This window comes from Psychrobacter sp. HII-4 (assembly GCF_904846595.1).
Classification (GTDB): Bacteria; Pseudomonadota; Gammaproteobacteria; order Pseudomonadales; family Moraxellaceae; genus Psychrobacter; species Psychrobacter celer.
On sequence record NZ_CAJHBJ010000011.1, the window covers coordinates 1 to 57671 of the forward strand.

A 57671-nucleotide genomic window follows, 5' to 3' on the forward strand; every position below is an offset into this window, starting at 1 on the left:
GGACTCTTTTTTGCCGCTTCATCGTTAAAAATAAGCGCTTAGAATGACTAAACTTATTATTTTTAACATCGAATCGCCTAAAAAATAGTCGCTGTCAGTGCCATGGTCGAATGTTCAACACGCCCTAGTCTGTCCTCAATAAAAAAACCGATACCTGAGCTTTCAGATATCGGTTTTTATTATTACTGTTGGTTTTATCTTGCGCACTCACCGTTCAGCATCATCTATCTATATGACTTAAGCCGCGATGCAAGAAACAACCCTAGTCGGTACCAAGCTCAAGCAAGCTGGCATTACCACCAATCGCTGTGGTATTGATGGTTTTGACGCGCTCAGTGACAAACCGATGCAGATAGTCAGGCGTGAGCATCTCTGACATGCCGTCCATATCGGTCACACTAATGACTTGCGTCAAGATACCATCGGTGTTGGCCAGCTCTTGGCTGACGGCCTGCACTTCACTATTACTGCCTGCCACTGCGACCTGCGCGAGGCGATCGATGTATAACAGTGTGATGGTTTGTGAGTCGTTGGCGACGCTTAAGACATCATCGCTTACTCCTATCTCATAAAGCACTTTTGCCGCTTCATCGCACATCTCCGCCTGACTTGGGCAGTGTAGTATCACTTCGTTACCCGTCAGCAGGGCGGCGATTAGCTGACCAAGCACTGCCATCGTACGCGCTGACTCACTACCGATGACCATGGTTTTGCCACGAGCCGTCATGTACAGATCATTGGACTCTCCTGTCGCGCCTGTCATACGGTGTACTTCATCTAAGCTTGGCGCAGCGCTCAACAAATGGTTGAATAAGCGCTTGGCTTTATTGGCATCGCCCGTCAGCAAGGCTAACCGAGGAATGGCTGCTTGCAGATAAGTGGCGCGATTGACCGCGCCAAGTAATCGCCAAGACTCACAAACTTGGGCATGATTTTTTTTAAATTCAGTCGCCATCTTGCTACTCCTTATGCGATTGCTGATTGCGTGGATGTTGAAGGTTGATTATCGCTATCTAATTTCATCAGGCGCGCCACATAATGCGGGCCACCAGCTTTGGGGCCAGTACCTGAGAGGCCACAGCCACCAAATGGCTGGACGTTGACCACCGCGCCGATTTGGTTGCGGTTGATATAAGCGTTACCCACCAGCACGCGGCGCTCGATATGCTCGGCGGTGTTTTCGATACGGCTATGAATACCCAATGTCAGACCAAAGCCGGTGCTATTGATGGCATCGATCAGCTTGTTTAGATCGCGTGCTTGATAACGCAAAACGTGCAAGATAGGACCGAAGTGCTCACCGCCTATCACATCAATGCTTTTTACTTCTATCGCTGTCGGTAAGACAAAGGTCGATTTTTCTTGACTGACGACCGAGCTGACACTCATGGGCGTCTGTGCCAAGATCGTCGCGGTTGGCTCAGCACGCATACGCTCGATATGTGCTTCTAGGCCATTTTTTGCATCGGCATCGATTACCGGACCAACATCCGTGGCGGCGTACAGCGGATTGCCGACCGACAGCTCCGCCATATTGCCTTGCAGCAGCTCAATCAAATTATCAGCCATCTCTTCTTGTACACACAAGATACGGCATGCTGAGCAGCGCTGACCCGCTGAGCCAAAGGCAGATAGCACAGCGTCTTTGACCACTTGCTCAGGCAAGGCGGTTGAGTCGACGATCATCGCATTTTGTCCGCCTGTTTCGGCGATTAGTATTGGTAGCTCACCACTGCTTTGTGCATGACTGTTTAAGCTTTGGTTGATACGCTGGGCGGTCTGGGTAGAGCCTGTAAATATCACACCTGCGATATTGTCAGCGGCCGTCAATGCACCGCCTACCTCACCTGCGCCTATTACCAACTGCAACGCTTCTACCGGCACCCCTGCTTGATACATCAGTTGTGCACCAAAATGCGCAATCAGGCTGGTCTGCTCAGCAGGTTTAGCAACCACGGTATTGCCTGCGGCCAGCGCCGCCACGATTTGACCGGTATAGATGGCCAGCGGAAAGTTCCAAGGACTGATACAAACAAAAGTACCGCGCGCTTTATACACTTGACGTGCAGGCTTACCAGACAAGTCTGTAAACTCGTGCACCACCTCATCTAGGCGCTCTGCTTCATCCGCATAAAAACGGCAAAAATCGACCGCCTCTTTGATCTCATCGATACTGTCTTGCATGGTTTTGCCCGCTTCTACTTGGCACAGTGCCATGAGCTCAGCGTAGTTTTCTTCATACAAATCAGCAATCTTACGTAGTATGGCTGCGCGCTTGGCCGCTGACTGCGCTTGCCATGCTGCTTGTCCTGCCACGCCCGCTAGGGTCGCTTGTTGTGCCAGATCAGCATTGGCATAAACCACTTCACCAGCGATCACGTCGTGATTCCAAGGCGCGCGTACTATGTGCGCTTCAAGCTTATTGACTTGACCATCCACTTTATACTCATCAATCGCCGCGCCATTGATGATAGAAGTCGCTGACCATGTCTTGTGCAAGTGGCTATCAATCGCTGCTTTAAACGGTAGCCACTGCGACTCTACAAAGATATTGGGGCCAAAACTGGCGCGGCGCTCGCCATAGATATCTAATGGCAAGGGAATCTCTGGATTGTGCAATGTTGCGTTGGCCAGCAGCTTATCAAAAGGGTGCACGGTCAGCTTATCAATCGGATAAGACTTGTCTAGTAGCTGATGGACAAACGAGCTGTTGGCACCGTTTTCGAGCAAACGACGTACCAAGTATGGTAGCAAGTCTTTATGAGCACCGACTGGCGCATAGATACGCACCGGAATCTGATAGGCTTGCAAGATATGATCATAAAGCGCATCGCCCATGCCGTGTAGACGCTGAAACTCAAAGTCTCGATGCGCACTCATGGTCATGACTGATGCTAGCGTATGCGCATTGTGCGTCGCAAACTGCGGCCAAATCAGCCCGCGCAGATGATCTGATAACAAGAAGCGCGCGCACGCCAGATAGGCTGTGTCGGTGCCTTCTTTTCGTGTCCAGACAGGATAACCTGCCAGCCCTTTTTGCTGAGCCAATTTGATCTCCGTATCCCAGTACGCGCCTTTGACCAAACGTACTGGAATGCGATCACCCATTTCTGCCGCTAACTGCGCCAGCCATGCCAAAACCGCAATCGCTCGCTTTGAGTAGCCCTGCACCACCAACCCTAAGCCATCCCAGCCGGCTGTCAAATTGTCACGATACAAAGACTCAAACAGTTTTAGCGAAATCTCAAGGCGATCCGCTTCTTCGGCATCGATACTGATATCGACATTGACGGCGCGCGCCGCTTCGATCAGTAGCAAACAGCGCTGACGCAGCAGTCCCATAACTTGCGCTTCTTGCGTGGCCTCATAGCGCGGATGCAGCGCCGACAGCTTGATAGATACTGACGGTTTTGGCATACCCTCAGCCACTTTGATATCTGCGGTGGCTTTGATGGCGTGCAGATAATCATTAAAGTACTTTTCAGCATCTTTATGCGTGATGGCCGCCTCACCCAGCATATCAAATGAATAGGTATAGCCTTTATTGCGATACGGCTGACTGTTTTTATTGGCGCCCTCGATGGTCTCCCCCAATACAAACTGATGCCCCATGATGCGCATGGCTTTTTGCATGGCACTACGAATCACCGGCTCGCCCATCTTTTTGGTCATACGATCCAAAAACCCTGTGGCCGTGGTGCTGCTATCGATACTCACGACGCGGCCGGTCATCATCATGCCCCATGTCGAAGCATTGACCATAAAACCATTGTCATTTTTGATGTGTTTTTTCCAGTCAGCCACGCTCATCTTGTCATGGATCAAAGCATCAGCCGTATAATTGTCTGGTACGCGAATCAGGGCTTCAGCCAAGCTCATCAGCAAGATGCCTTCTTGGGTATCAAGGCTATACTCAAGCAATAATGAGTCCACCATTTTAACGGCTTTGCCATCATTGCGTACATGCTCGACCAGCTGGCGTGTTTGCTCAGCAGCGTCATCACGCTCTTTGTCGCTGGGCTTAGCAAGTGGCAACAGCTCTGACAACCAGCGCTCTTCATCCACACAATATAAAGGTGAGATACACGCGTATAGCGCTTTTGACGACTGGGTAATATACTCTGGCGCTAGCAGATCGACAGGCTTAAATAAAATTGGCTCTTGCGGGGTAAACTGGTCTACTGGGTTCATAACAACTCCATAACTATCGTTTAAAAACCATCATAAATGGGGCTTTAGGAAGTCTGATCGTCTTGTATCACCGCTAGTGACAGCGGTTAAATAAATAGCAATCACAATATATGCATGCAGCGATAATCAAAAGACCAAACGGCGCCATCACAAAACGAGAAAATCCAGCATAGGCTGGAAACGGTTAAGTAGGTCGTTCGAGTGTTAAACGGGCTACGTTAACAATACAAAGGCAACAACGAAAAGTTAAGCGGCATTAGTGCCTTCTTCTTGTTAGTAGTGAAAGGAGTGCGATGAGCAGGTTTTGCGATAGCGATATCAAACATCGACGTGTCAAATATGGCGAATCCCTGTCATCTAAGATAATGCAAATTCACTGTAAGAAAAACCTCTACGGCGTTGATTGAGGTGATGCGCTTAACGTCGCTATAATATCATGAAAAAAATTTTCCAACTAACGATATCGCGTATTTTTGACAATTAGTATCTTACTAAAAAACAATCAGTTACTAGTACATTTGCCATCATGACGCCTGAGTTATATTTTTGTGTTTACTATTGTGTGTTAATTGTTTTTTTAATCAAATACTTGGACGCGCCACTTGCTAAAACCTGCACCCTAAAAACCCTCTACTGCGCCCACATAAAAAAACCCTTTTTATCCATATCAGATAAAGAGGGTTTTTACGGATGACAACGCAATATTGAGCCGTTATATCAAGTGTATTTGTATCAAGCGTATTGATAACGCCAAATACTTATAGCAGCACCAGCTTGGCAAGCAAAATAGCCGTCAACACCCATACAGGGATGCTAATCTCTGAAAACTTACCCGTCATCAGCTTGACAGCAGTAAAGGTGATAAACCCAAGCGCGATACCATCAGCGATAGAGTACGTCAGCGGTGTGAGTAACAAGACTACCGCCACTGGTGCCGCTTCGGTTAAGTCTTCCCAGTTGATGTCTTTTAGTGTAAACAACATCAATACCGAGACATAAAAAATTGCGCCAGCAGTCGCATATGCAGGAATCATCCCAGCAAGGGGTGCAAAGAAAATACTCAGCACAAACATCACGCCCACGGTCACTGCCATCAGACCTGTACGGCCACCTGAGGCCACACCTGAGGCGCTCTCTATATAACTGGTCGTCGATGATGTACCTAGCATAGCGCCTGCGACCGTCGCTGTTGAGTCAGCAAGCAGCGCCTTGTCCATGTTAGGGATATTGCCGTCTTTATCGACCAGACCTGCCTTGTTGGCGATACCCACCAGACTGCCTGCAGTATCAAACAAATCGACAAACAAGAAAGCAAAAATCACACTGATCATACCGATATCAAAGGCACCTGCGATATCGAGTTTCATAAAGGTTGGTGCGACAGATGGCGGCGTCGACATGATGCCTGTAAACTGTGTATGCCCTGTAAACAAACTGATCAGAGTAATCGCCAAAATACCAATCGTCACCGCGCCTGGGACTTTTTTGTAGACCAAGCCGATAATAATAAAAAAGCCCAGCGCCGCCATCATCGGTGCAAACGCGGTCATATCGCCTAGCATCACTAGTGTCGCATCACGGCCAACGATGATGCCTGAGCTTTGTAAGGCAATAAAGGCCAAAAACGCACCAATACCCGCCACGATGCCTTGCTTGAGGCTGGCTGGAATGGCATTGATGATCCACTCGCGAATCTTAAATAGGCTTAAGAGAATGAATAAACAACCTGATAAGAAAACAGCGCCTAACGCGGTTTCCCACGCATAGCCCATCCCTAAAACGACGCCATAGGTAAAAAAGGCGTTTAAGCCCATACCAGGAGCCAATGCCACAGGCAATCGGGCATAGATACCCATGATAAAGCAGCCTAATGCCGCTGCCAAACAGGTAGCAACAAACACCGCCCCTTTGTCCATACCAGCTTCTGCCAATACGTTGGGGTTGACAAAGATGATATAAGCCATCGTCAAAAAGGTGGTTATACCAGCGAGGATTTCCGTTTTGACCGTGGTGTTTTCACCGTTGATCCCAAAATAGCGTTCAATTGCATTCATAAGTGTCGCGCCCAGCTTGCTAAGGTATGGCCTTATTTAAAATAAATATGACGTCAGCAAATAGATTGCGACGTCATTATCAAAAAGGCAGCGGTAACAAAGTGCAACATTTTAGAGAAATTGGCGTACAAATTCAATCATTACCCGTGCCTGATGGGTGCAAACAGCTGTTTTCGCTTTATTTATGACTGTTTTGTGGTTTAGGTCATGTGATAAGTCACCAAATCAATCGAAAATAACAACGTATCATTTTTACCGGTTTTATTTACCGTTTAACACTTTAATAAATGACCTTTTTTTCATTTCACAGTACACTACACTAGGACGTGCCCTACCAGTTGTTATTCATCACTCATGAGTCAAATACATGCCTGAATCATTAAACATTATCGACCTTATTACCGAAGCCAGTTTGCTGGTACAAATCGTCATGGCGTTGTTGTTATTGGGCTCGCTACTTAGCTGGGTGATTATTTTTCGTATGAGTGCACGGCTGGGTACTGCCAAAAACTTCGACCAACAATTTGAGACGTGGTTTTGGTCGGGTGAAGACTTGGCCAAGCTCTATCAAGGCGTACAAGGCTCCCCTGATCGGCAAGGGCTTGAGCAGATTTTTTATGTTGGGTTTTCTGAATATTTAAGAATGCATAAAAAACGCCAACCCAAAGACGACATCATCGATGGTGTGGAGCGCAAGCTACGTGTCGGATTGGGTCGTCAGCAGTTATTACTAGAGTCAGGACTGACCACGCTTGCCAGTATTGGCTCAGTGGCGCCTTATATTGGACTGTTTGGGACGGTTTGGGGCATTATGAATGCGTTTTTGGGGCTATCACAAACTGAACAAGCCACCCTCGCTGCGGTCGCTCCTGGCATTGCTGAAGCACTGATCGCCACTGCTATGGGTCTATTTGCTGCGATTCCTGCTGTACTGGCCTACAACCATTTCACCGCCAAGTCTGGCCGTCTGTATGAGTCGCGCGCGCTGTTTTGTGATGAAATGACTGGTATGCTCCAGCGTGAGACCAGCGCTGAGCGCAGCACAAACCGCGAAAACAACCCAAGCTCAGAGGCACCATCGAGTGCCAGTCAGGTGCAAGGACGCTAAGTATATGAGACAAAGCCCCTATCGCCGTGAAAAAAAACCCCTAAATGCAGAGATGAATGTCGTTCCTTATATCGACGTCATGCTGGTACTACTGGTGATATTTATGGTGACCGCGCCGCTGCTCATCACTGGTGTCGACGTGGATCTGCCCAAAGAGCAGACCAACACCATGAGCCAAAGTCAGCTACCAATCATTGTGTCTTTGACGGCGAGCGGCGAGCTATTTATCAGCTATGAAAACAACATTGACATGCCGATTAGTGAGCCTGAGCTGATCAATACGCTGTCCAATCTCCAAACACAAAACAGCAATACTGGCAAGCCACCGGTACAAGTGATGATCAATGCCGATCAAAACAATCAGTATGGCGCTATCATGACATTGATGGCCAGCCTACAACAAGCAGGGATCGAAAAAGTCGGACTACTCACTGGTGCGCCTTTACCGACCCCATCGCTGTGATCGTCTCGCTATTTGTGATAATACAGTGCCAAGCAATGATACAGCAAACCATAGCAAACAATCTGATATACCACGCTCATGAGTAATCACACCATGCATAATGCCCCTGTCGTTTATGTGCCCACCGAGCCTGAAGGCAACGGGCTCACCTTACCTGTGCTGCTGAGCTTGCTCGCACATGGGCTGGTGCTGGGCACCTTGATATACGCGTATCAACATACCGATGTAGAGACAGCAGGTAGTATCGAGACGGTCATGGTCTCGCCAGAGCAGCTCGCTGAGATGCAAGGACAGATATTGGCCAACCGAGCTGCCGCTGCAGAGGCCATGCAAACCGACAGTAGTACAAACGGCATATCCAGCACCTTGCCCCCTCAGACATTTGATAGCGGCTCTACCAGCCAAAGCACTGACCAACCGAATGCGCAGCGAGCACCTGTATTCACACGCTCCGACGATCCTGCGAGGGCATCAATTCTCATGAGTGAGACGCAGCATCAACGTCTGCTTGAGCAAAATCAAGAATATGAACGCCGTATGGCAGAGTGGGCAGCCAAGCTTGATGAAGCCATATTAGAAGAACACGAAGCAGTTGAACAAGATAAAAAAAAGCAGCTGATAGAGGAACAAAGACGGCTGGATGAGTTTCATCGGAAACAAAACAACCCACCCAAGATTACTCGTCCTACGCCTACCGGCCGAAACCTAAAAATTGATACTGGTGGTTCTGGTAGCGCAGGTAAAACCTTTGACTTATCAGAAGGTCAATCTACCCTCCTTGGTGACACGGTCACCACCAGCCCAAACAAAGGCAGTAGCCGAACAGCTGCCAGTGATAACCGCGGTGCTAGTAATAGTGAGATTATCAATTTAATCAGACGCCACTATAATCCGCCCCCCGCCGCAAAAGGCTCTACCCAGCACGCCACATTAATCATCACGGTCAATGCCAGCGGCAGCGTGGTCAATGTCACAGCATCGGGGCCAGACAGTGCGGTCAACGAGGCCGCCAAACAAGCTGTACTCGATCTCGATGGCAGCCTACCGATCGATACTGATGATCCCAGATATCCAACCTTTACCATACAGTTTAAAGGAAGCAACTAACACACAATTTAAGGCACATATTATTGATAACGTTACTTAAATAGCTTGTACCCTAGACGATACTCCCTTATTCTAATAATAAACTAAAACCTATAAAAAACGAGACTTACATTCCCTTAGGAGCCCAACTTACTCATGCTTATCCATAAAAAACTACTTGCCCCTTTATGCATTAGTGTCACCACGTTACTTGCTTCTGCCAGTGTGTTGGCAGCGCCTGTCGTTTTAGAGCTGAACTACGACATTCCGGTACAACAAAACCAAGTCGCGTTTGTACCCTTTGCAGGAGACTCGGTACTATCGCCGATTATTCTCAATGACTTGAGCAAAACAGAGCTAAAAGTCACTAGCAAAGACTTGCCGCAGCCGCCGCATAGTAGCAGCGAGCTGGCAGGCAGCTTGCCGGTCTGGCAAAGCATGGGTATTCCTTATCTGGTGGTGGGCAGCACTCGTAGCAATCGCGGTAAAGTCATCACAGAGTATGAGGTCATCGATGTCAAATCAGGTCGGGTACTACAAGGCAAGCAAAGCCTCAGCGCTGACAACAACAAAGACAGCATGCGCTATGCCGGTCACGTCATCGCTGATAAGGTGTATGAGCTAATTACCGGTACGCCAGGCGACTTCTCAGGACGCATCGCCTATATCGAAGAAGTAGGCACCGGCAAACAAAAAGTCTCACGCCTAAAAGTGATGGATGCCGATGGCGAAAACGCCAAGACCATCACCGAAGTAGCAGGCTCTATCTTCTCGCCTGCTTGGTCTCCTGATGGCAACCGTATCGCCTATGCTATCCAACGCGACCAGTCTTATCCAGTGATTTATATCCAAAACGTGAGTGGCGGCGGTGCCAGCGCACTTACTCCATTTAAAGGCAGCAATCTTAGCCCGTCGTTTTCGCCCGATGGTAGCAAGATACTGTTTTCTAGCAGCTTTGAAGGTAGCGCGCATATCTATGAGATGAGTACCAGTGGTGGCCAGCCCAAAAGACTGACCAACTGGCCAAGCAGCGAGGTACAGCCAAGCTACGCGCCAGATGGCAAATCGTTTGTGTTTGTCAGTGACCGTGCAGGCTTTAATAAGCCGCAGATTTATCGTTATGAGTTTGGCTCAGGGCGCACGACCAAAGTCTCAAACAGTAGCTACGCCACCAGTCCGCAGTTCAGTCATGATGGCACGCAGATCGCCTTTTTGAGTGGGCGAGCCGCAGCGGTGATGAATAGCAATGGCGCGGTGACAGCCAATTTAGGCAATACGGGCATCGATGAAGCGCCAAGCTTTTCGCCAAATGGTAAGCGTGTGGTATATGCCGCTACCCAAGGTGGCAAAGGAGTGCTAATCATCAAGTCCCTAAATGGCGGTGAGTCCTTTGGCAAGTCTGGTCAAGGCGTGATACGCTCGCCCGTTTGGTCAGCCAGCCCACAATAGACTCTCATATCATCAATCCGAGATAAAAACGATGCGGCGACTTTATCTTGGCGACCACAGCATCCACAAAAAACGCCTGATAGTTAATCAGGCGTTTTTGTATGCCAGCGAGCTACTCGCTTGGATCATGGCCTGGTGGATTGGCGTGTCTTAATTTGGCAACATCGGCGGCGGTCACCGTATCGGTAAACCCATTAAGATCGCTGACCACATATTGCGTGACAGCAGCCATTTGCTCATCGTCCATCATCATATGAAAAGACGGCATACCGCGAAAGCCATTAATCAAGATATCGATAATATAATATTTTGACTGCATCTTGCTGTTGTTCGCCAGCGGCGGATAATATCCTGCCCCGTACGCGCCTTGACCTTCGTGCATATGACAGCCTGCACAGGAGTCGTGGTATAGCTTTTTGCCATCGGTGGTGACAAAAGCATTGGTGCCCTCAAACTTTGCCTCCCATTTGCTAAGGCTGGCATCTTGCGCCATACTTGGCAACGAGCTGTCATCGACGACGTTGATCTGCGGGGCTTTTAGCTCGTCGCGACTCATATAGACACCGCCCCAACTGCCCGTATTACGGCTGGCTTGATAATCTGGAGCAAGGTCAGCTTCTTGTACACTGGCCACCGTCTCCACATCATCTGCTTGCTGGCTACAGCCCATTACCACCGCGCCACTCATCACACTCAGCAACATCACAGGCAGCATTTTTGATGTTGTATTCTCCCTGATTGTTTTTTTTACGATTGCATTGTCCATGATAGCCTCTGAATTTTATTGTTATCAATATTAACCAAGCATTTTTGCTTTTTTATGCAGGCGATTGGCGGCGTCTATGCCAGATAAAATAGCGCCTTCTTGCCATGCTGGGATATGAGAGCAATGCTCGCCAGTTAAGACGATACGATTGTCTATGCTGCACAGCGTATCGTAGTGCTGTTTGCGGCTAGATTCGCTCCAGATACCATAACAGCCCAAAGTCCACGGAATGCGATGCCAGACCACTGATGTCCCAGCACGAAACTCTTTGGGATACTGTGGGTGGATGTACTTACCATAAGCCAGTGCGACGTTGATGCGCTCCTGCGGCGTTAGGGTATTAAATTTATAAGAAGTAGCGCCAAAACCATACGCCCCTAATAAAACGCCTGTGCCGTCCTTAAACATATCCTCAGAGGGATAAGCGATTTGGGTAATTGGCATATTGGTATAGGTTAAGCCGCCATAGATCCACTCATCCTCTTCCCAAAAACGGCGCTTAAATTCTAGGCCGACTTTATAAGAAGTATCATAAGGCACTGCCGCCATCGCCTGCTTCATAGGCTTTGAGACATTGATATCAAGCTGGGTCAAAACAGTCAGAGGAATATTGCAGACACACCAGTCCGCCCGTACCGTCTTTACCGGCCCTTCTGGGTTATTGCTATCTACATAGCTGACCGTCACGCCCGTCTCATCTTGGTGAATCTTAGTGACCTTGGCATTAAATTCGATCATATCGCGGCACTCACGCGTAAAGGCATCGCCTATCTTACCCATGCCACCTACTGGCTGAAACATTGTGGGCTGATGCGCATACGTCATATGATTGCTATAAATATCAGACCACATGCCTGAGTCTAGTATCTCACTCATCGGTAATGGTTTTGAGGGTGTCTCTGTCGGCATAAGCCCGCCGCCTGGCAAGACGCTATAACCGCGGTGTTTGCTGGTGGCATTGCTCGCGCGATAACGATAGTCTTTGTCCAAAACGCCCCAGCCTTTTAAGCCCTCTAGTAGCTTTTCTTTATCTTCGGTATTGACTGAGCGATCCAGGCCGCCGACGTTGACCACCTTGGACATCAGCTCTGCGATATTGCCTTGAATATCGTTTTTGACATCCCCTAGGCGCTGAGGGACACCGCCGAAGTGATTGGTCCGATGCAAATAAGCTCGATCATTGGTTTGGATAAACGGCTGCATTTCTACGCCAAATTTTTTGCAGTAATGAAACACTGCATAATGATGGCTCGGTAATCGCCAAGGCCCACCATTAAAATAATTGCCTTCTTCAAAGTCGCACGTCACTTCCGCACCGCCAAGCTCGGTATATCTATCTCCGCTATTTAGTGTCCAGCTACGCCCGCCACCGCGGTTTTGAAACTCCAAAACCTTGACATTATAGCCTGCCTGACGTAGCTCATAAGCGGCCGTCAGACCACCCAAGCCTGCCCCAAGGACGATAATACTAGCGCCCGAAGGTGCCCCTTCAAGCTCCATGGACTCTTGAAATGTCGACTCAGAGGCAAACCCTAGTGTGGTCATCGCCTGATACATCGCCGTTGCTCCGGCTGTTTTACCGATCATGGAGAGCAATTGGCGCCGTGTTGGGGATTGGAGCATGTCTTTCATAATCATATCCTTAAAGTTGGTGCATGACGGTTCGCTTGTGGTTTTTTGCTCTGTGTGGCACCGCCAGTTTGAGTATTGATAGGCTATTTTCCTATAAAGCTATCAGCTTGGTAGCAGACTGATGGTTCTGCTATGCGATACTCAGCGTGTGCGCGGCCGTCTGCCCTATTATTATTTGTGATTGGTTTTGCTAAATAGTCTGGCGTTACTTAGTAGCATCCATGACAAAAGACAGCAAGGTTACGACTGGCGTCTTTTGCGCATGATGGCTCGTATTATGAAGATGATGAGCAAAATCGCTACGATGATGCCAATAATCGCCAGCAAACCTGCGTATTTTATTAAAAACGGCTGCTCATTCCCTGCTGACGCAATACGTTCGACATCAGCAGCACTGACGTCGCTGTCTGTCAGACCGCCGAAGTTTACGCGCACATAATTGGCGATACTGGCAATTTGTTCACTATCGAGCTGGTCGGCAAACCCAGGCATAATCGGTGAGGTATTGGTGCTGCCGACTACCCCATGCAAGATGATATTGACAAGCGCGTCAGGGTTGTCACGGCGAATACTGCTCAGACCGACGATAGGAGAATACTGAGCATCCGGTTGACCATAACCATTGACACCATGGCAGCTACCACATGTCGCTAAGTACAAAGACTCAGGCGAATTACTGCTATTGCCCGCATCTGCTTTGGCCTGAGCCAGATAGTCTTTTTGTGCCAAAAGATCATGAGTGATTGAGTCATTGATAGGGGTTGGCAAGCGTGCCACATCGACAGCTGATACTTTGTCATCTGTCTGCACCGCTGGGATGGCTTTTAGATAAGAGGCAATCGCGCTTAAATCTTCGTGTGTGAGGTACTGCGTACTATGAGCCACGGCCTCACCCATCGGGCCGCCAGCATACGCCCGCTGATCCAGCTCCCCTGTCCGTAGATAGGTGACGATATCCTGCTCACTCCAACTGCCGATACCGCTTGACTCGTCAGGGGTGATATTGGGTGCATACCAATGCCCGAGCTGGGCACCAGATAGGTATTTTTCTTTATCAAACCCCATGGTACTGTTACGCGGCGTATGACAAGTACCGCAATGCTCGAGATTATTGACCAAATACTCACCGCGCTGCTGCGTTGGGCTCAGGCCTTCACGGTTTTCGGTCGATGGCACGTTTAAGAAGTTCCAGCCCAGCATTAGGGCACGGATATTAAAGGGAAACGGCAAATCAGTCTTTTGTTTGGGCGCTTCATCGACAGCGGGCACCGTTTGTAAATACGCAAATAGTGCCTTGATATCTTCGTCCTTCATACCATGATAAGAGGGATATGGCATGGCAGGATAGAGCATATGCGTAGGAGCACGGCCTTTTTGCAAAGCATTTTTTAGGTCTTTTTCGGTATAATCACCGATGCCATAACGTTTTGAGGGGGTGATATTGGTAGAGTAAATATCACCCATGGGAGTCTCTATGGCGGTCCCGCCTGTATAGTCCTCGCCGTGACAGGCCATACAGTCAGCCGCCCGTGCGATATAAGCGCCGCGATTGACCAGCTCGCTATTGGCGGGGCTGACATTGGGCAAGCTGGCATTTGGTAGGGTGGCATCGGCAACGTTGCTGCCTTGCGCCATGACGGTACCAGAGGTCATACCGATGACGAGCATCGATAACATCATAGAAAATGGCTTCATAATATCCTCTTATAGCTGGCATCTAGTTTTAATGATTTGATATTTTTAATTCACTAAGATGTTTTCATTATTGTTATCTTTTAATATTGGCTTCCTGACGTATCTTAAAAATCCATTTTTCCAGCATATGACTTATCAAATAATTTTTGACCAGATAATACATCTGCGTTGACCATCACTTATTTGGCACTGTATATCCTCTTTAAAGTAGCAGATAACGCACTCATGGCCAGTATATTGCGCTTATTTATTATCTTTTACTGATTTTACTGATTAGCCTCTGCTCTAAATCAGCCTTATAAATGGTTACTCGATACTCTCTACTCCCTTACTAATGTAAAGCTATTTTTCTGCTATTGCTTGCGTAGTAACTTATTACCCCCATTTTTTTACAAAAGTTAAAAAACTACCTGAGCCGACTCGCTTATATTTTTAATAATATACAAAAGCATATTTTATAAAACAGTTTAGAAATATAGCAATCAAAAACAATGGCTTACCTTAAACATTCATTTTTATATTTTATTAAAACGCACCATAATCTTGTATAATACTAAAACGCTGGCGTTATTTTTTACTTTGGCCTGCCTTTACTGTACATAATAGATACATTGCTGGATGCTGTATCGCCTATTAGACCTGTCATACAGTAATATCGCTTACTTATATTTTTCTATGTTTATATGATTTGCGCCGACTTTTTTGTGGTTGGCAGGGCCCTTTTTGAGATTTTATTATGAAGTCACTATTTGCTTTATTGAGCACGATGATGCTGCTATCAGGCTGCCAGTCGTTTCAGTTTGTCGAAAGTCCTATTCCTGTCACCTCTGTGCCTACCACTCTGCACGCTCACGTTCATGAGGCCAAATAAAAACCTCTATAGTCGATTGGATATAAAACCAAAAAAAGCAGACAACATTGGCTGTCTGCTTTTTGGATACTATAGTCAGTTCGAAATAAAGTCGATACGCTCATATGCACGTGCAACTGGTACAATTTTTACTTGCTTGCTGTGTCTACGCTGACAGATGCGGCGCAAAATTCATACCAGCTGCACTGTATCGGTTTTAAAGTAAATTAACTATATTTAAGTTAAGAGAGAATAATCACTGATGCTCAAACCATCCTCAAACCGACATAATCAGCTTAAAACAACATTGTTAGAAATGTAGGATGCGCCGCCTCTGTGGGAGCAGCACGTACATAAAACTTATACCAGTAGCGCCCTGTCACCTTTAGAATAAATCGACTATATGAAATAAACGGCCATATGATATGGCAAAGCTGATACTAGGGTCTACTATCGGCTGGCTGATGTTTGATAATGGTCTTAGCCAAATGATTGCCAAACCAAATCGCGGTATCGATATCGCCAGGTCCTGGCGTCGTTTCAGGCGGCCCATCAAGCGACTGGGTCATCAAGCCCAAAAAGCTCGACAAACGGTTGAGGTCTGTCGCTTCGTGCCCCGTTGGCATTAGCGGCAAGCCAATCCAGTTCATACCATGCTGCATCGCATACAAGGATATCTGCTGTAAGACTGCGAGCTTATCCCCGCTTAAACCACCTGAATTGGCAAAAGCGGCAGCCCATTTGCCCTCCCATTTTCGGTGGTACCAGCGCTTTGAGGTCTCGTCCATAAAAGTTTTGAACTCAGCGGTGACACTGCCCATATAGACTGCACTGCCAAATACCAACAAATCTGCCTGATCGACAAACGCCCAATCGATGTCGTGTATATCAATCGCGCGTGCCTGATCGGCGGGCAACTGAGTACGCGCACCTTGTACGATCGCTTCTGCGACGCGCTTGGTATGACCATAGTTACTATGATAAATAACCGCCATCGTTACGTTAGGCGGGCTTTGGAGAGCGGCAGCTGACGCAGAGGCTTCGGTTGATGTGTTCATACAAACTCTATAATGATAAATAAAAATAAAAAAAACGAAAATAAATAAAGGCCAAATCAGTGACCAATCAAACGACGTATCGTCTATGACATCTCGCCGCCCGTATGGCTCACAGCGCCACGCACGATAATCAGTGCCATCCGCCCAGTCGCAGGCTGCTGCAAGTGGGTTTGCCGACGATAGGAATAATAGTGCGAGTCGGCATAGCTGCAGCTAATCGGCGCTTTGTTTGCTAGGTTCACGCCCGCATGGCTGAGCTGGTCGGCGGCTATCTTAGGCAAATCTAGTGTGATCTTATCTTTACAGGCAGCAGAATCGGTGGTTTGATGCGCCGCTGACGTGGCCACATACAACTGATCAAAACGCTCCGTACCGCTTAGGGTATGCGCAGGTAATGCCTGACTGTCTCGGCATCCTGCCAGTAGCTTGTCTCGCACGCGGCTGTCTACTTCGTAGTTGGCTTGGCTGATACACACCCCTATCCACGCCTGAATTTCTCCTGCCTGCGTAAAGCGCTGCACCGCCGCTGGAATGACACCGCCCGCCAGCCCTTGCCAACCAGCATGAATCGCGGCAATCTGACCACTGGCAGGTTGGTACAGTACCACAGGCACACAGTCAGCGGTCATGATAGCCAGCCCTAACCCTGCTTGTTGACTGACCATGGCGTCCGCTGCCGCGGGCTGCATACTTAGCGGACAAGCATCGACATCATAAACATGCTTGCCATGAACCTGATCGACCCAATGCAAACGCTTAATATAGCGGCCTTGAGCGCGGTCAGTCACTAAAGCGTCAACTGGCCTGAGCTGCTCGTTGATGGCCGCCAATACGCGCATGCGGTTGCCTAGTACCCTAACTGCATGATCATTGACATGCAGGCCTAAATTCAGCGCACCGTAGTTTGCCTGAGCGGTTGATTGCTGGCTTTGATATAAATCACTACTAATATCTGTATCTGTCTCAAGACAAGCGGCCGTTTGAAAGACCACCACATCATCAATGTGTGCCAGCACTGTCATTGGCAGGTTTTTTGTCATAGCAGCTTCCTGTCTCTTAGCACGAGTTAACGATAGCTCGCGTTAACAATAGTATGACGGTTACTCGTCATCGTAACCATCACTTAATACCGAAATAAGCGTTTGCATGTCTTCTGGCAGCGGTGTGGTGACTTCGATATCCTCGCCTGTGGTCGGATGGACAAACCCTAACGCATAGGCGTGCAACGCCTGACGCGGAAAGCTGCTAATCGCTTGACGCTGGGCATCGCTTAAACCTGCGCGTAATTGACGACGCCCGCCATAGACACGGTCACCAACTATCGGATAAGTAATATGGCTCAAATGCACACGTATTTGGTGAGTACGACCCGTCTCCAAACCGACGTCTAATAGACAGTAGTTTTCATTCAGCGGGGTCACCTCTAACAAATGAGTGACCGCCTCACGCCCTGCTGTCATCACAGTCATTTTTGTACGCTGATTACGGTGGCGACCAATTGGCGCATCGATACGGCGATGACGTAGCAGGCTTGCCGCATCTCCTGCGACTACGCACTGATAATGACGATAGACAGACTTGTCTTTTAACTGTTCCATCAAGGCCATTTGGGCGGGTTTGGTTTTTCCTATCAGTAGTAGCCCTGAGGTGTCTTTATCGATACGGTGCACCAGACCTGCACGCGGCAGATGGTGCTGCTGCGGATAATGATACAGTAACGCATTGACCAAGGTGCCCGTCTGATTGCCCGCGCCAGGATGGACGACCATACCGACAGGCTTGTCAATCACCAGCACATCATCGTCTTCGTAGACGACATCGATGGCGATATTCTCTGGTTGATCTTCGCTGTGCTGCTGCAAAGTCGTGGACAGATGCAGCACATCTTCAGCTTTGACACGTACTTTGGGTTTTTGGACTTGACCATTGTGTAGCAGGCTACCATCACTGATCCAGCCTTGTAATTGCACTCGCGAAAAATCCGTAAAGACTTGCGAAGCCAGCTTATCAATACGCAGACCAGCCTCGTCTTCTGTGACAGTATGGATCACATTCACCACGGCTTGGTCAGCGGCTGGCGCATCATCATCCTCACTATCTTCAATGACATCACCATCGTCACCATCGTCGCTGTCATCGCCCTCTTCATACGCAAGTATCTCGCTATCTTCGGGCGCGGCCTCCTCTGCTGCTACACTATCATGTAGCGGCTCATTGAGTGTCATCTGCGTGTCATCAGTTGGCTTACTATCATTCAAAACATCATTTGGCATCGGGTTTGGTGACTCTTGCGCTATTGAATCAGTCATGAGCGAGTGATTCGATATTGGATGGGTGGAAGGGTTTGTCATAGCATCATTATTCATCATATGTTCATACCGCTGACATGGGCCAATAAGTCGATTTTGTCAGGCGGTCTTTATCTGCTCTCTTTGTTTACTGTGGACATACTTTGGCTCAGACATCCTGTTGACTTCCTCCCCTCCCTAAAGTGAGGGAATTCCTACTAAAGACGGCCAAGCCCGACCGCGAGAATGTTTTTTGCTCCATTAACATCTCTGTTATGGGTCGTTTTACAAGAACGACAAAACCATACTCTTATACCAAGACCTGTTCTACCTTTTGGACTGTCTTGGCGGGAGCCGCAACACGAGCAGGTTTGGGTGCTGTACGCTTCATTGACTTCGATATAGTGGCAACCTGCGTTCGCGCATTTATAATCCAGTTGCCGTTTAATCTCAAACCAACCCGCATCATAGACGGATTTGGCCAGTTTGGATGAAGTGAATGATGTTGATTTGATTTTACCAACAACGATTAAGCTGTTGGCCTTAACAAGCTTTGATGTGAATTTATGGATCAAATCTTGACGGGTGTTTTTAATCTTGGCGTGTATCGCACGGACTCGCTTTTTATTCTTAGCTCTTTGAGCAATGGCCAGTTTTTCTGCGTATTGATGGGTCAGCTTAGTGGTTAGAACATCACCATCACTACTGACTGCTGAATCCTGACAGCCTAAATCAATACCGACTTGGCCAGTACCGCACTTAGTCTTTGGAAATTCTTTGACGGTGATACAGGCGTACCAGTGACCACGTGCGTCTTGCACCAACTCACAAGTGTTGATGCTGTAGAGGGCTAGGTTATAGCTATCCCACAGATCAATGATTAGTTTTTTACCCTTAGCAAGGCTTAGCTGAATGGTAGATTTGAGGCTTTTCTTGCCTGACTGACGAGTTGATAGGTGTTTTACGGCTGTCTTTTTAAAAGGAATCCAGCCCAAGCTTCTTCTCTTGGCCTTTGGGTTGTTGGTGCGCCAGTTGAGTTTGGCTTTTTTAAACTGTTTTCGGCTTTTGGAGTGAACCTCACTAATCGATTGCAAGGTTTGGCTATGCAAGTTTAAATATTCGCCACTGCCTTTGGTATAAGCGGCCAAGTCATAGGCTGAAAAAAATTGACCTGTGCGCTTAAGATGTTTAAAACTTAGCTCATTGACGTAATTCCAGACAAAATTAACTGCACCAGCTAAGATATTGAGCTGAGTGGCATGTTTGTCTTTGATGCGTAGTTTGAGCGTTTTCATGGAATAATTATGATCTTAATGCAATTGGTTATCAAGGTGTTCGCCATACTGGACGACAATGGCTGACGCCTGATATCTACGCCCTAGAAGGATGTGGTTTTACGGCATTGGATGATAAAACCCTATATTAACTGCTTGTTACAGGCTATCATTCGTTCAAAATAATATGTCATTTTTAAAGTGTATCGACTATCTCCAAAGCACTGCCCTCACAAAAAAAAGCAAAAACAATATCATCATAGTGTATCATGCTCAGCGCCTAAGCCCTATAGATGCAGTACAGTATCTGTCAGATTTTGCGCCTCATAGGTCAGTCAGTAATATCGCTTAACTCTCTGAAATATAACATGGCTGTAATTTACTGTATATTTGTCATCGTCAGGGGCATTGCTTATCGCTCGCTAAGGCCGCTCATGCTAAACTGCAAAAATCATCGAGGGTCTGCTATATTGTCAGTGTCAAGCAGGCGCAGCACAAGCACGCAGCCGCCAAAATATGGCATGTATGGTGATGGGCATAAAGATAAACCATAGACGAAGCACAAGTTATTATATAAAGTAAGCCATATTTTGCTGTATGCTATGGGGCTGTCTTTTGATATTGGCATGCTCAATAACAGACCATGAGCCGGTGCCTAAGCATCGTTTTTTATTATTAACCTTTTATATAGCATGGTAGCGCCGCTACTATTATGCGTCCTGTGTCGGAGAAAAAGTATGCAAGCTGTTGGCAATACGTTTATCAAACTGTCCTCAATCACCCTACTGGCGCTGAGCGTAAACCTTGTGGGCTGTCAGACCTTTAAAAATCTGACTGGCGGCAAAGACGTCGACGCGGTAGAAACGGCAGAGAAATCCGAGCAAGCTTACTATAACGATGCGATTACTCAGATTGATAAAGGACGCTATACCCAAGCGATCGAAGATTTGACCAATTTGCGCACTTTTTATCCCACCGGTCAGTATGCAGAGCAAGCGCTGCTCGACATGATGTATGCCCAATACGAAAGCGGCAAATATGAAATGGCGGCGGCCAGTGCTGAACAGTTTATTCGTCTATATCCTTCTAACCCACAGGTCAGTTACGCTTACTATGTGCGCGGCGTTGCCAATATGCAAGGCTCATCTGAGGGTCTTAAACTGTTTAAGCTCAATCAAGCCGAACGTGATACAGCCTACTTCCGTCTGGCCTTTGCCAATTTTCAAGAGCTTATCAACAAATACCCAAACAGCCCATATACGCCAGATGCTGCGCAGCGCATGACGTTTATTTATAATCAATTTGCCGAAAGTGAGATGAGTGCAGCCAGATGGTATATCGAGCGCGAAGCCTATGTGGCAGCAGCCAACCGTGCCAAATGGGTGTTTCAATATTACCCACTCAGCGAATCTATCCCAGAAGCCATCGCTGTCCTTGCTTATAGCTATGACAAGCTTGGCATGACGGACTTGGCAAATGAATATAAGACGCTGTTGCAGATCAACTACCCCACGTGGCTGACCCGTGATGGCCGCGTGAAGCTAAGTACCAAACGCGACCGTAGCTGGTTTAATAAGCTTACCTTTGGTCAGCTTGGACGCTCAGGCATGAAAGACACCTCGGTGGCGACAGGTGAGTACAATGGCGCAACCAAAACCCAAATAGTGCGCAATGCTCAGCAGCTCAGATTGCCCGCGAACAACACAGCAAATACCAATACAGCGCCAAGCAGCGCATCGACTAACAGCGCGCCTACCCGTAATCGCGGTATCAATATAGGTCTGGGCTTGCCTGAAGCTGAAACGGAGCGCGTGACCGATCAAGCCAGTACAAGCTCTACCGCCAGAGAAGCAAACGTCGATCCGCAAAACACCAATCCGGTACGCCGTACGACACCCGTAGAATAGGCGGTTTTTTAGCCCACAGTTTCTGACATCATAAAATAAGGTCAACACATTGTTGGCCTTATTTTTCTGTTTTTGTATGATAGCCAGACGCGCATAAACGCATATAGACACATATATCCATCAAAACCACTTACTTATGGTAAACTGTTTTTTGTATGAGCATCCCTAACCATATCCTTGAGCAACTAAACAGCCAAGCTGACTTGATCAGTATCATTGGTCGTCATACCACGCTCAAACGTGCAGGTAATGAGTATAAAGGCTGCTGCCCCTTTCATGGCGAAAAATCGCCATCGTTTTATGTCAATCCACAAAAAAACATTTATCACTGCTTTGGTTGCGGGGTCGGCGGCAATGCCATCAGTTTTTTGCGTGATTATGAAAGCCTTACCTTTATTGAGGCGGTCAATGAGCTATCCAAACAAACGGGCATTGAAGTCCCGCAAGAAGAACAGCGAAATGTGAGCTATCAGCGCATCAAGCAGCCGCCTACTACGAAATCAGCGGCGCGGCCAATTAGCAAGTCACAAGCTGATAGTCCCTCATCACCACATAGGTCTTTTGATAATCAAGAGCAAACAAATCATACCCACTATGCCGAACAGCCGGCCCACGATAGCCATGGCTATGACGATTACCCACCCTTAGCCGCCTATGACTTGGCCCCTTATGCAGCAGATGACTGTGGCTCAGACTACCCAAACGACGCCAGCTACCCGCCCGCTTGGCTAAGCGACTCAGATAGTGCTATGGGTTTTGATAGTGTCAACAGTATCAATGAAGGGGCGCTTGATCAAGAAGGCAACTTGTACGATCTGCTCGAACAAATCCAGCAGTTTTATCAGCACAATCTGACCACGCATCCGCATGCCAAGCACTATTTTTTGTCACGCGGTATCACAGAGGATACATTTGAGACCTTTGGTCTTGGCTACGCGCCCTTTGGCTGGCAGCACCTTGAGCATCAGTTTCCGCAGGATATCGAAGGCCTAAAAGCCCTAGGACTGGTGCGGCAATCTGAGTCTGGCCGCGACTACGACTTACTACGTGATCGGGTGATTTTTCCAATTCGAGACAACCAAGGGCGCACCATCGGCTTTGGCGGTCGAGCGCTCGATGACGAGGTGAAACCCAAATACATCAACTCATCAGACTCGCCTGTATTCCATAAGCAGCATGTGCTGTATGGTTATTATGAGTCTCGCCAGCAGCGCGCCGACAGCTGGCTGGTGGTCGAAGGCTATATGGATGTCATCGCTCTCTACCAAGCGGGCATCTATGGCGCGGTGGCGTCCATGGGCACCGCCATTAATGAAAGCCAGATATCACGCCTATTGACGCTCAACCCGACCCTCACCCTGAGCTTCGATGGCGATAGCGCAGGGCAAAAAGCGGCTTGGCGCACCCTTGAGGTGGCACTGCCGGTACTCAGTGACGACAAAGAGCTGCGCTTTTTGACCCTACCCAATGGCCATGATCCTGATACCTTTATCAAGGCTCAGGGCAGCGATGCCATGCGCGAGCAAATCGTAAACGCCATGCCATTGTCGCAGTATATTTTTGCCTATCTTAGTGAGCGCCACGATTTATCCTTGGCAGAAGGCAAAGCCAAGCTGATGTCGCAAGTGCGCTCATTGACCGCGGCACTGCCCAAAGGCAGTAGCTTTCGTTACTTGCTAAACAACGATATTTACCAAAAGCTTGGCGGCAGACGCAACCAAAACAAAGACGCCAAAGATGCGATGCTAGATTTTGATGGTGAGATGACCATCAGCCAGCAGTTGCAGCTGTGTTTTTTGTTTCAGCCGCGGGCGTTGCTCGATGACCCAATAGAGTCGATTTGGCGGCAGGCAGGTATTCATGATTTGCAGCTACCTGCCCATATCAGACAAAAAACCTCAGCCGATACCTTGCGGCCTTTGGCGTGGCAAGACTTGCAAGATAACGAATTGCTGGATATCGTCAGCACCATCACGCGCTGCTTAAAGTACTTGCCTGCAGATGTAAACGCGGCTGCTCATTTTGTCATGTCCAATGTCCAGCCCGGCACGCAAGAAAACCTAAGCCGTAGCTGGAGCGGTTTTTATCGCGCCTTGACGGCGCGCAATATCTTAAGCCTCGATGGTCTCATTGAAGAGCTGGTCAGCCAGCTACTTGAGCGCAGCATGAAGAAAAAAATACAAGATTTGATAAAAAACCCTGACCATATCAAGCTGGCGATTGTCCGTAAGCAGACCCAACTGCTAAATGACTGGCTACGCGCGCAGCAAGCCGAGCAGTCAGCACAGATGACCACGGTCTAGGGTCGATTGATGTATGGGGGATGACAGTTTTGAAAATGTTATTTTTAAAAATAATGCCTTTAAAAATGCCTTTTTAAAATAATAATTAGACCTGCTAAAAACCGCTGGTTGTTATTAAAAAAGCACATCCCCTTTAAAAGTATGGCCGTCGCCCCCACTACTAGTGATTATGCCAAATAGCCTGCGCACGACTTGATAAGCGGCTAAATAAAAAGACCGCAAATAATCAGTAAAAAACCATTGGTCACCATCACTACCTCGTGCTTGATGACTGCGGTCTGTGGTAAACTGTAGCGCTGCGTATTGACAGCCTTGTTTGCTCTCTGCTGATTGGCAGATGTCTTTAGATAGATTTTAGGGCGTGTCCTCATTTTTTAGCCCATTTGTGTGACTATCGACTGAATTGAGGGTATGTCCTAATACCGATATTGCGTCTTGTTTTAGTACTTGATGTTTTTTAAGTTTTTAGCTGTTTTTAGCAAAATTATTGTAGTGTTTTGAGCCTTTATTCATATCCACTCATTTTTGATATTATTGACAACCTCTACGCCATATTTTGATCAATCGATTGATAAGATCAACGCACCCCGTAAGCGATAGTGAGTCACAATATAAAAATGTCCGATGCAAGTAAGCGAGTATTTATGAAAGATAAGTCAGTTTCTCAGTCCACATCTCAACTGGCCACCTTAATCCAAATGGGCAAAGAGCAGGGGTATCTTACCTATGCTGAGGTGAATGACCAACTGCCAGACTCTATTACCGAAAGCGATCAGATCGAAGATATTGTGCAGATGCTGACAGACGTTGGTATCAAAATCTTTGAATCTGCGCCTGATGCCGATGACATCTTGATGAACGATGACTCAAGTGATGATGACATGGCAGCAGACGAAGCAGCGGCTGTACTCGCCTCTGTTGAGACTGAGCCTGGTCGCACCACGGACCCTGTGCGTATGTATATGCGCGAGATGGGCACGGTCGATTTGTTGACCCGCGAAGGCGAGATTGCCATCGCCAAGCGTATCGAAGAAGGTATTCGTGACGTGCAGCATGCCATGGCTTACTGGCCAGGTACGGTGCAGTTCGTCCTTGACGAGTATCAAAAAGTACAAGATGGTGAAAAGAAACTGTCCGATGTCATCACAGGTTTCTTAGACCCTGAAACTGAAGAAGACAAAATTACCGCTCAAGAAGCCAAAGAAGAAAAAGAAAATCCCCCCGTTATCAAAGCCAAGGTCAATGCCAAGGCAGCCGCGCTTGACGATGAGGACGACGAAGACGAAGACGACGTGGAAGAGGAAGCGGAAGAAGAAACCAGCGGCCTTGATCCAGAAGAAGTCCGTCTGCGCCTAGAAGAGATCGAGCACTTATTTATCAAAGCCAAACAAGCCTTGCTTGATTATGGCCGTGGTAGTGTCGAAGCAGATGCTGCCTATGCGTTATTGGCTGAGCGTTTTATGATGCTCAAGCTTAATAACCGCTTGTCAGATCAAGTCATGGCCATCATGCACGATGTCTATGACGATGTGCGTAAGCAAGAGCGTCAAATCATGCGTTTGGTGATTCGCCGTGGTCGTATGCCGCGTGACGAGTTCCGTAAGACCTTCCCTAGCAACGAAACCAACGTCGATTGGCTCATTGAGCGTATCAAAGGTAAGCCTGCGTTTGCCGGCACCCTAGAAAAAGTCACCGATGATGTGATCTTATTGCAACGTCGTATCCGTGACTACGAGCAGCAGCTCGACATGAAAATCCACGACATGAAAGACGTCGCCCGCCGTATGGCCGTCGGTGAGGCAAAAGCGCGCCGCGCCAAAAAAGAAATGGTCGAGGCCAACTTGCGTCTGGTTATCTCTATCGCCAAAAAGTACACCAACCGTGGTCTACAATTCTTGGATCTCATCCAAGAAGGTAACATCGGTCTGATGAAGGCGGTCGATAAGTTTGAATATCGCCGCGGTTATAAGTTTTCGACCTATGCGACATGGTGGATTCGTCAGGCGATTACCCGCTCTATCGCTGACCAAGCGCGTACCATCCGTATCCCTGTGCATATGATTGAGACCATCAACAAGATAAACCGTGTCTCTCGTCAGCTGCTACAGGAGATGGGACGCGAGCCGACGCCTGAGGAGCTAGGCGAACGCTTAGAGATGGACGAAGTCAAAGTCCGTAAGGTGCTCAAAATTGCCAAAGAACCGATCTCGATGGAGACGCCTATCGGTGATGACGAAGACTCGCACCTAGGTGACTTTATCGAAGATGGTACCATCTCAAGCCCTGTTGACGATGCCACGGCAGCTGGCCTACAAGAAGCCACGCGTGATGTATTGGGCAATCTCACCGAACGTGAAGCGCGCGTGTTAAAAATGCGCTTTGGTATCGATATGCCAACCGATCATACACTAGAGGAAGTCGGCAAGCAGTTCGATGTCACCCGTGAGCGTATCCGTCAGATCGAAGCAAAAGCCCTGCGTAAACTGCGCCACCCTTCGCGCTCTGAGCATCTACGCTCTTTTTTAGAGAACGACTAAGTTATCGGAGTCTAGATAATAGATTTCAAGTATTTGCTAACACTAAACTTGCTAACATAAAAAAGCTGAGTATATCTCAGCTTTTTTTGTGTCTACTCATTGTGTCGGTCTATGTATCGAGGCCGCTTATTCATTTCATTCAAAAAATCATTGCCTTTATGTATTATTGAGCGTATAACCACCTAGCACAGCTAGCGCTGTATACCGATGCGTATCTGGGCGTGATCGACAGCTTGAGTGTGGAGCTGCTGTATGCAGAAGGACTATATGAGCGGCGTTTTAAAGCCATGCTCATGCTTTATCACACTGCTATTAAACAGCTGACAAAAAAATAGATTTTTAAATCTAGGTCACTTTTATATATAGTCGATACACTCTAAAAATGTCATAGCGCTACTGGGATGCTATTTTTAAACGTAGGTTGCGCAGCCTCTGGACACGCAGCACGCAAGTAAAATTTATACCAGTAGCGCGTTTAAATCCATAACAGTTTCACATCCAGCTAACTATATGGTTATTTGAGCATCACTTGCTAATGGTGGCTGTTCTCGCCTATCATAGAGCGGATTTACTTTAAACGCTATTTTATCGTTATTATTAAAAAATAAACCTTAAAAACAAACCTTGTCGGGGTGCTTTGATTTTTTTGTCGTCAATCAAAATCATGGCTGAGAGTTACCCGCGAACCTGATGCAGTTAGCACTGACGTAGGAAACAAGCGTGCCGATATATAAGTCACATTGACGCCACAACTTGCCAATCTATGTTATTTAGACTGGCAAACGAGTCATGTCTTTTCACCTATGCGCCCTACGCTTTGCTTACTGGTATTTTATAAAGGTAAGTAAAAACCATGAACTACCAAACACTACGTCACCGCTGCCCCACGTGGGATGACTATATTCAGCATGACTTTGTCAAACAATTGGCCGACGGCACCCTCGCCCCTGATAGCTTTCGCCACTACCTTGTCCAAGACTACCTATACTTAATTCACTATGCTCGCGTGATGGCGCTGAGCGTGTATAAGAGCGACACACTGGCACAAATGCGCGTCGGTCAAGCAGGGCTAAACGCCATGCTCGATATGGAGATCGGCATGTATCTAGACTTTTGCCGTCTTTGGGATATCCCTTTGCACGAGGTCGAGGGTGCGCCTGAATCTGCTGTTACCATCGCCTATAGCCGCTATATATTAGACGCTGCCATGTCAGGCTCTTTGGCGGCGCTGTATGCCGCGATTGCGCCTTGTCTGATGGGTTACGGAGAGATTGGCAAGCGCATTAAACAAGCTGGATTTATCGCCGGCAACCCTTATCAGCCTTGGATTGATGTTTTTTCTAGCGATGACTTTCAGGCCATTACCGCGCAAAACGAAGCACAGATTGACCTGCTATTGGCAGATGCCAGCCCAGCACAGGCCGATAAGTTCCAACGCTTATTTGACACCGCCGCGCGGATGGAAGTCAGCTTCTGGCAGCAGGCGTTGGACTTGTCTTAGACTGTATTTTTTATAGTAGGGTTCACCAACTTTAAATCAACGATAGTCCTACTCGCATCGTATCTTATACATTCATTTTATTTAAAATTGATGATAAAACAACAACCACCCTCAAGGAGAGATTTTATGGCAGCATTTGACGAGCACGCCAGCGCATACGACAGCTGGTTTTTGGACAACCAAAACTTACTGGCCAGCGAGCTAAAGCTAGTGGCGCACTTTTTGGATAAGGACAGTGAGATACTGTCTATCGGCTGCGGTAGTGGTCTGTTTGAGATGCTACTGGCCAAGGATTATGACATCCACATCAAACACGGCATCGAGCCGTCAACAGATATGGCAAAAATCGCTGAAAAACGCGGCTTGCTAGTAGATGTCAGCCCTGCCGAAACCAGTGAGATTGCGCCCAATAAATTTGACATCATTATGTTTAACGGCAGTGTCAGCTATATCAGCGACTTGGACTTATGTATCAAAAAAGCCTTTGACGCGCTAAAGACTGGCGGCAAACTTATCCTCATTGACGTCCCAAAAGAAAGCGGCTTTGCCAGTCTTTATAATCTGGCCAGTGCGGTAGATAGCTGGGCGCATCCCCTGCTCGCGCACATCTCCCCTGCCAACCCCTATCCTATCGAGCTGGTCCGCTCTGCCAATTGGCGCACCTCTGATGAAAAAATCAAACTGATGCAGGCCAATGGCTTTACCGACTTGCAGTACGCGCAGACCCTACTGACCCACCCTATGTATGCCAATGACCAAGTGCAAGAGGTCATCGAAGGGTATGATCGCGGTGATTATGTGGCTATTTGTGGGTATAAAAAGTAGCTGTGGCCAAAGACACTTGAATAATACCAGCTGCGCCATCATAAACAGCACAATGTATTTTTATAACAGCGAGGCAAGATTATGAGTGACGACCCAAAAGATAACGGCCAAAACCCGACTGCTCACCGAGCGGTCAATGTCACTAACCTAACCCCTAATGACGGTGTGCTAAAAGGCAAAAAAACCGATATCCAAAACCCAGAGCTGTGGGATTTTCCGATGAACTACCCGATGAGCATCATCGGTCATGAAGGCGAGCATGAGACCTTACTGAACGAAGTTAAGCTTATCCTCGGTAGTCAGTTCCCTGATTTTGATTTGGCCTCGATAGATGTCAAACCCTCAAAAACAGGCCGCTTTCACTCAGCACGCGTCAATCTGTATCTGACCGAAGCTGAGCAAGTAAACACGCTGTATGCTGCTCTTGATAGCGCCAAGACTGTCCGCATGGTGTTGTAGGGCTTTTTGTCACGATAAGCGCTGCTAACCGACGAGCTGATGGACTTTTAAAAAAACCAGTCCGTTTTTCGTCTAAATCGTCACTCATATGGGTGGCGATTTTTTATGGTCTGCTGTACAATCTGCGTCCGCATCGTGCAGCTGCAAAACAAGGCTATAGATCAATTTTTTGGGCGGCAATAAAAAGTAAATGTCTACCACATTTTTACAAAAAAAATTATCCACGAGGCTATTCGCCCCTAACCCTTATGCCATCACCCTTTGCCAAAATTGGCGGCATCGGCAACCTCTTAGCAACATAGATTGCCACTAAAATCAATATAGCATTTTTAAAAATTTCCCGCTATATTGTGCCTACCTACTAACAAATACGCTATATGTAGTGCTCAGTGAATTTTTAATTTACTACGAGCAGCGGTAGAGTTTTGCCTAAAAAAACACCCTACCACCACAAGACAGCTATAGCGTCATAAAGCATGCCAGCGGGCTCTTTCCGCTTTGCATCACAATAAGCAATCAACTTAAGAGGGCGGTATGACACATATTGATAATATTCAAGTAACCAAACGCGACGGACGCCTAGAGCCTATAGATTTGGATAAAATTCATAAGGTGATCGAATGGGCCGCGCACGATTTAGATAATGTGTCTGTCTCACAAGTTGAGCTAAAGTCGCATATTCAGTTTTATGAAGGCATCAAAACCCGTGACATTCACGAAACCATCATCAAGTCTGCCGCAGATTTGATCTCTGAAGAGACGCCTGATTATCAGTATCTGGCCGCGCGCCTTGCTATCTTTCACTTGCGTAAGATTGCGTATAACACATTTACCCCGCCGCACCTATTTGATCATGTGACGACTCTGACAGAGGCAGGCAAATACGATGAGCATATCCTAGCCGACTATAGCCGCGCAGAGTTTGATGAGTTAAACGAGTACATCGACCACTGGCGCGATATGAATCTTGCCTATGCCGCAGTAGAGCAAATGGCAGGCAAGTACCTCGTACAAGATCGCGTCACCAAGCGCGTTTATGAAAGCCCGCAGTTTTTGTATATGCTGGTCGGTATGTGCCTGTTTGCCAACTACGACAAGGCCAGCCGCTTAAGCTATGTCAAACGCTTTTATGATGCGACCTCACAGTTTAAGATTTCCCTACCGACGCCTATCATGTCGGGTGTGCGCACGCCATCGCGTCAGTTTAGCTCGTGCGTACTTATCGAATGCGGCGATAGCCTAGACTCTATCAACGCCACCACCAGCGCCATCGTGCGTTATGTGTCACAGCGCGCTGGTATCGGCATCAACGCTGGTCGTATTCGCGCCCTTGGCAGCCCTATTCGCGGCGGTGAAGCGCAGCATACTGGCTGTATTCCATTCTATAAATTATTCCAAACTGCGGTGAAGTGTTGCTCACAAGGCGGCGTACGCGGCGGTGCTGCAACGCTGTTTTACCCACTATGGCATTTAGAAGTTGAATCACTCCTTGTACTCAAAAACAACCGCGGCGTCGAAGACAACCGCGTCCGTCATATGGACTATGGCGTGCAAATCAACAAAACGCTATACACTCGCCTGATCAAAGGCCAAGACATCTCGCTGTTTTCGCCCTCGGATGTCCCAGGCTTGTATGATGCGTTTTTTGAAGATCAGGACAAATTTGAAGCGCTATACACCCAGTATGAGCAAGACCCAAACATTCGTAGCCGCCAAATTCCAGCCTCTGAGCTGTTTAGCTTGATGATGCAAGAGCGCGCCAGCACTGGCCGCATCTATATCCAAAACGTCGATCATTGCAACACCCATAGCCCGTTTGACGCGACCGTCGCACCGATTCGCCAGTCAAACCTCTGTATGGAGATTGCCTTACCGACCAAACCACTTGACAACATCAATGACGAGACTGGCGAGATCGCCCTATGTACCCTATCAGCGGTTAATCTAGGTAAAGTCGAAAGCGTCAGCGACATCGAAGAGCCAGCAGAGCTGATCGTCCGTGCACTAGATGCCCTACTCGACTATCAAGACTATCCAGTCAAAGCCGCTGAAAACGGCAGTATGCGTCGCCGTACCTTAGGTGTGGGCGTGATCAACTATGCCTACTATCTCGCGAAGAATGGCGTGCGCTACTCAGATGACTCAGCATTGGGTCTGACACATCAAACCTTTGAAGCGCTACAGTACTATCTGCTCAAAGCCTCAAACAAATTGGCCAAAGAGCAAGGTGCCTGCCCTGCCTTTAACGAGACCACGTACTCGCAAGGTATCTTACCGATTGATACTTATAAAAAAGACTTGGATAACATCTGCCAAGAGCCGCTACATCTCGATTGGGAAAGCTTGCGTCAAGAGATCACCGAGCACGGTCTACGCAACTCTACCCTAACCGCCTTGATGCCGTCTGAGACCTCAAGTCAGATCGCCAACGCCACCAACGGTATCGAGCCACCACGCGGTCTAGTCTCTATCAAAGCGTCAAAAGACGGTATCCTCAAGCAAGTCGTTCCTGAGATTGACAAGCTAAAAGATCAGTACGAGCTACTATGGCAAATGCCAAACAATGATGGCTATATCAAGCTGGTCGCTATCATGCAAAAATTCGTCGATCAAAGTATCTCTGCCAACACCAACTACGATCCTGTTCGTTATGAAGGTGGCCGTGTACCGATGAAGATATTGCTAAAAGACTTGCTAAACGCTTATAAAATGGGTGTGAAGACGTTGTACTACCATAACACTCGTGATGGTGCGAACGATGCTCAAGCGGATATGGAAGATGATTGTGCTGGTGGGGCTTGTAAGATTTAAGTTTGAAAAAGAAATTCTTTGAATAGACTTTCTGATGGATGGCGGGTTTGGCTTTTGGGTTAAGCTCGCTGTTTATTGTTATCTATAAGGTACTGGAATCATATGAATGCATATACCGAGTATCAGATCAAAAACTTCTATGAAAAATATGAGAGCCAAACTTTCGATCAAGATGATGTATCACTTTTTATTACTGCAAGTAGAGATGATACTAATCGTGGAAGTATTTTTAGAGAGTTAGGAGACTTTATAGCGCACCCTAATCTTAAAACCCATGGACTATCTATTGAGAATCTTAAACCTGCTCTCAAGTATTTTGAAGAAAACACTGATGATATGTTGGATGGCAAACGGCCAACAATAGAAGTACCGTTTTCGATAGGCTTTAATAACGAAATCTTAGATGAATTGTATTCGGTTTTTGGAATGGTGGAAATTTATCCATCCTCTAGACATATACATAGCCCATCTTTCAGAGAATTTATGTTTTGTTTGATTTTTCTTCTGGGTAATTTCAAGCTAGAACTAAATAAAAAAACTTGTCCATTAGTAGTCACATTTTCTGGTGCCTTAAGTTTAACTGTTTTATATCCTAGCGATAAGTATCCAAAGTATTTAGCAGAGTTTACTTTAGCTTTCCTAGGAAATGTCTATACAGGAGGACTACCTAGTTTTTATAAGAAAAAGTTGGATGGACATATTGTGAGAAGACTATTTGATGGAAGTCTCGCTGCCATACCTTACGAATTTGATAAAGAATGCTATCTAACTGGTGAAAAACCATTTCCTAAAGGTGTAGGCTTACCACTGGAAAGGAAGCTGAAATTATAGGGTGTAGGGTTCGCCCAGCGCACCAATGATATAGAAATTGTGTTTAAAGATGCACGAGGCGCACCCTACAAAATATATAGATTAACAAATAAGACCCAATTTTCATGCTAAAATTAGACCTATATTTAGAACGTAATTTTAACGGAGAATGGGTCATGCAACCAATATTTGCGACACAGACAGCCAGTATCTCAGAGCTTAAGACCAACCCTTCAGCACTCATTAAACAGTCGGATGGTGAATCTGTGGCTATTTTAAACCACAATAAACCCGTGGCTTACTTAGTTTCCACAGACATGTACGAGCGTATGATGGAGGCGATGGACGATATGGCACTTAGCCAAACCGTAAACGCACGGATGGATGATGGGCAAACACCGATAAAGGTTACATTGGATGACTTATAGTCTTGAGTTTCATCCTTTAGCATTAAAAGAATGGGAAAAGCTAGCGCCCAGTATTCAGCAGCAGTTTAAAAAAAAGCTGCAGCAGCGATTATCAAACCCACGAGTACCTGCGTCAAAACTCTCAGGGCATCCAGATACCTATAAAATCAAATTACGTACTGTAGGCTATCGTTTGGTCTATAGCGTCAAAGATGACGTTGTGGTGGTCTATGTGCTGGCTGTCGGCAAAAGAGAAAACAACAAGGTGTATGAAAACCTTGCAGTACGCCAGCCATAGCTTAAGTATAATCAAAAAAACCCTTTAACTTTACCGCTATAATCGCAACACATAAAGAATAAAAATGACGGAGGTCATAGACGTGCAATATACCGCGATCATCAAAGACGGTGGGCTTTTTATCCCAAACGTGTTTTCTGACTTAAACGATGGTAGCTCGCATATCGTACAAATAGACGTTGACATCGCCGAGGTACGACAGCAGCTAAGCGAGCACGCCAGCACGATCGAGACCAAAACGCCCAAAAAACCCACCAAAAGAGCCAATAAAAAGGCTGAGCAAAAACCGCCCAAAAGCACCGATGACGACGGCATAAGTACCCGACGCAAAAGCGCAATCGACGAGCTAGATGCCCTAGATGATGCAGAGCTAAGCGAGATACTCAAAGCCTATATGAATGACGGACAAACCCCAGAACAAATATCGCTAGAAAACCTATAAAACAATCAACTCCATATAAACCAACAACCGTATTACTGATAAAGGTAGAACAATGACGTACTCGATTTTTTCTCAAACGCCAAACAATGCGCTGACAGAGCCGATGTTTTTTGGTCAGCCAGTCAACGTGGCGCGTTATGACCAGCAAAAGCACCCAATCTTTGAGCAATTGATCGAAAAACAACTGTCGTTTTTTTGGCGTCCAGAGGAAGTCGATGTATCACGCGACCGTATCGACTTTAGCAACCTCTCCTCGCACGAGCAGCATATATTTTTGAGCAACCTCAAGTATCAGACCCTACTCGACTCTATCCAAGGCCGTAGCCCAAACGTGGTGCTACTCCCGCTGGTGTCTATCCCTGAGCTGGAGACGTGGATCGAGACGTGGTCATTCTCCGAAACCATTCACTCGCGCAGCTATACCCATATCATCCGCAATATCGTCAATGACCCTGGCGTTATTTTTGACGACATCATGCAAAACGAGCATATCTTGCAGCGCGCCTCTGATATTGCGCAGTATTATGACGATCTGTACCGCAACTCGCAGCTGTATAGCCTATACGGTGCCGGTACGCACAATATCAATGGCGAGCAGATCACCGTCGATCTAAAGTCACTCAAAAAACAGATGTATCTGTGCATCATGGCGGTCAACGTCCTAGAAGCCATTCGTTTTTATGTGTCATTTGCCTGCTCGTTTGCCTTTGCTGAGCGAAAATTGATGGAAGGCAACGCCAAGATCATCAAACTGATCGCGCGTGATGAGGCGCTGCATTTGACGGGTACTCAGCACATGATCAATCTGATGCGTAATGGTAAAGATGATCCTGAGATGGTCGAGATTGCCGCAGAGTGTTTTGATGAAAGTATCGAGATATTCCGGAAGGCTGCCGAGCAAGAAAAACAATGGGCAGGTTATCTGTTTAAAGACGGCTCGATGATCGGTCTAAACAAAGACATTCTTTGTCAGTATATCGAATACATCACCAACCTGCGCATGGAAGCGGTCGGCTTGCCAGCGGCGTTCCCAAATTCAAAATCCAACCCTATCCCATGGATTAATACGTGGCTGTCGTCTGACAACGTACAAGTGGCACCGCAAGAGACAGAGATTAGCTCATACTTGGTCGGTCAGATCGACTCTGATCTATCAGACAGCGACTTTGATGACTTTGAGCTGTAATTTTTAGATGTTATTAGCGCGTCGATGACATATCGCTGTCATGCAGGCGCGCTATCATCAAGGCAAAAAACACCAATAAAAATGACCATCAGGAGCTTGGGCAATGACGTGGGTAGTGACCAGCAAACAGCGCTTTTATTTGCATGATAGCGAGACCTTGCTAGACGGCTTACTGCGTACTGGGCACGATATCAGCTATCAGTGCCGCGAAGGCTACTGCGGTAGCTGCCGCGTCAAGCGTATCTCAAGCTCACACAGCGTCGACTATCCATTTGAGCCGCTGGCGATGATAGATGAGGATGAGATACTGCCCTGCTGCTGCCGTGTGCAAGGGGTCATTCATATCAATCATGAGCCCGTGATTAAATAAAGACGGCTCACTTTAAAACCAGAAGCCACAAAAAAGCGCGCTACCTCAAAAGGCAGCGCGCTTTTTTGTGGCAGTTACCGACCTCTATACCCTACTCAAACAGCTTAAGTAGCTCCTCACGCATACGATCACGCTCTGCCTCTGACATCATCGGTACCTCTTCATCTGGTAAGTATGGCTGACCAGAACCGCCAAGCGTTTCGTCATGAATGATGACGGGACGCGGGGTTGGCTCTTGTACCGGACGCTCCTCTAATACGATTTTTACCTGCGCGTTTTTGCCTTGGCGTAGTATCTGGGCATTGAGCTCAGTATTGGGCGGCTTACGGGCCACATACTGAATCAAGGTATTGGCATCGGTCATCTCGACCCCGTCGATGGTCAAGATAATATCGCCCACTTGTAGGCCACTTTTGGCCGCAGGACTTTGGTCGATGACGTTTAATACTTCTACACCGGTCGAGGTCTCAAGCTGCGTAGGATCACGAAGCTGTGACTGAATCTCGATACCCAGCCAGCCACGACTGACCTTACCATCTTTGATTAATGCATTCATCACCTGCTCGACAAGGGCGGTCGGAATAGCAAAGCCGATGCCCATCGAGCCGCCAGAGCGGGAAAATATCACGGTGTTAATACCGACCAGCTCGCCATGCGCATCGACGAGCGCACCGCCTGAGTTACCAGGGTTGATCGCCGCATCGGTCTGAATAAAGTCTTCAAACTTATTGACCCCAAGACCAGTACGCCCAGTGGCAGAGATGATCCCTTGCGTCACCGTTTGGCCGACACCGAACGGGTTGCCAATGGCCAAGGCCAAATCGCCGACGCGGATAGGATCCTCGCGGAAACCAAGCGGCGTCAGTCCGGTCATATCGACTTTGATCACCGCCAAATCACTATCAGGATCGGTACCGATGATCTTGGCGCGGCTCTTACGCCCGTCATTAAACGCGACGGTGATTTCATCGGCTTTTTCGATGACATGGGCGTTGGTCACGATATAGCCGTCTTCTGAGACAATCACTCCAGAGCCTAAGTTGGTAGAGCCTTGATCCTGCGATGGCCCGCCGTGAAACTCAAAAAAACGGCGCAAGACAGGGTCATTCATGTATGGATGCTCGGCCATGGTCTGCGTGGTATAGATATTGACGACCGACTGTGACGCGCGGGCGACGGCATTATGATAAGAGGAGATCGGTGCAGGCGTGTCAGCGACAGGAGCCGATGCTTGCTGCTCAGCAGGTGACGTCCTCGGTGGCTCCCACGTCGCCTCTGACGTCGTTTTCATACTCATGAACAACCAGGTAAACGCTGCCAATACTAGCAGCAATAAGATCCAAGGAAGCCACTTTAACACAGACGCCTTGTTATTGGTGTTCGGGGATGGCGACATATAAAAACCTCTATAATTTTGATGCACACAAACAATAAAAAAACAATGATAAATAAAACCGAGACAAATCGCAGGCCAGTTACTACTGGCCTACTGTGAGCAATAGCATAGCAAATATCAGCAGCAAAACGCTATCGCTTAAGTAGTCTTGTGTATCGTCAGTTCTAAAGCTGACCCACCATAGGCAAATTATAACTGCCCATTCTACCGAATAGTAACGCATCGTGTACCATTTCAGTTATTGGCCTTGTCTACTCTTTGGCACTGTCATGCTAAAATGCAGATTATTTGCCTCACTGGCCAATCAAATAACGCAAATAACGACAAGGAACCACCATGACCGCTCACGATACCCCGCCCTCTGCCGATAGGACGATTACTGCCCAAGCGCTGACTGAGTTTTGTGATGACTATCTGTCTGCCAGCGCATTTAAAGACTATGCGCCAAACGGCCTACAAGTCGATGGCGGCCGGCCTATCAGACGCATCGTGACTGGGGTGACGGCTTGCGAGGCACTCATCGATGCTGCCATCGCCGAGGACGCCGATGCGATTATGGTCCATCATGGGTATTTTTGGAAAGGCGAACCGATGACCATCACTGGCATGAAAGGCCAGCGTATTCGTAAATTGATGCAACACGGAATCTCGCTGATTGGCTACCACTTGCCGCTCGATGCTCATCCAAAAATCGGTAATAACGCCAAGCTCGCCGAGATGTTAGGGCTGACCATCACAGAGGCGCTATACCCTTATGAGTCGCATCCCGTCGGCAATATTGCCACGTGCCCGCCGCAAAGCGCTGAAAGCCTAACTCAGACCATCACGCAAGCTCTAGGACGCATACCGCTACATATCTCAGGTCATTATCAGTATTTGGCAGATGAAGCCGCAGATACAGCAGCCCCAAAACTGTTAAAACGTATCGGCATCTGTACTGGCGGCGCGCAAGATATGATCGAGCAAGCCGCAGCCATGGGCTGTGATGCTTATATCTCAGGCGAGATATCAGAGCGCACGACCCATAGCGCCCGTGAGCTTGGGATTGATTACTTTGCATGTGGCCATCACGCGACAGAGCGCGCAGGGATTCAAGCCCTCGGAGACATCGTCGCTCAAAAATTTGGTCTGTCTGTGCGCTTTATCGATATCGATAACCCCGCTTAGAGTCGGCATCAACCCAGCACAAGTAAAGCTTAACACCAATACTTTTGGTTTACGATATTGAAAATTCGATACATCAGTGATGGTTATTTGACGGTTATCTAACGATAAAACCTAGTCGTTTTTTAGCTTCTACTTCATAATACAGCCAAATTTGACCGTTTATAAGCAAATTGTTAAGTTTTATCGCTAATTTCTTAACTCTACTTGAATAATAAAACCAGTAACCGCATATTACTACCTGTAACAAAGAACGTTTTGTCATGAAACTTCCCATTATTACAGCTTCCGGTTATGGCACCAAGATAGATAACAAATAGATAATAGACAGCCATTTAGCGTTACTATTTATCTTTATCTATGACTTAAGTTTTACGAGACTTAAGTTTTACGAGATTTACGCACGGCTTATTATCTATATACTTATTTTCTATAGTGAGAGGGCGCGCGGCTTTAACGGCGCATTACTATCTTAGTGTTGCGATGGTGGTTTGATGTTTTTTGTCAGTCGGTGTTATGACTGGATAAAAACGAATAACCCTGTATCGCTGAACAGAAAATATGATCGGCTGCTTACTCTACCCTAAACGATATAAAGAGTAAGCCGCTGCTGATATTAGCGTAGTGTATTGACCTTATCATTGAGACGCATGGTTTGGCGCCGCTTTGATACAGGTATCTACGTGCTTGTTTCAATAATTTAATCATGACCTTACCTGTGTTTGTTAGGGAGTCGTTACGTTCAGTCTTATCTATTGTCGATGAAGGAATCATCTGATTTATCGCCTTCTGGGGTTTTTGCGTCTGTTTTTTGCAGGCATGGCTTTTTTGATAAGCTTTTTTTGACAATAGATACTTGGCTGTGACAGCGCTGCACGTGTTTATAGAAAACTCATACGCGGCACGACTTTTTAATAAACAAACTGAGCGCACACGACAGTTATTTAACCGTGTCCTTCAGTTGAAATGCAACCTCGGTATATGTGCTATTGGCATACACAAGCGAGCATTTACGGTAAGTAGGATGGCTAAAATCAGGAGACATCCATGCAGCGTATTACTTATCGTGTGAAAGTATCAGCGCAAGGGGCCAAACGCCGTATTTCCTATCTGCTGCGTCCATCTAAGCGCCTACCAAACACCAAAAGTAACATCGTTTCATCCGTTACCCCTACTACTTCAAATCGGTTTGCCAAGACCAAAAAACTGGCGCAAGTGTCTAGTATCGCCCTGCTCTCGCTACCTGCTGAGAGCCTAACGACGATGCAGGCAAGCGTACCGGCCTATGACCATGTGATGCTAGACAACACCTTGACCGTCGCTGCTGTCCCAGGAGATAGTACGTATTTTGCGACCGATGGGTTTCAGCATGGTTTTGGGTTTGACTTGGTACGTACTTATGCTGACGAGCTCGGTGTCGATATCGACCTAAAAGCCTACGCCAGCGAAGAAGCAGCCTTACATGCTCTAAAATCTGGTGAGGCGGACATGGCATTGACCACCGCCAGTACTCAACTAAAAAGCCAGCTAAATTTGTCCTCTATCAACGTCAGCTGCGGCTATGATGCCAGTTTGACCAAAAACGGCCTGCATCCAAAGGTCAGCTGGTCGTTTAATGCCCCTGATGATCCATTGTCACAAAAAGCCAGTTATTTTTTGTGCGATAGTATTAAGCTAAAAAACACCCAAAAGCTGGCCGCGTTTTATAATCAAACCCTACTAAAAGACGCTTATAGTCAAGATCACTTTAAAAAAACACTGACAGAGAGGCTGCCTGATTATCAGTCGTCTTTTGAGGAGCAAGCACGTAACTACAATCATGATTGGGAGCTGTTGGTTGCGATGGGCTATCAAGAGTCACATCTGGATGCCAATGCGGTCTCGCCCACCGGCGTACGCGGCCTGATGATGCTTACCAACAATACTGCCAAAGCGATGGGCGTATCAGACCGTGTGGACCCGTATCAAAGCATCGGCGGCGGCGCGCGTTATTTAGAACAAATGAAAGATGAGTTCGCTGATGTGCCAAAGTCTGATCGAATTTGGTTTGCACTAGCAGGATACAATATGGGTCCAAATGCGGTCAAAAGCATCCAGCGTAAACTGCGCACGCAAGGCATCGATGATAAGAGCTGGGCCAACGTCTATGCCTATCTCGCAGAACACAGAGCCTCTAACAGCCGCTATGGTCAAGCGATGCACTATGTCAGCAATATCAGAAGCTATCTTGAAACCATTAAGACGCAAACTGTCTAATGACATGACACTCAAAAAACGCAAAAGCGGCTCTTATGATAAGAGCCGCTTTTTTGTGTGATGACCATATACGCTATTAACGATTGGGTACCGTCAGACGCTGACCACGCTGTAGCATGGTGTCGGCTGCGATATTATTCATATCTGCCAGCTCTTGGGTCGATACTCCGTATTTACGCGCCAGCCCGATGAGACTATCTCCTGAGCCTACGGTATAGCTGACGGTTGCTTTTGGTACTTTTAGCGTCTGTCCGCGTTGCAGTTGGGCATTGGTTGCCAAATCATTGGTCGCCGCCAGATCTTCTACCGATACACCAAACTCTCTAGCAAGCGCAATCAAGCCATCGCCTGACTTGACCTTGTAGTTTTCGGTATTGCCCAGCTTTTTGCCACTGCTGACTGTACTGGCTGAGGTATTGCTCGTCGCATTGCTGCTTTGCCTGCTGGCACGAGAGCCCACTGGGCTACCGCTAGCAGGAATCGTAATGGTACGGCCTAGTATCAAGTTTGAGTTGGTCTTTAGGTTATTGGCGGCAGCCAAGTCACTCAGACCGATATTGTAACGTCTTGCCACGCCCGTTAGGGTATCACCGGATTTGACCTTATAACTGACCGCTTTATCATTTAGCTGACGATCGACGATATCTTTGGGCGCAGGCACTTTAATTGTTTGACCACGTTGCAGGCGAGCTTTGGCATCAAAGTTACTGTTTACCGCTGCCAGCTCTGCTGGACTGACGCCGATACTGTTGGCAATACCAATTAAAGTCTCACCTGATTTTACCTTATAACTGGTGGTTGCCACTGAGCTTGCACCACTCTGCGTTCTACTGCTGCTAGTACGAGAGGCCGCGTCTATGTCTGCGCTGGCAGGTACTTTTAAGGTTTGCCCGACATATAGAGAGTCTGTGCTGTTAAGGCCGTTGAGACTGGCCAAAGTAGCGGTCGGCACATTGAACTGACGCGCCAAAGCGATCAGACCATCACCCGGTTTGACCTTGTAGTTTTTGGTTGCAGTGCTTGATTTTTTTGATCTGGTAGAGGGCGCCGCTGGTGTTGTAGCAGGTTCTTTCACTTTGCCAGGTACCAGCCAGAGCTTTTGTCCTCGAAGCAGATCAGCACGGCTGCTAAGATTATTATAGCTGGCAAGCTGTGTCACTGATAAGCCAAAACGATTGGCGGTACCAATAAGCGTGTCGCCACCTTGCACAACATAGCTTTCGGGTTGATTGGCAGCTGGATTACTGGCAGCGCTAAGCGGCTCGATAGTTTTGGCATTATATAGATATAAAGTGGTACCAGATAATAGCTTGGCGCTGGCATCTATTTGGTTCCATTCGGCGATATCGCGCCAGCTCACGCCAGCTCGACTGGCAATATTGGACAGCGTATCACCACGTTTTACCGTATAAGTACTACGTGTGCCTTGTGGCTTTGGCTTGCTGACTGGCGTTTTTGCAAAGCTCAGTTTTTTTTCATCGCCTGTCGCCTCCAAGATAGACTGCTGCGTCTGCACCGCCGATAAGTTGATGTTGCCATCAGCGTTGATGACATTGGTCTCAGGCGTGCTACTGCGTATCTGCTTGGCAATAAAGTCACGTTCTTCTTTGCTCAAAGGCGGCTCTTGAACGATGGTATTGTTTTGAGTGATTTTTGCAGACGTGGTCGGTAGGCTGTTGCTGCTTTTTAGCTCAGCATTGATTTTATTGGTCTCGGCGGTGGTCAACGGCGGCTCAGTATGTACAGCGGCGGTGTTGCTATAGACCGAGCTGCTCGTCTGTGTCGTTGTAGGCGAGATATAGCTCGTCGTCTGCTGCGGCACACTGGCGCTAGCGGCATAGTCTGCCAATGCGCTGCCAGTAGATGGCAAAGCAGAACTGGTATAAGGCTTACTGTTATAGCTTGATGAGCTTGAGCTGCTAGTGGTGGTGCTGTTATTACTGGCAGTCAACACATTACCCATGCCATTACCACGCAGCGAGCTGAGCTTGGCGTCTAGGTTGAGGCTCACATCATTAGGGATAATCACCCGCTGTGGGCCTGAGGCATCGACACGCCCTGAGGTGAGCGCGGTATTGAGTCTTTCGAGCTCATCATAACTGACGCCTGTGATTTGTGATACTTCCGATAAACTGACACCATAATTGACAGGCACACTGCGAAAATGCTGACGGTTGGCGATAGCTGGTAGATAGACACCGTACTGCTCAGGCTTGGCAACGATTTCGGCCACTGCTAAAAAGCGTGGCACGTAGTTCATGGTTTCGGTGGGCAGTCTAAGTGACCAGTAATCCGTGGGCAGACCACGAGCCGCATTAGCATCGATGGCATTTTGCACACGACCGGGCCCTGCATTATAAGCGGCTAACGCCAGCTCCCAACTACCAAACTGGTTGTGCAATGCGGTCAGAAAGTCATAGGCAGCGCGCGTCGACTCAATGACGTCACGGCGACCATCATAAGTGCTGCTTTGATTTAACCCATAAATACGACCCGTACTAGGAATAAACTGCCATAAGCCAGCTGCTGCGGCACTACTGGTCCCACTTGGGTCATAAGAGCTTTCGATCACAGGCAATAGCGCCAGCTCGGTTGGGATATTACGGCGCTCTGCTTCTCGCACTGTGTGATAAATATAACGACTGGCACGCGCAGTCAAACGGTTTAGATACTCTTGTCGACTGGTAAACCAGCTTTTTTGTGCTTCGATACGCTGGTTATAAATTGGCTGTCCGCCGTTCATACGGTAGCCGGCACGCAAACGATTCCACAAATCACCGTATTGCTGAATGGCAAGTTTGTTGCCTTCTACCATGGTCATGTCTGTCGCTTCTAACAAATCCGCTAACTCGTCTAAGCTTTCAGCATCAAGATAAGCGGTAGAGTAATCCGTGGTGGCAGATTTTGCTGCTTGCTTACCAGCACGCTTGGTAACCGTCGCCGAGGTATTGGTCGCGCCTTTGTTTTTTACCGGCGAGGTATTGCTACAAGCACTGATGAGTAACGTCGATACCGCAAGCGTCAATGGTAACGCAATAAATGAGCGAGAGTTTGAGAGCACAGTAGACATGATATTGGAGGTTTCCTAACGACAAGAAGTAATGAGATAAGTTGCTTGATAGTATAGTCTGCAATGTAAAGCAAAGACCGGTCTGATGTAAAGACCTTAAGCAAAAGTTACGGTCGCTCTTTTTTGTGACTTTTATGAATATAAGCATATATATAAACAAAACCTTATAAGGAATGGTTATATATCATGGATGAGCTGTATTTATTCACCATCTTAATGATTAATGGTCTTAATTAGCTACTCTTAATCAGATACTTTTAATGAAATACTCTTAATTAATAGTCACTTGTGAGACCGCACGCAATAAGACAGCATTGCCCGTCGAGAGCGTCAAGGTCACCCGCGAGGTGGTGACAAACGAGACCTGCTGACCATCTTTTACCCAGCTTTCATTGGTGATCACATTGGCTTTGGCCTGTCCGCCTGTGATGACGATGTTATTGACAGAGATATCGTAGCGATAATTGGAGGTGTCGTTCCAGCTGTTTTGTAGCAGTTTTAGATAAGCTTCTTTGTCCAGACTGGTTGATTTTCCTTTTCTAGATAAAGAAATCAGCGCATCATCAGAGACCAAACGTGCAACTTGGTTGATGTTCTGGCTGTTCGCTGATGACTTCATGGCAGCGACGTAGTTTTTTACTAGCGCTTCGGTCATGGTCGCCGCCTGCGCATTGATCGTGATGGTGCTTGCAGCAGCAACGATAGCAGCCACACTGGTACTTTTTATCATCAGAGCCAAAAGCCCGTTTCCCCATACTCGTTTCATGATAATCCTTAGCGATATTATCGGCGTTATGGTCATACATTTTATATTTATCATACATTTTATATTTATCTATGTATTGACGTAGAGACCACAAGCGCATTTATCGTTTGACTAAATAGGCCACCTATACTGAGTATAGGTATTGACGCCTTAATATTGACTTTACGAGCCATTTTGGTAATTTTTTTAGTCCAATCACGGCAGACTCGTATCATAGTGTGAGACTATCATTCAATTCTCACAGCCATGTGACACCCTGTGTAATTATTGCGAACATCTTTGACTTCCTCCCCTCCCTAAAGTGAGGGGATTCCTACAACTAGACGGTCAAGCCCGACCGCAAATCTTAGAGGTGGCTACCGCCTTGCAATTCACACCTTGCATCTAAGATTCTTATTTCAAACTAACCCTACCGTTAAGATTGTCTGTTGACACGAGCTAGTTTGAGAGTGTGTGTGGAACACCATCTACCAGTTAAGACATTGCGTACTCGCAATTTATACTTGTCTTAGCTGTTTATTGTAGATGGTTTAATTTAATGGCTGATTGACTGTAGCAACTTTGTCGCCTTATATCCACCCCCTGAAGTGGGTGGTTTTACGGCAACTGATGATAACGATAGACTATCTTGAAGTATACCGTCATATCAAGCCTCACTGATTATCACAGTAAGGCTTGATAGTGACGGAAACTCAGAGCAGTGTAATCAGTCACGCTTAGCGTTATGACTTGGTTTCTGAGCCATTATCTTCAGACTGTTCATCATCACTGAGCTTCATCCCGAGCCGCTCTACGCGTCTGTCCATCATTTGCCGTGCCAGCGCTTGCATGTCCTCGACGCGGTCTATCTCATCGACAATTTCCAGCCCGAGCAAGGTTTCAAACACATCCTCCAACGTCACCAAGCCTTTGACCTCACCATACTCACCCACAGTAATGGCAATGTGGACACGGTTTTTTAGCATCAGCTCTAGCAAGTCAAACAGCTTCATCTTTGAGAATACAAAGGTGATCTCTCGTTTAAACTGGGTCAACGGCTTGTGCATGGCATGGTTGACTTTGGCCAACAGCATATCTGTCTTTAGCACAAAACCGGTAATATTGTCCAAATCACCATCATAAATCGGCAAACGCGAAAACGTCAGCTTAGGGCGATCCACTAGCAGCTCAGCCACGGTTTTATTTTCTTCAAAAGCGAGCATCACTGAGCGCGGCGTCATGATATCCTCAACCTTGATAGCGCCAAAGGCCAGCAAGTTACGGATAATGCGCGACTCTAGCGGGTCTATCTGACCTGACTCTTCACCGATGCTGGCCAAAGCGGCAAACTCACGACGGCTAAAGGTTTGCGGCTCTTTACCGCGCACCAGAAGTTTGGTGAGGCGCTCTGATATCCAAATCAGTGGATACAGCAGTAAGATAATACCGCGGACAAAATAAGCAACCAGACCGCTAAGCTGACGCCAATACAGCGTACCCAAAGTCTTGGGAATGATTTCAGACAAAAACAAAATCGCCAGCGTCATAATCGCCGAAAACAGTCCAAACCAAGCACTACCAAAGACGATAGTTGCTTGGGCACCAGCGCCGATAGAGCCAAGCGTGTGCGCCACTGTGTTTAATGTCAAAATAGCGGCCAGCGACTGATCGATATTATCAACTTTTAGGCTTTTAAGCATTTCCGCTTTTTTGGGGTTGCTTTCTTGTACGTCCGCGATAAACGACGGCGTCATACTCAGCAAAACAGACTCGGCCAACGAACATGCAAAAGACACGCCAATGGCCAGTACGACAAAAAATATCAGCAGCATCACATTCAGCGCTGTTGGTGCAGCCGCCGCGTCAGCCGCCCAAGCCAGCTGCGGTAGTAGCAAGATGGCAGGAAACGGCAGCATCGCGAGTAACGGCCGACCAAAACCAGCGGGACGACACATCTTTGGGGGAGGTTCTGCTGACTCATCTTGACGACAAGCCCGCGGACGACTTAAACGAGGTACAAACATAAAAGAGGTGGACAAGTTAGGTAACCTAAACAGAAAAGAAGAAAAAGATAATATCATGGGTACGCGCCGCCGGGCATCTACCGCTTGACTTCCTCCCCTCCCTAAAGTGAGGGGATTCCTACAACTAGACGGTCAAGCCCGACCGCAAATCTTAGAGGTGGCTACCGCCTTGCAATTCACACCTTGCATCTAAGATTCTTATTTCAAACTAACCCTACCGTTAAGATTGTCTGTTGACACGAGCTAGTTTGAGAGTGTGTGTGGAACACCATCTACCAGTTAAGACACTGCGTACTCGCAATTTATACTTGTCTTAGCTGTTTTTTGTAGATGGTTTAATTTAATGGCTGATTGACTGTAGCAACTTTGTCGCCTTATATCCACCCCCTGAAGTGGGTGGTTTTACGGCAACTGATGATAAAAACTGGTTAATACTCGATAAACAGGCACTCATCGATGCCCACCACCTTGCCTAACAGCTTGTCTTATAGGCAACTAATAACCCAGTCAGTCAACAACCAACATCTGGCTGCTGCGCGTGACATTTTATAAGGACAGCTTACCAGCCCTACCCTCTGGGTATCGTGTGGCGGCAATTATTGCCATTTGATAGTAGCATTGATGATAATATTTCACAATAAGCCGCGCTTTTTAAGTGCGATTTTTTACGTACGCCGTTTATCCCCGAGGTTTTACGTTTCGTCATACGGGTTTTTGGCTAGCATTTGATGCGATCAATCGCCCGATATACCAGAGAAAACACACCCAGCTTATGATTAACAGTTACCAAGTCTGGGATTTTTTGTTACTATGCGTCTAATTTTATTATTGTCTATGACTTACTGAGAGTAAATTATGTTGCTATTTATCCAAGCCGCCCATGCGGCCCCAGAAACTGCAGGCGCTGCGTCAATATTTGGCCAGATCTTATTGCCTGTCGCTTTTTTTGCGATTTTTTATTTTTTGGTCATTCGCCCGCAGTCTAAGCGTACCAAAGAGCATCGTGCTATGGTCAATGCGCTTAGTGTCGGCAATGAGATTATCTTTGCCGGTGGTCTGATGGGTCGTATCAAAGACATCGAGGGCGACTATGCTGTCGTCAGCTTGAACAACAACACAGATGTGAAGATACAGCGCGCTTCTGTCATCTCAGTATTGCCTGCTGGCACTATCGAGAGCGTATAATTATCAGCCGTGCTATATTTATGATCGTGCGCTCGTCGCACTGAGAAATACGTACGTGCCTAAAAAATGACCGTACCTTGTCTACGGTCATTTTTCGCTATAAAGTAGCAAAACCATGCATTTTATAATGCCAAAGACGGCGATAAGTTGTCAGCTTTATGTTATCGATAATCTTTCGATAACAGATATTTTGGATGACGGCGCAAAGCGTCATCTGTATTATTTGCTTTATTGTTTTATGCTTTATTATCATCGCGGATGATCGCAATGGTACATGACAACGACTGCCAAATACGGCACTCGACCATTGCTATCGCTAACTTCCCATCTGCTAACTTGGGGCCTACGTCGCCAGTCGTTTATCAACCTAAAGAAGTGATTATGCAATATCCCGCTTGGAAATACTTACTCATCGCCGTCGTGCTTATCATTGCCGGTCTGTATGCTGCCCCCAACCTCTACCCTGACGAACCTGCCGTACAGATTACCAGTGCTGCCGCAGGTACCCAGCTGTCTGAAGATATTTTGACCGAGTCACAAAGACTCCTTACTGAGGCAGGTCTGGACAGTCATGATGGTACGTTTGAGGGCAACAGTGCGCTGGTACGCCTAAAAAACTCAGTCGATCAGCTCAAGGCGCAAGAAGTATTGCGTCAAAATCTGGGCGAGGACTATGTCGTGGCACTCAACTTAGCACAGACCACGCCAGAGTGGCTACGTAGCATCGGCGCAAAACCGATGAAACTTGGTCTGGATTTGCGCGGCGGTGTGCGCTTTGTCCTCGAAGTCGATATGGATAAAGCTCTCGAGCAGCGCTTAAGTAGTGCGAGCCGTGATATGCGCCGTGAGCTACGTGCTGAACGAGTGGCGGTCAAGGGCATCAAAACTGAAAACCAAAGCATCGTACTGCATTTTGCTGATACGGACGCGCGTAACCGTGCTCAAAACATCCTACAAGGCTCAATGGGCAATACCTTTAATTTGCAGTCTTCGATTGATGAGCAAGGCCCAGCGCTAATCTTGGCATACAATGACGCCACCCTCGATGAGATCAAAAGCTACGCGGTCAATCAAAACCTCACGACCCTACGTAATCGTATTGCAGAGCTGGGCGTGACTGAAGCCCTCGTACAGTCACAAGGCGCTAGCCGTATCGTGGTAGAGCTACCTGGCGTACAGGACACAGCCGAGGCCAAACGTGTCCTTGGACGTACGGCAAACCTTGAGTTTCGCATGGTCGCTGAAGACGCTGACACCTACACAGGCGGCATTCCACCAGCAGGCACTGAGGCTTTTCCCTTTGAGACGCTCGATGGCCCTCCAGTACTGCTAGAGCGTCAAGCCATCGTCACAGGTGATAAAGTCACCAATGCACAGACAGGCGTCGACGAAAACGGCTCGCCAGAAGTGAGCATCACGCTAGACAGTGCTGGTGGTAAGCTAATGCAAAATGCCACCCGTACTGCTGTTGGCAAACAGATGGCGGTTTTGTTTATCGAAAACAAACAAAGAATCACCTATGAAGAAGACCCAGAGACTGGCGAGACCGTCGAAGTACGCACGCCTTACGCTGAGGCAAAGGTCATCAACCGCGCCAATATTCAAGCAGTACTTGGCTCATCTTTCCGCATCACGGGCCTAGATAGTAGTGCTGAAGCAGCTGAACTGGCACTGTTACTACGCTCAGGTGCTTTAGCAGCCCCGATGTATTTCGTCGAAGAGCGCACCATTGGCCCATCACTCGGTCAAGAAAACATCGAAAAAGGCTTATTTTCGACGCAGGTCGGTTATTTGCTGGTCTTTGCCTTTATGATTGTTTTTTATCGCCTTTTTGGTGTCATCGCCAACGTGGCTCTAGCGGTAAACGTCATTATTATCATCGCTATTATGTCGATTTTAGGCTCATCGCTTACCCTACCAGGCATTGCAGGTATCGTTTTGACCATCGGTATGGCGGTCGATGCCAACGTCCTGATTTTTGAGCGCATACGCGAAGAGCTGGCCAACGGCGTACGGCCAAAATCCGCTATTGTGGCAGGATTTGATCGCGCCTTTAGTAGTATTTTTGATGCCAACCTCACCACATTGTTGGTGGCGTTTATCTTGTTTGCCATCGGTACAGGCCCGATCAAAGGCTTTGCAATTACGTTAGCTATCGGTATTGTCAGCTCACTATTTACCGCCATCATGGTGACACGTGCGTTGGTACAAATTGCTTATGGTAAGCGTAAATCTATCAAACGTTTGAGCATCGGTTAGGAGAACACTATGGCGATCGATAAGAACAACCCTTTAGCACAAAACAATCCAGATCGAAATGGTTCAGGCGGCTCAAACACAGACGCTAGCAGCACGCGCCGTCGCAAAAAACCACGCCGTGATGGCAAAGGCAGCAACAACCAAGCCAAATCAAAAAAAGCACGCCGCGGCAATCGCGGTGATAACGCCGCACAAACGCTCAGCACCCAAGCCATCGATCCAAATCTGGATATAGGTGATGCAGAGGACTATGCAGCAGCGCAAGCAGAAGGCGGCATCAAAGCGGTAGGCGATCAGCGTATCATTCCATTTATGAAGATAGAAAAGCCAATGGCGCTTTTATCGCTCTTGATGGTCATTGGTAGTATCATTGCAATTGCGGTCAATGGCCTAAACCTAGGCCTTGACTTTACCGGAGGCGTCTCAGCAGACGTACGCTATGAGCAACCTGTCGAGCAAGCAGAGGTCGTACAGGCTTTAGCCGATGGTGGCTTTGATGATGCTGTGGTACAGTATTTGGGTACTCGAGAAGAATTGCTGGTACGCCTACCGCCGCAGTCTGATAATGTCGATGGACTAAATGCCAGCTTGACCCAAGCATTGACACTGCCCGATAATGCTGCTGATATCAGTAACGTCAATATCATCGGTAGCCAAGTGGGCAACGAAGTGTATTTAAACTCCGTCATGGCGTTGGCACTGGCGCTGGTTTGTATGCTCGGTTATGTGGCCCTACGTTTCCAATTTAAGCTATCATTGGGAGCGGTGCTTTCGCTGTTTCATGACGCCATCGTTACTATTGGTGTCTTTGCCCTATTCGGCTTTCCATTTGATTTGACGGTGTTGGCTGCTATTTTGGCCTTGATCGGTTACTCATTGAACGATACGATTGTCGTCTATGACCGTATTCGCGAAAACTTCCGCCGCGTCCGTGGTATCTCACCGCGACAGACCATTGACCTGTCTTTGACAGAGACGTTGCGCCGTACGATTATGACCATCTCAACCGTGTTACTTGTGGTATTGGCCATGATGTTCTTAGGCGGTGATGGACTATACTGGTTCTCAGTAGCGCTATTTATTGGTCTACTGGCTGGTACGTATTCATCGACTTATATCGCAAGCTCAATCCCACTACGTATGGGACTGTCACGTGACGACTTTATTGTAAAAGTAAAGCCTGAGTTTGAAGAAGAAATCGTGACGTTTAACGATCCAAAAATGTACGAATAAGGCCGTATTTGGCCATGATGGCATTCTCTCTCTTATCTTATGGCCAACTGACAACATAAGCACAAAATTTGTATTTTTAATACAATAATAGCGTGTAAAAAGAAGCACCTGACTCACCAGCTGTGAGTCTAGGTGCTTTTGTCTTTTTGCTGCGTTTACGGACTACTGACCACAATCAGGTCAATATAAGACAGCCTCAGCCAGCAAAAAGATGTACGTCTATCACGTATCATCATATTGTATGTTGATTTTATTTAGCATCGCCTACGACAGCGCACTGTCTTTAACAAAGGGCATAAAACGGGTCAAAAATGTCAGTTACCGCCTCCTCTGCTAACGCCTTACCACCGATTGATATCCGCTACGCGCGCATCATCGCAATTGCGCTGCCAGTTTTGCTGGCAAATCTGGCCATGCCGCTACAAAGCGTGATCGATACGGCCATCGTCGGCAATATGAATGATACTGCTAAGCTTGCAGGTATGGGGCTTGCGATACAATTGCTGTCTCTACTGCTGGTTAGTTTTAACTTTTTGCAATATGCATCGTCTGGACTATCCGCGCAAGCTCTGGGGCAACTGAACGTAGCAAGCAAAGATAAAAACACGCTTGATTATCATGCTATCACTCCTTTATTGTCCATCTTACAGCGTGCTTTATTATTAGCCACGGCCATCGGCTTGGTATTGCTGCTGGCAAAGCCTTGGCTGATAGATTTTGGTCTACAGGCACTATCGGCCAATCCTGAAAGTGGCCGCGCGGCCAAGACGTATTTGGATGTGCGTTTTTGGGGTGTCATCGCCGAGCTGATGAACTTTGCTTTTATTGGCTGGTTTGCAGGGCAAGGCAAAACCCGTTATATGCTGTATCAGCAGGGCTTTATTGCCATACTCAACATTATCCTAACGCTGTTTTTTGTCTTTGGGTTACAGATGGAGCTGGTCGGTGTGGCACTGGGCACCACCATTGCGTTTTGGTCAGGTGTATTATTGGCTTTACGGCTGAGCTGTCGGCACCTAAAGATATCTTGGCAAACCTTGTTTTGTGCTGACAGCCAGCATTTTACCAAAGAAAAAATGCTTAGGCTATTTTCACTGAATAAAGACATCTTTATACGTACGCTGATTCTAACGTTAAGCTTTGCTTGGATTACCCGTCTATCTGCTCAAAGTGGCGATGTTATATTGGCGGCCAATGCCATATTATTACAAGTATTGAGCATATCTGCCTTTGCCTTAGATGGCGTCGCTGTATCAGCTGAGACGCTGAGCGGACAGGCAGCTGGGCGACGCGACTGGGCAAGCTTTCGCGTCGTTATCAAGCGCACTGGGCTCGTCAGTTACACGCTGGCTATCTTATTAAGCGCGGTTTGGTGGCTGGCCATGCCTATCTACCTGCCATTTATGACCAATATCGAGGCGGTGTTTCGCTTAGCTGACCAATATCACTGGTATGCAGTGCTCTTACCCTTAGTCGGTGTGGGCGCATATTGGCTGGATGGCATATTTTTTGGTCTGACTGCTGGTAAGGTGATTCGGAATGCCGCGCTTATCTTAGCGGCTGTCTTTTTTCCGCTAAGCTGGCTACTCTATCAGCAGTGGGATATGACTGGTATTTGGCTCAGCGTCTGGAGTCTACTGCTACTCAGACTTATCATTTTAATAGGTTTTTTATACCGCGCTCATCAGACAGGCGATTATGAAAAGCTCCAAATAGGCGCGTAAGGCGGTATTTGCTCCGATGTTGATATCGTCAGTTCGATATAAAAATGTTATAGCAAGTTAATAAAAAAGTCAGTAAGAAAACTAGGATGTCACGTGACTACTCAATCAAAATTATTACATCAGCAGCATAAGGCCCACTATAACTGGGCCGAGGGATTTAAAAAAAGTTTGCCTGTGGCAATGGGTTATCTGCCAGCGGGGATAGCCTTTGGTGTGCTCGCGCAGGTGGCGGGCGTCCCTATATGGGCGACCATTATGCTCAGTGTCGTACTCTATGCAGGCGCCGCTCAGTACGCCTGCTTGCCCATGCTAAGTGCCGGCCTACCGATTGGCAATATGGCAACCAATATTGCCGCAATTAACCTGCGTCATGTGTTTTATGGGATGCCATTGCTCCACTCTCTCCCGCAGAATAAAATCGCCAAAGCCTATTGTTTGTTTGCCTTGACCGACGAGACATTTTCGGTGATGACCAGCTTACCTCAAGAGTCAAGGCAGTCGCTCATTTTACCCATTAGTCTGTTTAACCAAAGCTGGTGGGTGTTGGCGAGCGCGATCGGCGTGATGATCGGCAGCACCCTTAGTGATATGGTGCCGCATTTAGATTTTGCGCTGGTCTGTCTGTTTGCGATATTGGCCTATGAGCAGTTTCAGAGCATCAAACGCTATTTTCCTATTGGCATTGCCATTGTTGCGTTACTGATTGCCTCACTATTTACCAGCAACTGGTTATTATTGGTGGCCATTTTTATTTGTATGTTGATGATTTTGGCACGTGGTTTTTGGGTACAGCGCGGTACAAAAGGAGCCGCTCATGAGCAGTAGTTATCTGATTTTGGCCACCTTTGCAATGGCTGCAGTGACCTTTGTGACGCGTGCACTCCCCGCTTTGATACCAAAAAAGCTGCTGGACACGCCGTGGCTACACCGTTTAAACGAAAGCCTGCCCTTATCAGTGATGGTGCTACTTATCCTCACCAGCCTTTCTTATCAAAACTTATCAGTAACCACCGGTATGCATAGCGCAGAGCTACATTTGCTGATGGCACAGATTGGCGCGCTACTGTTGGTGCTACTGATTTATCATATCAGCCGTCAGTTATTGGTCAGTATGGTCGTTGGTATCGCTGCCATTAATGGGCTGCTATGGCTGTTTACTCAGTTTTTGGGCTAACAGTTTTATAGCAGCACCGCTTTATCTTATTTTTATCTTGTGATGAAAAAGGCTGAACTCTGATAAGAGTCCAGCCTTTTTATTAGATACTATGAGCGGCTGCTCAGTGAGACATTATAGCTCTTCGACGCCCATCATATCGACTGGCGTATCGGCGACGATTTGCACGCCTTTTTTACCTGTTTTGGCAGTGTCGCTGCGCTGCTCTTGTAGATGGTCAAGATAGGCTTCGTTGATTTGACCTGTGATATAGCAGCCATTAAACACGGCACAATCAAACCCTTCTACTTTGCTGTACTTGGTGTCCTTGACCGCGTCAATCAAATCCTCTAAATCTTGGAAAATCAAACGATCAGCACCGATGATATCACGCACTTCCTCTACCGTATGACCAGAGGCGATCAGCTCGCTACGCACCGGCATATCGATACCATACACGTTTGGATACTTGACTGGCGGCGCGGCACTAGCAAAAAACACTTTGTTGGCACCAGCATCACGCGCCATCTGGATGATCTCGTGACAAGTCGTACCACGGACGATAGAGTCATCTACCAACAGTACGTTTTTGCCCTTAAACTCAAGCGGTACTGCACTGAGCTTTTGACGGACAGATTTTTTGCGCTGCTGCTGACCTGGCATAATAAAGGTACGCCCGATATAGCGGTTTTTCATAAACCCTTCACGGTACTTGACGTTCATCTTTAGCGCCAGCTCCATCGCAGAGGTGCGCGAGGTGTCTGGAATAGGAATCACCACGTCGATATTGTGATCGTCGCCCCACTCTGCAAGGATTTTGTCTGCCAGTTTTTCGCCCATGCGCAAGCGTGATTTGTAAACTGAGATGTTGTCCATAATAGAGTCTGGACGGGCAAAGTAAACATACTCAAAGATACAAGGCGTGTATTCTTTTTGCTCAACACACTGATGGGTATGCAGCTTGTGATCCAAATCGATAAAAATTGCTTCGCCTGGTTTGACATCACGAATAATGCTAAAGCCTGACCCTGTCAATGCCACAGACTCAGATGCCACCATGTATTCGGTGCCGCCGTTGGGTGCCATGCGCTTACCAAAAATCAGCGGACGAATACCGTTTGGATCACGAAACGCCAATAAGCCGTGACCTGTGATCAAAGCGACCACGCCATAAGCGCCTTCGCAGCGGCTATATACCGCTTTTACCGCTTCAAAAATATCGTCAGCACTTGGGTTGGTTTTGCCCAAGTTTTGCATCTCATGCGCTAGTACGTTGAGCAGGACCTCAGAGTCAGAGTCGGTATTTAGATGGCGACGATCTTCGATGTACAGCTCTTTTGCCAAAATCTCAGCATTGGTTAAATTACCATTGTGTGCCAAGGTGATGCCATAAGGCGAATTGACATAAAATGGCTGAGCTTCTGCGCTGCTAGAGGTGCCCGCTGTTGGATAGCGTACGTGGCCGATACCAAATTTGCCGACCAGCTTGATCATATGACGGTTCATAAACACATCACGGACCATGCCGTTTTCTTTACGCAGATAGAGTCGTCCATCTTGCAACGTCACAATACCTGCTGCATCTTGCCCGCGATGCTGTAGCATCGTCAAGCCATCATAAAGAATCTGATTGACTGGCTCATGAGCTGCAACCCCAACGACTCCACACATAGTTTTATCCTATTTTGACCCATACATTAGTACTACAATGACGACGAGACTGTAGAGCGGCCTGTTTAGCAGCCAGCATCGCCTTGCCATCTACCTGATGATATCTCTTACTACACTGATGTGTTATTTGTCAAAAACGCCCGCCATCGACTCTAGAATGTCGATTGCCCGTTTATGAGCTGTAATTGCTATCAAATCATTTTTTATCAAGGAAAAATACGAAGATAATGTCATAAAATTTGGTCTAACCAAAACTGGCCGATGATATCGAGCGCTTAAGACTGATTGACCTTATCCCACGCCATGCCCAGTACGTCTGACACCAAGGCTTTACCCATCGGTGCATAAGGCAATAGCTCTGGCGCGAGGACGGACGTTTGCCACTGCGGCAGTTGTACCAGCAGAGGCGCGCTGACACTCAGCACCACCAAGACCATCAGTACGTTTTTTGCCGCACCGAGTACGCCGCCTGCCATTTTATCCAACACACCCAAACGCAGCGTCTGCAGGACACCGGAGAAGACAAAAGCAACCAAGTGCATAATGGCCAAAATAACAATTACTACCAATAAAAACGCCATGGCCATCTGCAAAACAGGGTTTTGTACCACACCCACCAGCTGCGGAGCAATCGAACCTGCCAACCGAGTGGCGGCGATAAGGGCGACAAACCAGCCCAGTAAACCCACTGCTGTCTTAATCAGCCCTACCTGAAAGCCGCGCCACAGTCCAACCAAGACGACGATAGCAATCACGATATCCAAACCACTCATGTCCTATGCCTCATTGGTTTTATCATTTGTATGGTGAGAGAGTGCCGCTGATGACAGGCTTTAGCTTTCCATGGCGTCATAATAGCCGCCGATCGCCTGAATACAAGACTGTACCAAACCAGGCCCACGATAGATAAGCCCAGTATATAGCTGTATCATATCAGCCCCTGCTTCGATTTTTTTGACCGCTTTGGCGCCGCTATCGATACCGCCCACCCCAATCAGTGCCACCTTGCCCTCTAGCTGATCTGAGAACTGCTGCAATATCTGGGTACTGGTATGGCTCACCGGACGACCTGATAGCCCGCCTGCTTGATCGCCATCTCGCAGATCCTCAACCCCGACTCGGCTCAGCGTGGTATTGGTTGCGATTAGACCGTCAATCTCAAAGTCTATTAATTGCTGCGATATATAGTCAACTTGTAATGGCTCTAAATCTGGAGCGACCTTTAGCACCAATGGCACATAAAAGCCATATTCGCTAGCCAACTGACTGTGGCGGTTTTTGATCGTATGCAGCAGCAGCGTCAGTGCTTCGCCACTTTGTAAATCGCGTAAGTTTTTGGTGTTGGGCGAGGAGATATTGACCGTAATATAAGAGGCATGCGGATAGACACGCTCAAGACAGTATACATAGTCATCGGCCGCCTGCTCTACAGGGGTGTCGGCGTTTTTGCCGATATTAATTCCGATATTGCCTTTGTATTTACACCGCTTAACGTTTTCTATCAGATAATCAACGCCCTGATTATTAAACCCCATACGATTGATAATCGCATCGGCTTGTTTGATTCGAAAGAGTCTGGGTTTCTCATTGCCCGCCTGCGCTCGAGGCGTGACGGTCCCGACCTCAATAAAGCCAAAACCCAGCTCCGCCAGCGCATCAATATAATCGCCGTTTTTGTCCAGTCCAGCAGCCAACCCCACAGGATTGGAAAACTGCAATCCCATACAGTCAGTGGGCTGCATCAACTGACCATAGGCCAACCCCAATACACGCGCTCTGTGCGCTTTGTCCAATAAAGACAGTGTCATCTCATGGGCGTGCTCAGGATCCATATTAAACAAAAAAGGGCGAAGTAAGGCATAAGACATAATGGTGGCAGACCCTGCTCGAAAGTTATGGTGAATGAAAAGTGCGAATAAGATCAAGCGCTGCGATTATATCAGCTTAACAGAAATAAGAGCAAAGTTTCATGGGCTAAATTTTTATATTAAGGCACAGGGCGATTGTCTGTGAGTGCAATC

45 protein-coding genes and 1 riboswitch (1 of these 46 running past the window's edge) are annotated in these 57671 nt (G+C 47.4%); of the genes, 26 read left to right on the forward strand and 19 right to left on the reverse strand.

Annotated elements, in window-relative coordinates:
- Nucleotides 1-262 precede the first annotated feature (262 nt).
- The 3 genes from JMX98_RS07165 to JMX98_RS07175 form a co-directional block, all read right to left on the reverse strand.
- Nucleotides 263-955, reverse strand: a complete 693-nt coding sequence (locus tag JMX98_RS07165; protein WP_201585564.1) for a 1-pyrroline-5-carboxylate dehydrogenase — start codon at nt 953-955, stop codon at nt 263-265.
- 11 nt (nt 956-966) lie between these two features.
- Nucleotides 967-4191, reverse strand: a complete 3225-nt coding sequence (gene putA / locus JMX98_RS07170; RefSeq protein ID WP_201585566.1) for a bifunctional proline dehydrogenase/L-glutamate gamma-semialdehyde dehydrogenase PutA — start codon at nt 4189-4191, stop codon at nt 967-969.
- Between the two features lie 758 nt (nt 4192-4949).
- The gene (locus JMX98_RS07175) at nt 4950-6245 is read right to left on the reverse strand and encodes an NCS2 family permease (RefSeq protein ID WP_201585568.1); all 1296 of its coding nucleotides are present in this window, start codon (nt 6243-6245) and stop codon (nt 4950-4952) included.
- 367 nt (nt 6246-6612) lie between these two features.
- Here JMX98_RS07175 and tolQ point away from each other — a divergent pair, with 367 nt between their 5' ends.
- The 4 genes from tolQ to JMX98_RS07195 all read left to right on the forward strand — a co-directional run bounded on the left by tolQ (nt 6613) and on the right by JMX98_RS07195 (nt 10351).
- Nucleotides 6613-7353: a protein TolQ gene (tolQ, locus tag JMX98_RS07180; RefSeq protein ID WP_201585570.1), complete on the forward strand. Its 741-nt coding sequence runs from the start codon at nt 6613-6615 to the stop codon at nt 7351-7353.
- A gap of 4 nt (nt 7354-7357) precedes the next feature.
- Complete coding sequence (gene tolR / locus JMX98_RS07185) at nt 7358-7816, forward strand: protein TolR (protein WP_192994077.1); 459 nt, start codon at nt 7358-7360, stop codon at nt 7814-7816.
- Nucleotides 7817-7909: 93 nt separating this feature from the next.
- Nucleotides 7910-8923: a cell envelope integrity protein TolA gene (locus tag JMX98_RS07190; RefSeq protein ID WP_201585628.1), complete on the forward strand. Its 1014-nt coding sequence runs from the start codon at nt 7910-7912 to the stop codon at nt 8921-8923.
- 135 nt (nt 8924-9058) lie between these two features.
- Entirely contained in the window at nt 9059-10351 is a 1293-nt protein-coding gene (locus tag JMX98_RS07195; protein WP_201585572.1) for a PD40 domain-containing protein, read from the forward strand.
- A 112-nt stretch (nt 10352-10463) separates the two neighbouring features.
- On the opposite strand, the gene JMX98_RS07200 is transcribed toward JMX98_RS07195, so the two are convergent.
- From JMX98_RS07200 to JMX98_RS07210, 3 genes are all read right to left on the reverse strand, one after another.
- The gene (locus tag JMX98_RS07200) at nt 10464-11117 is read right to left on the reverse strand and encodes a c-type cytochrome (RefSeq protein WP_198336080.1); all 654 of its coding nucleotides are present in this window, start codon (nt 11115-11117) and stop codon (nt 10464-10466) included.
- Between the two features lie 30 nt (nt 11118-11147).
- Entirely contained in the window at nt 11148-12749 is a 1602-nt protein-coding gene (locus JMX98_RS07205; protein ID WP_201585573.1) for a flavin monoamine oxidase family protein, read from the reverse strand.
- A gap of 240 nt (nt 12750-12989) precedes the next feature.
- Entirely contained in the window at nt 12990-14444 is a 1455-nt protein-coding gene (locus tag JMX98_RS07210) for a cytochrome c (protein ID WP_201585574.1), read from the reverse strand.
- Between the two features lie 736 nt (nt 14445-15180).
- Here JMX98_RS07210 and JMX98_RS14225 point away from each other — a divergent pair.
- Nucleotides 15181-15315, forward strand: coding sequence for a hypothetical protein (locus tag JMX98_RS14225; RefSeq protein WP_265089355.1), 135 nt, complete (start codon nt 15181-15183; stop codon nt 15313-15315).
- A gap of 419 nt (nt 15316-15734) precedes the next feature.
- On the opposite strand, the gene JMX98_RS07215 is transcribed toward JMX98_RS14225, so the two are convergent.
- From JMX98_RS07215 to JMX98_RS07230, 4 genes are all read right to left on the reverse strand, one after another.
- Entirely contained in the window at nt 15735-16352 is a 618-nt protein-coding gene (locus JMX98_RS07215) for a flavodoxin family protein (protein WP_201585575.1), read from the reverse strand.
- Nucleotides 16353-16435: 83 nt separating this feature from the next.
- Nucleotides 16436-17392 carry a polyphenol oxidase family protein gene (locus JMX98_RS07220; protein WP_201585576.1) on the reverse strand — a complete coding sequence of 319 codons (957 nt, stop codon included), beginning with the start codon at nt 17390-17392 and terminating at the stop codon, nt 16436-16438.
- Nucleotides 17393-17452: 60 nt separating this feature from the next.
- Nucleotides 17453-18661 carry an RluA family pseudouridine synthase gene (locus tag JMX98_RS07225; RefSeq protein ID WP_227680076.1) on the reverse strand — a complete coding sequence of 403 codons (1209 nt, stop codon included), beginning with the start codon at nt 18659-18661 and terminating at the stop codon, nt 17453-17455.
- A gap of 197 nt (nt 18662-18858) precedes the next feature.
- A complete protein-coding gene (locus tag JMX98_RS07230) occupies nt 18859-19935 on the reverse strand; it encodes an RNA-guided endonuclease InsQ/TnpB family protein (protein WP_201585577.1) in 1077 nt (358 codons plus the stop codon).
- Between the two features lie 716 nt (nt 19936-20651).
- Between JMX98_RS07230 and JMX98_RS07235 the strand changes: the two genes are divergently transcribed.
- The 13 genes from JMX98_RS07235 (at nt 20652) to yfaE (ending at nt 35770) form a co-directional block, all read left to right on the forward strand.
- A complete protein-coding gene (locus JMX98_RS07235) occupies nt 20652-21821 on the forward strand; it encodes an outer membrane protein assembly factor BamD (protein WP_201585578.1) in 1170 nt (389 codons plus the stop codon).
- 155 nt (nt 21822-21976) lie between these two features.
- Complete coding sequence (locus JMX98_RS07240; RefSeq protein ID WP_201585580.1) at nt 21977-24124, forward strand: DNA primase; 2148 nt, start codon at nt 21977-21979, stop codon at nt 24122-24124.
- Nucleotides 24125-24768: 644 nt separating this feature from the next.
- Nucleotides 24769-26661 carry an RNA polymerase sigma factor RpoD gene (gene rpoD, locus JMX98_RS07245; protein ID WP_201585582.1) on the forward strand — a complete coding sequence of 631 codons (1893 nt, stop codon included), beginning with the start codon at nt 24769-24771 and terminating at the stop codon, nt 26659-26661.
- A 618-nt stretch (nt 26662-27279) separates the two neighbouring features.
- A riboswitch (TPP riboswitch) is annotated at nt 27280-27392 on the forward strand.
- A 122-nt stretch (nt 27393-27514) separates the two neighbouring features.
- Nucleotides 27515-28162: a thiaminase II gene (tenA, locus tag JMX98_RS07250; protein ID WP_201585584.1), complete on the forward strand. Its 648-nt coding sequence runs from the start codon at nt 27515-27517 to the stop codon at nt 28160-28162.
- A 126-nt stretch (nt 28163-28288) separates the two neighbouring features.
- Nucleotides 28289-28987: a class I SAM-dependent DNA methyltransferase gene (locus tag JMX98_RS07255; RefSeq protein WP_201585586.1), complete on the forward strand. Its 699-nt coding sequence runs from the start codon at nt 28289-28291 to the stop codon at nt 28985-28987.
- 81 nt (nt 28988-29068) lie between these two features.
- Nucleotides 29069-29446: a YbeD family protein gene (locus JMX98_RS07260; protein WP_105246079.1), complete on the forward strand. Its 378-nt coding sequence runs from the start codon at nt 29069-29071 to the stop codon at nt 29444-29446.
- A gap of 534 nt (nt 29447-29980) precedes the next feature.
- Nucleotides 29981-32257: a class 1a ribonucleoside-diphosphate reductase subunit alpha gene (gene nrdA, locus JMX98_RS07265; protein WP_201585588.1), complete on the forward strand. Its 2277-nt coding sequence runs from the start codon at nt 29981-29983 to the stop codon at nt 32255-32257.
- A gap of 102 nt (nt 32258-32359) precedes the next feature.
- The gene (locus tag JMX98_RS07270; protein WP_201585590.1) at nt 32360-33088 is read left to right on the forward strand and encodes a hypothetical protein; all 729 of its coding nucleotides are present in this window, start codon (nt 32360-32362) and stop codon (nt 33086-33088) included.
- Nucleotides 33089-33243: 155 nt separating this feature from the next.
- Nucleotides 33244-33495 (forward strand): type II toxin-antitoxin system Phd/YefM family antitoxin, encoded by a 252-nt coding sequence (locus JMX98_RS07275; RefSeq protein ID WP_201585592.1) that lies wholly within the window; start codon nt 33244-33246, stop codon nt 33493-33495.
- Nucleotides 33485-33772: a type II toxin-antitoxin system RelE family toxin gene (locus JMX98_RS07280; RefSeq protein ID WP_201585594.1), complete on the forward strand. Its 288-nt coding sequence runs from the start codon at nt 33485-33487 to the stop codon at nt 33770-33772. Before JMX98_RS07275 ends, JMX98_RS07280 begins: the two co-directional genes overlap by 11 nt.
- A gap of 64 nt (nt 33773-33836) precedes the next feature.
- On the forward strand, nt 33837-34214 hold the full coding sequence (locus JMX98_RS07285; RefSeq protein ID WP_227680077.1) for a hypothetical protein: 378 nt from the start codon (nt 33837-33839) through the stop codon (nt 34212-34214).
- A gap of 52 nt (nt 34215-34266) precedes the next feature.
- A complete protein-coding gene (gene nrdB, locus JMX98_RS07290; protein ID WP_201585596.1) occupies nt 34267-35400 on the forward strand; it encodes a class Ia ribonucleoside-diphosphate reductase subunit beta in 1134 nt (377 codons plus the stop codon).
- Nucleotides 35401-35503: 103 nt separating this feature from the next.
- Nucleotides 35504-35770 (forward strand): class I ribonucleotide reductase maintenance protein YfaE, encoded by a 267-nt coding sequence (gene yfaE, locus JMX98_RS07295; protein WP_192992875.1) that lies wholly within the window; start codon nt 35504-35506, stop codon nt 35768-35770.
- Nucleotides 35771-35861: 91 nt separating this feature from the next.
- On the opposite strand, the gene JMX98_RS07300 is transcribed toward yfaE, so the two are convergent.
- Entirely contained in the window at nt 35862-37166 is a 1305-nt protein-coding gene (locus tag JMX98_RS07300) for a S1C family serine protease (protein WP_201585598.1), read from the reverse strand.
- A 336-nt stretch (nt 37167-37502) separates the two neighbouring features.
- Here JMX98_RS07300 and JMX98_RS07305 point away from each other — a divergent pair, with 336 nt between their 5' ends.
- Entirely contained in the window at nt 37503-38333 is an 831-nt protein-coding gene (locus JMX98_RS07305; protein ID WP_201585600.1) for a Nif3-like dinuclear metal center hexameric protein, read from the forward strand.
- A gap of 94 nt (nt 38334-38427) precedes the next feature.
- On the opposite strand, the gene JMX98_RS07310 is transcribed toward JMX98_RS07305, so the two are convergent.
- Nucleotides 38428-38595 (reverse strand): hypothetical protein, encoded by a 168-nt coding sequence (locus JMX98_RS07310; protein ID WP_201585602.1) that lies wholly within the window; start codon nt 38593-38595, stop codon nt 38428-38430.
- 782 nt (nt 38596-39377) lie between these two features.
- Here JMX98_RS07310 and JMX98_RS07315 point away from each other — a divergent pair.
- Nucleotides 39378-40586: a transglycosylase SLT domain-containing protein gene (locus JMX98_RS07315; RefSeq protein ID WP_201585604.1), complete on the forward strand. Its 1209-nt coding sequence runs from the start codon at nt 39378-39380 to the stop codon at nt 40584-40586.
- 76 nt (nt 40587-40662) lie between these two features.
- Here the strand turns inward: JMX98_RS07315 and JMX98_RS07320 are convergent, their stop codons facing one another.
- The 3 genes from JMX98_RS07320 to JMX98_RS07330 form a co-directional block, all read right to left on the reverse strand.
- The gene (locus JMX98_RS07320; RefSeq protein WP_201585605.1) at nt 40663-43656 is read right to left on the reverse strand and encodes a LysM peptidoglycan-binding domain-containing protein; all 2994 of its coding nucleotides are present in this window, start codon (nt 43654-43656) and stop codon (nt 40663-40665) included.
- A 271-nt stretch (nt 43657-43927) separates the two neighbouring features.
- A complete protein-coding gene (locus JMX98_RS07325) occupies nt 43928-44422 on the reverse strand; it encodes a hypothetical protein (protein WP_201585606.1) in 495 nt (164 codons plus the stop codon).
- 722 nt (nt 44423-45144) lie between these two features.
- On the reverse strand, nt 45145-46425 hold the full coding sequence (locus JMX98_RS07330) for a CNNM domain-containing protein (protein ID WP_227680081.1): 1281 nt from the start codon (nt 46423-46425) through the stop codon (nt 45145-45147).
- Between the two features lie 855 nt (nt 46426-47280).
- On the opposite strand from JMX98_RS07330, the gene yajC reads away from it, so the two are divergent.
- The 6 genes from yajC (at nt 47281) to JMX98_RS07360 (ending at nt 54000) form a co-directional block, all read left to right on the forward strand.
- Nucleotides 47281-47610, forward strand: coding sequence for a preprotein translocase subunit YajC (gene yajC / locus JMX98_RS07335; RefSeq protein ID WP_075102080.1), 330 nt, complete (start codon nt 47281-47283; stop codon nt 47608-47610).
- A gap of 381 nt (nt 47611-47991) precedes the next feature.
- Entirely contained in the window at nt 47992-49869 is a 1878-nt protein-coding gene (gene secD, locus JMX98_RS07340) for a protein translocase subunit SecD (RefSeq protein WP_201585632.1), read from the forward strand.
- A 9-nt stretch (nt 49870-49878) separates the two neighbouring features.
- The gene (gene secF, locus JMX98_RS07345) at nt 49879-51102 is read left to right on the forward strand and encodes a protein translocase subunit SecF (protein ID WP_201585607.1); all 1224 of its coding nucleotides are present in this window, start codon (nt 49879-49881) and stop codon (nt 51100-51102) included.
- 311 nt (nt 51103-51413) lie between these two features.
- Nucleotides 51414-52826 (forward strand): MATE family efflux transporter, encoded by a 1413-nt coding sequence (locus tag JMX98_RS07350; RefSeq protein ID WP_201585608.1) that lies wholly within the window; start codon nt 51414-51416, stop codon nt 52824-52826.
- Between the two features lie 93 nt (nt 52827-52919).
- Complete coding sequence (locus tag JMX98_RS07355; protein WP_413786530.1) at nt 52920-53651, forward strand: AzlC family ABC transporter permease; 732 nt, start codon at nt 52920-52922, stop codon at nt 53649-53651.
- A complete protein-coding gene (locus JMX98_RS07360) occupies nt 53641-54000 on the forward strand; it encodes an AzlD domain-containing protein (protein WP_192992883.1) in 360 nt (119 codons plus the stop codon). The genes JMX98_RS07355 and JMX98_RS07360 overlap by 11 nt, the downstream gene beginning before the upstream one ends.
- Before the next feature lie 114 nt (nt 54001-54114).
- On the opposite strand, the gene purF is transcribed toward JMX98_RS07360, so the two are convergent.
- From purF to JMX98_RS07380, 4 genes are all read right to left on the reverse strand, one after another.
- Complete coding sequence (gene purF / locus JMX98_RS07365; RefSeq protein ID WP_201585609.1) at nt 54115-55650, reverse strand: amidophosphoribosyltransferase; 1536 nt, start codon at nt 55648-55650, stop codon at nt 54115-54117.
- Between the two features lie 275 nt (nt 55651-55925).
- The gene (locus JMX98_RS07370; protein WP_201585610.1) at nt 55926-56423 is read right to left on the reverse strand and encodes a CvpA family protein; all 498 of its coding nucleotides are present in this window, start codon (nt 56421-56423) and stop codon (nt 55926-55928) included.
- A gap of 60 nt (nt 56424-56483) precedes the next feature.
- Nucleotides 56484-57518, reverse strand: coding sequence for a quinone-dependent dihydroorotate dehydrogenase (locus JMX98_RS07375; protein WP_201585611.1), 1035 nt, complete (start codon nt 57516-57518; stop codon nt 56484-56486).
- A gap of 119 nt (nt 57519-57637) precedes the next feature.
- Nucleotides 57638-57671 carry the final stretch of a DUF4870 family protein gene (locus JMX98_RS07380; protein ID WP_227680078.1) on the reverse strand. The gene runs 425 nt beyond the window's last position, so only the last 34 of its 459 coding nucleotides appear in the window; its start codon lies off the right edge, out of view — the gene reads right to left on this strand; it ends in the stop codon at nt 57638-57640.

Excerpts from the sequence above, each read along its gene's own strand:
- JMX98_RS07165 (WP_201585564.1), bottom strand. The coding sequence starts at position 955 with ATGGCGACTGAATTTAAAAAAAATCATGCCCAAGTTTGTGAGTCTTGG.
- putA (WP_201585566.1), bottom strand. The coding sequence starts at position 4,191 with ATGAACCCAGTAGACCAGTTTACCCCGCAAGAGCCAATTTTATTTAAG.
- JMX98_RS07175 (WP_201585568.1), bottom strand. The coding sequence starts at position 6,245 with ATGAATGCAATTGAACGCTATTTTGGGATCAACGGTGAAAACACCACG.
- tolQ (WP_201585570.1), top strand. The coding sequence starts at position 6,613 with ATGCCTGAATCATTAAACATTATCGACCTTATTACCGAAGCCAGTTTG.
- tolR (WP_192994077.1), top strand. The coding sequence starts at position 7,358 with ATGAGACAAAGCCCCTATCGCCGTGAAAAAAAACCCCTAAATGCAGAG.
- JMX98_RS07190 (WP_201585628.1), top strand. The coding sequence starts at position 7,910 with ATGCATAATGCCCCTGTCGTTTATGTGCCCACCGAGCCTGAAGGCAAC.
- JMX98_RS07195 (WP_201585572.1), top strand. The coding sequence starts at position 9,059 with ATGCTTATCCATAAAAAACTACTTGCCCCTTTATGCATTAGTGTCACC.
- JMX98_RS07200 (WP_198336080.1), bottom strand. The coding sequence starts at position 11,117 with ATGGACAATGCAATCGTAAAAAAAACAATCAGGGAGAATACAACATCA.
- JMX98_RS07205 (WP_201585573.1), bottom strand. The coding sequence starts at position 12,749 with ATGAAAGACATGCTCCAATCCCCAACACGGCGCCAATTGCTCTCCATG.
- JMX98_RS07210 (WP_201585574.1), bottom strand. The coding sequence starts at position 14,444 with ATGAAGCCATTTTCTATGATGTTATCGATGCTCGTCATCGGTATGACC.
- JMX98_RS14225 (WP_265089355.1), top strand. The coding sequence starts at position 15,181 with ATGAAGTCACTATTTGCTTTATTGAGCACGATGATGCTGCTATCAGGC.
- JMX98_RS07215 (WP_201585575.1), bottom strand. The coding sequence starts at position 16,352 with ATGAACACATCAACCGAAGCCTCTGCGTCAGCTGCCGCTCTCCAAAGC.
- JMX98_RS07220 (WP_201585576.1), bottom strand. The coding sequence starts at position 17,392 with ATGACAAAAAACCTGCCAATGACAGTGCTGGCACACATTGATGATGTG.
- JMX98_RS07225 (WP_227680076.1), bottom strand. The coding sequence starts at position 18,661 with ATGACTGATTCAATAGCGCAAGAGTCACCAAACCCGATGCCAAATGAT.
- JMX98_RS07230 (WP_201585577.1), bottom strand. The coding sequence starts at position 19,935 with ATGAAAACGCTCAAACTACGCATCAAAGACAAACATGCCACTCAGCTC.
- JMX98_RS07235 (WP_201585578.1), top strand. The coding sequence starts at position 20,652 with ATGCAAGCTGTTGGCAATACGTTTATCAAACTGTCCTCAATCACCCTA.
- JMX98_RS07240 (WP_201585580.1), top strand. The coding sequence starts at position 21,977 with ATGAGCATCCCTAACCATATCCTTGAGCAACTAAACAGCCAAGCTGAC.
- rpoD (WP_201585582.1), top strand. The coding sequence starts at position 24,769 with ATGAAAGATAAGTCAGTTTCTCAGTCCACATCTCAACTGGCCACCTTA.
- tenA (WP_201585584.1), top strand. The coding sequence starts at position 27,515 with ATGAACTACCAAACACTACGTCACCGCTGCCCCACGTGGGATGACTAT.
- JMX98_RS07255 (WP_201585586.1), top strand. The coding sequence starts at position 28,289 with ATGGCAGCATTTGACGAGCACGCCAGCGCATACGACAGCTGGTTTTTG.
- JMX98_RS07260 (WP_105246079.1), top strand. The coding sequence starts at position 29,069 with ATGAGTGACGACCCAAAAGATAACGGCCAAAACCCGACTGCTCACCGA.
- nrdA (WP_201585588.1), top strand. The coding sequence starts at position 29,981 with ATGACACATATTGATAATATTCAAGTAACCAAACGCGACGGACGCCTA.
- JMX98_RS07270 (WP_201585590.1), top strand. The coding sequence starts at position 32,360 with ATGAATGCATATACCGAGTATCAGATCAAAAACTTCTATGAAAAATAT.
- JMX98_RS07275 (WP_201585592.1), top strand. The coding sequence starts at position 33,244 with ATGCAACCAATATTTGCGACACAGACAGCCAGTATCTCAGAGCTTAAG.
- JMX98_RS07280 (WP_201585594.1), top strand. The coding sequence starts at position 33,485 with ATGACTTATAGTCTTGAGTTTCATCCTTTAGCATTAAAAGAATGGGAA.
- JMX98_RS07285 (WP_227680077.1), top strand. The coding sequence starts at position 33,837 with ATGACGGAGGTCATAGACGTGCAATATACCGCGATCATCAAAGACGGT.
- nrdB (WP_201585596.1), top strand. The coding sequence starts at position 34,267 with ATGACGTACTCGATTTTTTCTCAAACGCCAAACAATGCGCTGACAGAG.
- yfaE (WP_192992875.1), top strand. The coding sequence starts at position 35,504 with ATGACGTGGGTAGTGACCAGCAAACAGCGCTTTTATTTGCATGATAGC.
- JMX98_RS07300 (WP_201585598.1), bottom strand. The coding sequence starts at position 37,166 with ATGTCGCCATCCCCGAACACCAATAACAAGGCGTCTGTGTTAAAGTGG.
- JMX98_RS07305 (WP_201585600.1), top strand. The coding sequence starts at position 37,503 with ATGACCGCTCACGATACCCCGCCCTCTGCCGATAGGACGATTACTGCC.
- JMX98_RS07310 (WP_201585602.1), bottom strand. The coding sequence starts at position 38,595 with ATGACAAAACGTTCTTTGTTACAGGTAGTAATATGCGGTTACTGGTTT.
- JMX98_RS07315 (WP_201585604.1), top strand. The coding sequence starts at position 39,378 with ATGCAGCGTATTACTTATCGTGTGAAAGTATCAGCGCAAGGGGCCAAA.
- JMX98_RS07320 (WP_201585605.1), bottom strand. The coding sequence starts at position 43,656 with ATGTCTACTGTGCTCTCAAACTCTCGCTCATTTATTGCGTTACCATTG.
- JMX98_RS07325 (WP_201585606.1), bottom strand. The coding sequence starts at position 44,422 with ATGAAACGAGTATGGGGAAACGGGCTTTTGGCTCTGATGATAAAAAGT.
- JMX98_RS07330 (WP_227680081.1), bottom strand. The coding sequence starts at position 46,425 with ATGTTTGTACCTCGTTTAAGTCGTCCGCGGGCTTGTCGTCAAGATGAG.
- yajC (WP_075102080.1), top strand. The coding sequence starts at position 47,281 with ATGTTGCTATTTATCCAAGCCGCCCATGCGGCCCCAGAAACTGCAGGC.
- secD (WP_201585632.1), top strand. The coding sequence starts at position 47,992 with ATGCAATATCCCGCTTGGAAATACTTACTCATCGCCGTCGTGCTTATC.
- secF (WP_201585607.1), top strand. The coding sequence starts at position 49,879 with ATGGCGATCGATAAGAACAACCCTTTAGCACAAAACAATCCAGATCGA.
- JMX98_RS07350 (WP_201585608.1), top strand. The coding sequence starts at position 51,414 with ATGTCAGTTACCGCCTCCTCTGCTAACGCCTTACCACCGATTGATATC.
- JMX98_RS07360 (WP_192992883.1), top strand. The coding sequence starts at position 53,641 with ATGAGCAGTAGTTATCTGATTTTGGCCACCTTTGCAATGGCTGCAGTG.
- purF (WP_201585609.1), bottom strand. The coding sequence starts at position 55,650 with ATGTGTGGAGTCGTTGGGGTTGCAGCTCATGAGCCAGTCAATCAGATT.
- JMX98_RS07370 (WP_201585610.1), bottom strand. The coding sequence starts at position 56,423 with ATGAGTGGTTTGGATATCGTGATTGCTATCGTCGTCTTGGTTGGACTG.
- JMX98_RS07375 (WP_201585611.1), bottom strand. The coding sequence starts at position 57,518 with ATGTCTTATGCCTTACTTCGCCCTTTTTTGTTTAATATGGATCCTGAG.